The sequence below is a fragment of the Sphingopyxis fribergensis genome (assembly GCF_000803645.1).
Classification (GTDB): domain Bacteria; phylum Pseudomonadota; class Alphaproteobacteria; order Sphingomonadales; family Sphingomonadaceae; genus Sphingopyxis; species Sphingopyxis fribergensis.
In genome coordinates, this window is the sequence record NZ_CP009122.1 from 3,723,674 (window position 1) to 3,779,574 (window position 55,901).

The following is a 55,901-nucleotide window of genomic DNA, read 5'->3' on the forward strand; positions in this document are numbered from 1 at the left end:
CTCATGCTCGAGCAGGCGTTCGCGGACGCGCTGCGGATTGGCGCCTTCCTTGTCGACCTTGTTGATCGCGACAATGATCGGAACGCCGGCCGCCTTCGCATGCGCGATCGCTTCGATCGACTGCGGCTTCAGCCCGTCGTCGGCCGCCACCACCAGGATGACGATGTCGGTGACGTTTGCACCGCGCTGACGCATCTCGGTAAAGGCTTCGTGGCCCGGGGTATCGAGGAAGGTGACTTGGCTGCCGTCGGGGGTCTTCACCTGATAGGCGCCGATATGCTGCGTAATGCCGCCGGCTTCGCCCGCGACCACATTGGCCCCGCGCAGCGCGTCGAGCAGCGACGTCTTGCCGTGATCGACGTGCCCCATGATCGTGACGACCGGCGCGCGCGGCTTCAGATGCTCGGCGTCGTCGATATCTTCATCGTGACGGATGTCGACATCGCCTTCGCTGACGCGGATGATCTCGTGGCCGAATTCGGTGACGAGCAGTTCGGCGGTGTCCTGATCGAGCAGGTCGGTGCTGGCGGACGGGCTGCCCATCTTGAACAGTGCCTTGACCAGATCGCTGGTCTTTTCGGCCATACGGTTGGCGAGTTCGGCGACCGTGATGCTTTCGGGGACCACGACTTCGCGGACCTGCTTCTCGCGCGGGCCCGACGAGGCGGTGTGCGAACGCTTTTCCTTTTCGCGGGCGCGCTTCAGCGCCGCGAGGCTGCGCGCGCGCGCGCCTTCGTCTTCGTTCAGCGCACGCGTGACGGTGAGCTTGCCCGACTGGCGGCGGCTGTCGCCGCCACGGGTTGCCTTCGGCTCGGGACGCTTGGGCTCGGGACGCGGGGGAGCCGCGACCGGCGTAAACCGGCGCGGAGCGGGAGCAGCGCTGGTCGTCGCGCGCGGCGCAGGCGTCGGCGCAGCTTCGCTCTGCGGCGCAGCGGCAGGCGCTTCGGCGGCGGGAGCAGCAGCGGGCGCTTCGGCAGCGGGTGCGGCAGGAGCGGGCTCGGCGGCCTTCGTCGTTGCCTGTTCGACCTTGGCTTCGGCGCGCGCCTTTTCTTCCTCGATGGCACGGGCGCGCGCGGCTTCGTCGCGGCGGCGATTGTCCTCGAGTGCGTTCATGCGCGCCTCTTCGGCCTCGCGCAGCAGCTGCGCCTGGCGTTCCTGACGCGACATCAGGCTTTCATTCTCGCTGACGCGGGGCGCAGCCGGCTTCGGCGCGGGCGCGGGGGCCGGAGCGGCAACAGGCGTAGGCGCCGGAGCGGCCTCAACCTCTTCGACCTCGACCGGGGCGGCTTCGCCCGGACGGCCAAGCACGCGGCGACGCTTCACCTCGACCACCACCGTATTGCGGCGCCCGTGGCTGAATTGCTGCTGCACCTGTCCGGCCTCGACCGTCCGCTTCAGCCCCAGGGGCTTGCGGGTAAGGGTCGGTTTGTCCTGTTCGTCACTCATCGAAAACCATCATTCCTTCAAAACGCGTCCGAAGCGGCGGTGCCGGTCGGCAGCGCCCCATTTTTTTCCTCGCCAAAAGCCGGCGCGGTATGCGGGTCGGAATCGCGGTTGGCCGCGTCCCTACTCCATCCTGTGAAAAACTGCCAGCGGCTCAAATGCGCCAGTACCCGGTCCGCAGCGCGGGCGTCGGTCAACGCCAGATGCACCGCATTCTCGCGCCCCAATGCCATAGATAGGGTGCCGCGGTCCACCGGCAAGACCAGGCCCTCGCGGCCCGAGCCTTCGTCGTCCTCGCCAACGCGCCATGCTTGCGCCAGTTTCTTGCGGCCGTCCTCGCCCGCGTCGCTGGCGTGGAGGAGCAGGCGGACCTGGCCCTTGCGCGCCGCGGTTTCGATCTTTTCATTGCCGCTAAGCAGCGTGCCCGATCGCGATTCCAGCCCCAGCCGGTCGAGCGTCGCGCGCTGAAGCTGTGCCTCGATACGCGCGCCTAGATCATCGGGAATGGTGAAATTGCCGTCCTGAAGCGCGCGCGCCAGCCCGCCTTTCAGCTTGCCCTTGGCCTGTGCAGCTTCAAGCGCCGCGCGGTCGACGCCGATCCACGCGCCGCGCCCCGGCGCCTTGCCATGGACGTCGGGCGCAATATTGCCGTCGGGCCCGAGCGCGAGGCGCACGAGCCGTTCGGCCGGCGAAACCTCGCCGGTGATGACGCAGCGCCGTTCAGGCACATGCCGGCCGCGCCGACCAGCGCGGTCTGGTTCGCTCAGCTGATCATTGTGCGGGGTCCGCATCGGCGGCCTCCCCGTTTTGCGGCTCAACCGCGGGCTCAGCTTCAGGCGCAGCGTCCGACGGTTCGTCGTCGAACCAGTGGGCGCGCGCCGCCATGATGATCTCGTTACCCTGTTCTTCGCTCAGGCCATATTCGCCCAGCACGCCGCCCTTGTCCTCGGCGCGTTCGCTGCGCGGCGGGCCGCGGCGGTTGTCGGTGCGCTTCTTGGCGATCAGTTCGTCGGTCGCCAGGTCGGCCAGGTCATCGAGCGTCTTGATCCCCGCCTTGCCCAGCACCACCAGCATCGCTTCGGTCAGGTGCGGGATATCGGCCAGCGCGTCCTCGACCCCCAGCTCGCGGCGCTCGGCGCGCGAGGCTTCTTCGCGGCGTTCCAAGCCTTCGAGCGCGCGGCTTTGCAGTTCCTGCGCCAGTTCTTCGTCAAACCCTTCGATCCCGGCGAGTTCCTCGATGCCGACATAGGCGACTTCTTCGAGTTCGGTGAAGCCTTCGGCGACGAGCAGCTGCGCGAGCGTTTCGTCGACGTCGAGTTCTTCCTGGAACATCGTCGAGCGTTCGACGAATTCACGCTGGCGCTTTTCGCTCGCGTCGGCCTCGGTCATGATGTCGATCTGGCTGCCGGTCAGCTGGCTCGCGAGGCGGACATTCTGGCCGCGGCGGCCGATGGCGAGGCTGAGCTGGTCGTCGGGAACGACGACTTCGATGCGGCTGTCATCCTCGTCGATGACGACGCGCTGGACCGTTGCCGGCTGGAGCGCGTTGACGACGAAGGTCGCGGTATCTTCGGACCAGGGGATGATGTCGATCTTTTCGCCCTGCATTTCCTGGACGACCGCCTGGACGCGGCTGCCCTTCATGCCGACGCAGGCGCCGACGGGATCGATCGAACCGTCATAGCTGATGACGCCGATCTTGGCGCGCGAACCGGGATCGCGCGCAGCGGCCTTGATCTCGATGATGCCGTCGTAGATTTCGGGGACTTCCTGCGCGAACAGTTTCTTCATGAAGTCGGGGTGCGCGCGCGACAGGAAAATCTGCGGGCCGCGCGTTTCGCTGCGCACCGACAGGATCAGCGCGCGGACGCGGTCGCCGACGCGCATCAATTCGCGCGGGATCTGCTGGTCGCGGCGGATGACGCCCTCGGCGCGGCCTAGGTTCACGACGATGTGGCCGAATTCGACCGACTTCACGACGCCGGTGATGATCTCACCCGCGCGATCCTTGAATTCCTGATACTGGCGCTCGCGATCGGCTTCGCGGACCTTCTGGAAGATCACCTGCTTTGCCGACTGCGCATCAATGCGGCCGAGGTCGACCGCGGGCAGCGGATCGACGATGAAGTCGCCGATCTTGGCGTCCTTCTGAAGCTTCTGGCCGGCAGCCAGGTCGACCTGCTTGAAATAATCCTCGACCTGCTCGACGACCTCGACGACGCGCCACAGGCGCAGGTCGCCGGTCTGGGCGTCCAGCTTCGCGCGAATGTCGTTTTCGGCGCCGTAGCGGGCGCGCGCGGCGCGCTGGATCGCCTCCTCGATGGCCTCGATGACGATGCCCTTGTCGATCATCTTCTCGCTGGCGACGCTGTTGGCAATCGCGAGGAGTTCGGCCTTGTTGGCGGAAATGGCAGTGGCCATCAGTCCTGTCCTTCTTCTTCCATTTCGTCGGCGCCCTCGATCGAGAGCGGGACGGTTGCGGCAATCAATTTGTCGGTGAGAACGAGCTTGGCCGTGTCGATCGCGTCGAACGGCAGCTTATGTTCCACCCCTTCCTTATCCAAAATCGTGACGACATCGCCGTCGATACCGACCAGTTCGCCGTTGAAGCGCTGGCGACCATCGCGCTTTTCCTTCAGCGCAATCTTCGCCTCATGCCCCGCCCAGTCGGCGAAGTCGGCGGGGCGCGTCAGCGGCCGGTCGATGCCCGGCGACGAGACTTCCAGACGATAGGCCTGGTCGATCGGGTCCTTGCCCGCTTCCTCGAGCGCATCGAGCTGGACCGAAATACGGCGCGACAGGTCGGCGCAATCGTCGATCGTCAGCTGACGCGTGTCGGGGCGTTCGGCCATCACCTGCAACGTCGGATCGCTCTCACCGCCGAAAAAGGCGACGCGCACGAGCGCCAGGCCCATCGCTTCGGCTTCGGGCGCGATGATCGCATTCAGGACGTCGAGATCGGCCAATGAAAATTCCCAATTCGGATGACCGGAAAGCATGTGGGTATAGCCGCCGCGGCCCGCGGCCCCGACGTCCCAACTGGCTAACCATGTCAAGAAGTAGGCCGCATATAGGCGCGGACGGGTGAGTCGGCAAGGGGGAAAGGCGGCTCAGGGATTGAGCAGCCATCCCGCGACGCCGGCGCCGATCACCAGCGCGGGCGCGACCCATTTCCCCTTGAGCAGCATGACCGCGGCAACCGCTCCGGCAAAGATGGCGATTCCCGCGATCGGGCTCGACACGCGCAGCGCGGTGACACAGCCCAGCTGCAGCAGCGTCGCCGCGATGACACCGACCACCGCCGCCGCCACGCCGGCGAGCGCGCGGTGCAGCGCGGGGTTCTCGACAATCGCCTCCAGCCGCTCGAAGAAGATCATCGAGAAAGCGAAGGCGGGAAGGAACATCCCCACCGTGATCGCGACCGCACCGGGAAGCCCGCCCGCGACATAGCCCGCGAAAGTCGCGAAGATGACGAGCGGCGCGGGCAGCATCCCCGCCAGCGCTACGCCGTCGAGGAAGCTCGCGTCGGACAGCCAGCCGCGCCCGACCGTATCGGTGCGCACATAAGGAATGGCAGTATAGGCACCGCCGAAAGTGAGCAGCCCGCCTTTCAATCCGGCAATGAAGAGCGCGAGGATACCCGCTTCGCTCGCGGCGGCGTGGGCCTTCGCCGCCGGCGCGACGCCCGACACAAGGAAAGCCAGAACCACCGCCGCGACAAACACCGCCGCCGCGACAGCCGGCCGCGCGGCAAAGCTGTAGATCAGCCCCGCGGCGATCAACGGAATCCAGAAGGGCACCCCCGCCAGCGTCGCGCCGAGCGATGCCGCCGCAAGCAACCACAACAGCCTGTCCTCGAGGATATGCGTCCCGATCCGCTGCACCGCGCGCAGGATGATCGCGAGCACCGCAATCTGTACGCCCAGGAAGACGGGCGCCATCGCCGGATTGCCGACGATCCAGTCCTTGTAGAGCCACGCCGCGCCGAGCATCAGCACGAAACCCGGCAACATGAACCCCAGCCCCGCGAGCAGCCCCCCGATTCGCCCGCGCGCAACCATTCCAAGATGGACGCACAGCTCGTGCGCCTCGGGCCCCGGCAGGATCTGCATCACCGCGAGCAGGCGGTTGAAGCGCGCTGGCGAAATCCAGCGCTCCTCCTCGACGAGCGCCTGCTTGACCATCGCGATCTGCGCGACGGGCCCGCCAAACGCGAGGAAGCCGAAGCGCAGGAAGCGCAGGAACAGCTGGAGGAGGGAAAGTTGCGGCGGCGAGGGTTCAACGGTGGTCATGGCAATCGCGCTCCTGCCGCAAATGCGGCCTATGGAGCGGAACTTGGACAGCAAGCCGTCTGAACGGGCGTCCGCATTGCCCGTGCCACGGCAAATAGCATGGCGGGCGTCCGAGGGAAGAGAGATTAGCTTTGCGCGCGGGAAGGTCGAGATGAAATCGGGGGCGGCTTTCGACCAGAAGTTGCCGTTCTACTTCTTGCTTCGTCATTCCCGCGAAAGCGGGAACCCAGTTGCGACGTCAGCACGCTGGGTCCCCGCTTTCGCGGGAATGACGAAATTGGGAATGGCCGTTTCCCACCCCAAAACCGACCTTGCCATTCCTTTCCCATGGGATAGGCAGCAAGCATGTCGTTCGATACCGAAACCGAAGCGTTGGCCCACGACCATGTTTTCCTCGGAAAACGGCACGACCAGAATGCGCGGCGTACTCTATGGGTCGTTGCGCTGACGGCGGTGATGATGGTCGGCGAGATTATCGCGGGGATCGCGTTCAACTCGATGGCGCTGCTCGCCGACGGCTTTCATATGGCGACGCACGCGGGCGCGCTCGGCATCGCCGCGATCGCTTATGCCTATGCGAAGCGCCACGGGCACGGGCGCCGCTATAGCTTCGGGACCGGCAAGGTCGGCGATCTGGCCGGCTTTGCCTCGGCGCTCATACTCGGGCTGTTCGCGCTCGGCATCGCGTATGAATCGCTGACGCGCCTGTTCGACCCCAGCCCCGTCGCCTTTGCCGAGGCGACGATCATCGCCGTCATCGGCCTTGGCGTGAACATCGCCAGCGCGCTGCTGCTCGGGCACGGGCATAGCCATGATCATCATGACGACGCGCACGATCACAACCACGGGCACGACCATGCGCACGAGAAGGACAACAATCTCCGATCGGCCTATCTCCATGTCGTCGCCGATGCGCTGACTTCGGTGCTCGCGATCGCCGCTCTGCTCGGCGGGCGGTATCTCGGCTGGGTGTGGCTCGATCCCGCCATGGGCGTCGTCGGATCGATCGTCATCGCGGTCTGGGCTTGGTCGTTGATGCGCGACACCGGCGCGGTGCTGCTCGACGCGACCGACGCCGCGCTCGAAAGTGAAATCCGCAACCTTGTCGAAGCGCCCGGCGATGCAAAGATCATCGACCTGCACGTCTGGCGCGTCGGGCCCGGAGCGCATTCGGCGATCGTCAGCGTCGTCGGCGCAACGCGCGAGGCGATCTGCGCACGCGTCAAACCGGTCCATGAAATCGAACATCTGACGGTCGAAATCCGTTGAATTTGGTTTGGCAACGCGGGATTCGCGATATCGATTGCGCCGCGTAAATTTCGTCCGTTTATTTCCTCCGTAAACCGCGGAGAATTACGGAAATTGCCAGAAACCTTGACTTTTTGGCAAAATAGTTTCAATCTGGCGGAGCTAACGTCGCCTGCGACGGAAATTTGATGCCTACCGGCGGATACTTCCATTCACGCGCTACCAGCTCCTCCGGTGCTTTTGCCGGTTGATTATCTGTTTTCGTGAAAGGAAACACCCCATGCCGATCGGCACCGTAAAATTCTTTAACAGCGACAAAGGCTATGGTTTCATCGCCAATGAAGATGGTTCGGGCGACAGCTTCGTCCACATTAGCGCCGTCGAGCGCGCCGGCATGTCGACGCTGAACAAGGAACAGCGCGTTTCGTACGAGCTGGAAACCGACCAGCGCGGCAAGACCTCGGCTGTCAATCTTCAGCCTGCATGATGATATCCGGTCCGGCGTCCTTCGGGGTGCCGGGCCGGACCATCCGCCGATCGTCTCGGCGCTCCAGCTCGTGCAGTCCCCCAAGGAGCATCCTATGGATATGAACGAGCTTTTCTTTCGGCACCAGATGGCCCTGATGGCCGTCGGCCGGATGCGCGGCGCCAGTGCGCGCCATGCCGATTTCGACCTGCCCGGCCATTATGCCGACCGCATCGACGCCTATCGCGTCCGCCGCGGCATGAGCAAATATTTCGCCGTGGCGGCGCGCCCCGAAGCGGCGCCAACCATCGGCGCCTGATCGACGGCGCCTAACCGACCCGGTCGACCTCGATATGCGGCCAGCGCGCCGCGAGCCGCTCCGCCCAGCGCTCATAGGGCCACGGGATGACCTCCTGGTCGAACCAGAAGAGGCGATTCCCTTCCAGATCATAGAGATGCACTTCGTCGTCGCTGTCCTCCTGCGGAACGATGCGAAGCTTGCCGATGCGCGACGGGTGGATGCGGCCTTCGTCGCCGCCGCTCGCGCCGACGCGGCCCTGCCACCAGACCAGGTCGCCCGTCGCGGGGTCGATGAAGCTGCCGCGGTTCGGATTGGCGAGCATGTTGAGCCCGGCGCCAAGCGCGACCAGCGCACCGAGACCCTGCGCCAGCGGCACCAGCCATGGCGCGCATTCGCGTCCGGCCTCACTGCAATTGTCGGCGGGATCGATCGCCGACGCGGCACAGAAAAAGACCAGGCCGAACACAAGCAACAGCCACATCCGGTAATCGGTGCGCGCGCTGCGCCGATAGGGTGGGATGGTGCCGGTCATCGCCCCGATTTAGCGCGACAACCTCAACGCTTGGCTAATGGCCGATGCGTTGCGGATGCGCCGCACCGACGTGAAACATTTTGTTGGCGTTTCAGCCTATAAGGCGGGCTGGCCCCGTTTGCGCGAATCGCGCGCGAGCGGGACGATGGATTTTGACACGCGCATGAAGCCCGAACTGACCCTGACCGCCCGCTCGACGTGGCGCGACCCGCTGCCGGAAAAGCCGGCGGGGCCGGGGCGTGCCTTTTGGGCGGCGATCGTCGGGGTAATGTCGGTCGCCTGCCTCGCCTTCCTGCTGTCGAGCGGGCAGCTACGTGCGCCGGTGGTTTTCGGACCGTATAGCGTCTCGGTGCCGCTGAACTTTCGCGCTTATGACCCCGAACGCTGGGCGATCATGAATGCCGAGGATTATGCGGATGCACTGAAAATCGATCCGACGCTGCCCGACCCGAACAGCGTCGGTTATGGTGACGCAGCGGCATTGCCCCCCGCCGATCCCGCGCTGCTGCGCGAGGAGGCCTTTGTGGGGCCGCCGGCCAAATCCTATGTCTTTCGGGGGGTCACCGCGCTCGACCGCGAGCGCGCGCATTATTGCCTGACCGCCGCCGTCTATTATGAAGCCGCGTCCGAAACCGACGACGGGATGCGCGGCGTCGCGCAGACGGTGATCAACCGCGTGCGCCACCCGAGCTTTCCCAACACGGTATGCGGCGTCGTCTTTCAGGGGTCGCAGCGCGCGGGCGTGTGCCAGTTCACCTTCAGCTGCGACGGTGCGATGGCGCGCGCGCCCGAACGGCGGAACTGGCTCCGCGCGAGTCGCGTCGCGTCGGCCGCGCTCGGCGGCACTGTTTTCCCCAAGGTCGGGCTCGCGACGCATTATCACACGCAAGCGATCTGGCCGCGCTGGGGCAAGAGCCTGGTGATGACCAACATCGTCGGCGCGCATATCTTTCACCGCTGGCGCGGGCGCTGGGGCATGCCCGACGCGTTCCGCGCGCCTTATCTCGGCCGCGAACCGGTGCCCGGCCCCTATCTGCCGCTCGCGCAGCAACTGACGATCCTGAAAGGTCAGGGCCTGCCGCCCGGCGCCGGCCCCGCGCCGATGCTCACGGGCGCAGCCGCGCCGCTTCCCGACACCCCCGCCGCGCCGCTGCCCGGCACGATGGCCCCCGCGGCGCCCGTCGCACCGCCGCCCGCGGCGGCTCCCGCTGCGCAGACCTATGCCGATCCGCGCCTCAACCAGTCGGGGCAGGTCCGCGAGGAATTCAAGGGCAGCGGAGAGTGGAAACAGTGACGCAAACGGCCTAAACTCTCCCCTTTGTCACCCCGGATTTGATCCGGGGTCCATGGACCGAGAGCCCGGCGTTGCGGTCCTCCCGGATCAAGTCCCGGATGACGAAAAGAGAATGGGGAGAGGTCATCATGGGACATGTCAAAGGCATCGGCGGACTGTTTTTCCGGGCGCGCGATCCCGAGGCGTTGAACGCCTGGTACAAGGAACGGCTGGGTATCGGCGCCGGCTGCAACGCCGACGACAGCGGGCCGGTCGACGAATGGACTTGGAACGTCGCGGCAGGCCCGGTCGTTTTCGCGCCGTTCAAAGCCGACACCGACTATTTCGCTGCCGATCGCCAGTTCATGATCAACCTGCGCGTCGACGATCTCGACGCCGTGCTCGCGCCGTTTCGCGAAGCGGGTGACGAGGTCATCACCAAGGATGAGTGGAACGACCCCGCGATCGGCCGCTTTGCGCGGGTTCACGATCCGGAAGGCAATCCGATCGAATTGTGGGAACCGCCAAAGGGCTGAGTTATTTGTCGGCTTGCGCGGACGCGGCACCGGCCCGCTCCCCCCACCCGGCCTCCCATTTCAGAATACTCCGTGGGAGGCCGCGTGGGGAGCGGGCCGGTGCCGCCTTCGCCGTCAGGCGAAGATGATCAACGCCCCTGGCTGCGCCAACGCTTGACGACGCGCTCGAGGATCTCCGCCTCGCCGCCGGTTTCGCGCCACAGTTTCGAGAAGAGCGGATCGCTCGACGCCGGACGCTTTTCTTCTTCAAGCGTATCGAGATAGACGCGGATCGGGATCGATACGCCTTCGCCGCAAACGATACATTCGCGATTACGCAGCGCCGGGATCGAATCGATGAAACCGCGCGCGCCTTCGGGCATCGCCGCCTTTACGAAATGCTGGTCGCGCTCGTTGTTGAGGCGCATCGAAATGATCGTGCCGCACTGCGACAGGACGCCTTCGGCCAGATCGGACGGGCGCTGGGTAATCAGGCCCAGCGACACGCCATATTTACGGCCTTCCTTGGCGATCCGTTCGAGGATCTTGCGCACCGCCTGCCCCTGGCCGGTATCCTTCGACGGGATATAGCGGTGGGCCTCTTCGCAGACGAGCAGGATCGGGCGTTGCGGCTCGCCGCGCGACCAGATCGCATAATCGAAGGTCAGGCGCGACAGCACCGCGACGACGACGCCGGTGATGTCCGACGGCACCCCCGACACGTCGATGATCGAAATCGGCCGACCGTCCGACGGCAGGCGGAATATCTTGCCGAGGAAATTCGCCATCGTGTCAGCGACGAGCATGCCCGAGAACATGAAATTATAGCGCGGGTCGGCGCGCATTTCCTCGATCTTGCCCTTGATGCGCATGAACGGCGCGCTCGACGTCGCCTTGTCGAGCTTGCCCATCTCGTTCTGGAGGATGTTGAGCAGGTCGGACAATAGATACGGGATCGGCGAATCGACCGTGATCTTGGTCATCCCCTCGGCAAGCCGGTTCTTCGTCCGCGCCTGCAGCAGGCAGCGCGCCAGCACGTCGCAATCGGCCTGGCGGTCGCGCCCCTCGGCGGTGACGAACACTTCGCAATGTTCCTCGAAATTCATCAGCCAATAGGGCATCGCGAGGTTGTCGACGTCGAACAGCGCGCCGATTCCCTTGAACGCCGCCGAATATTCGCCGTGCGGGTCGATCATTACGATATGACCCTGCGGCGCGAGCTCGCATATCTTGTGAAGGATCAGCGCCGCGCTCGTCGACTTGCCCGTACCCGTCGAGCCGAGCAGCGCGAAATGCTTCCCCAGCATTGCGTCAACATAGAGCGACCCGCGGATATCCTTGGTCGGATAGACGGTGCCGATTTCGACATGCGCGCGCTCGTCGGCGGCATATATCTGTTTGAGGTCGGCGCTGGTCGCCGCGAAAACCTGACTGCCCGGAATCGGGTAGCGGGTGACGCCGCGACGAAAATTGTGAATGCGGCCGGTGATCTTCTCTTCTTCGCCCTCGCCAAGGAAATCAATCGTCGCGACAATAAGCCCTTCGCCGCGTTCGTGCAGTTGCTGGTCGCGGATGCTGGCGATCAGCCAGATATTGCCGACACGGACCTTGACCTGCGCCCCGACCTGCCCGGCCATCGCCACCGCGGCATCGCTCGACGACGACAATTTGCCGATCGCCGCGGCATCGAGCAGGATGCGCGAGGCCGATCCCGAAATATCGACGACTTCGCCGATCATCAGATCGTCGCGATGATGATTGGCTATCGGCGCAACCGGCGCCGCTACGCCGCCGCCGGCAAGCCGGACGTGCTGCGCTGCCGTCAAGTCCCCGGCGCTGAATCCGCCACCTTGCATGTCCATGTATCCGCCCCGCCTCGTTGTGGTCCCGAAACCGGATATCGCAGGCGAGGGTAAATATAGGTTAAAGGTTGTTCAGCGACGCCGGAAAATGGCCGAAGCACCGTAACCGAGCACCAACGACAGCAACACTGCCGAAAGGCCATACAGAAAGCCGTGGTGCTGCGCTGCCAGCGCGACGAAGCGTTCGAAACCGGCCTTGCGGATCTGCACGTCGCGCGAGGCGACCGCGAGCACGCGGCCGCGGCTGATCAGATAGGTTTCGGCGCGGTATGTCCCGACGGGAACGCGCGCCGGCACGGGGATGCGCGCGCGATAGAGCACGCCTTCGGTAATTTCGACCGCGGCGGGATTTTCGACGAAAAGACCCGAGCGACGATAAAGGTCGGTCAGCCCCGCCTCGAAACGCTCAAGCTTCCTTGCCTCGGAGAAGCCGCTCGGCGACATCGACAGATTGGCTAGCCCGAGTTCGAAAATCGCCGCGGTCCGCTCATCGACCAGCTTGTCGATCGGACGCGACGATCCGATCGCGTAAAAGGCCGGCGACGTGCGCAGGCGGATGCTGCTGGCATTGACCCAGATGCCCGCGACGCGCCGCTTTTCGCGCAGGATGATCGGCCGCACCGGCCCCTTCAGCACCACGACGATGTCGGCGCGGTCGTCGGGTAGGCGCTGGCCGGGATAGAGTATGGCGCCGAACAGCAACAATTCCTCGCCGGTAAAGCTGTACTGGATATCGATGGCGCGGCTCGACACGTCGGGGACCAGCCGCGGGTCGGCGGCGTGCGCGGCCGCTGGCAACAGCAGCGCCGCGAGGGATAGGAGCAAGGCGCGGGGCGCGCTCATTGCACCGTGTAAATTTCTTCGGGACGGATGAAGAGGTCGACCCCCATGCGCAGTGCGACGAGCAGCACGATCGCCGCGAGCGCCATGCGCAGATATTCGGGCTTCACCTTCTGCGCGAAGCGCGCGCCGACTTGCGCCCCGATCACGCTGCCGAGCAGCAGCAGCCCCGCGAGCACGATGTCGACCGCGCCGGTGGTCAGCGCGTGAACCATCGTCGTTGCGATCGTCACGAACAATATCTGGAACAGCGACGTGCCGACGACGACCTGCGTCCCCATGCCGAGCAGATAGAGCATCGCAGGCACCATGATGAAGCCGCCGCCGACGCCGAGCAGCATCGTCAGGATGCCGCCAACCATGCCGAGGAGCAACGGCGCGAGCGGCGAAATATAGAGGCCCGAGCGATAGAAGCGCCAGCGCATCGGCAGGTTCGCGACCATCGGATGATGGCGCCGCTTGCGCGCGGGTGCGGGCAATCCCGCCTGCGCAGCGCGAAAGCTTCCCCACGCCTCGCGCCCCATGAAGCTGCCGACGATACCGAGCAGCGCGACATAAAGGATGTTGATCACCGTATCGATCTGACCCCATGCGGTGAGCAGTTCGAACAGACCGGCGCCGATCAGCGAACCGAGCAGGCCGCCCGCGACAAGCACCCAGCCCATGCGCAGGTCGACCCCGCCGCGCTCAAGATGCGCCATCACCCCCGACACGCTCGCGCCCGTCACCTGCGTCGCCGCCGACGCCGCCGCCACCGTCGGCGGGATGCCGTAAAAGATCAGGAGCGGCGTGGTCAGGAAACCGCCGCCGACCCCGAACATGCCCGACAAAAAGCCGACCCCGCCACCCAGCAGGATGATGACCAGCGCATTGACCGACAGATTGGCGACTGGGAGGTAAAGATCCATGGGCCCCGAAACTTAGGTCTGCGGCGTAAAACTGCGCCGAGTCCCGCGACCCTAGAGCATTTTTTCGAAACGGGGAATCGGCTGCGGCGGCTATTTTTACCCGCGATCAGAAGTCGCTCGCGAGGGTCAGCGCGAGACCGCTTTCGGGGCGCGCATCGCCTGCGACGCGCTGGCGCCAGTCGAGCGCGATGCGGCTGCCCAAACCGACCTCGGGCAGGCGGAGAGTCAGCCGCGGGCCGACATCGACGCGCGCCGCACCCGGCTGCACCGCCCCCGCCGCAAGCGCGCCGAGGCGGAGCGGCGACATGTCGTCGGGGCCCAAGTGGCGATCGACGACGATCGCTGCGTCGGCAAAGCCGTCGCGCCGCCGCGCGCCGACAACACCCGCTTGCGCATAAGCGTCGAGCCGGAACCCCGCGGGCAGCGCAACCTCGGATACGCCGCCGCTGGCCATGATCGCCAGCGCAGTCCGGCCTTCGTTTCCCGCCGCGATACGCTGTTCGATCGCGACATCGACCGGCAGGTGCGCAAGTGGCGCAAAGCCAAGCCCGAACGCGACCTCGCGCTGTTGTGGCCGCTCGATCGCGATCGTCGCACGGCCATAGGCGCGCGCGCGGCCGGAATCGCCAAAGCCATATCCCAGACGGAGCCCCGCCTGACTGCCACCAAGCTGGCTCGCCGCGCCGATGATTCCGGGCGCATTCCCCGACCCTTGGCGCAAATAGAGCCAGCCCGCGAGCGCCCAGCCACCCAATTGGCGCTGGATCCAGAAAGGTTCGCCCTGCCCCGGATCGGCATGCGCGGCGGGGGCGAGCGGGAACCATAGAGGGCTGCGCGCCGCGGCGGCCGACCGCGCGAGACCGTCAGGCGGCGGCAGCAGCCGCGCGAAGAGCGCGAGGCGAAGGCCGTGGCGGTCGGCGGCCAGTCCGCTGGCTTCGCCTTCGGCGGCATAGGGCGCATCCACCGACCGAGCCGCCATGGCGGTCGAGATGGACGACCGGCTTGCCAGCTCCGGCGTCGACGGGAGGGGCTGGCGAGAGGGCATGGCGGGCTTATCTTCCGGGAAGGCGTCGCTCGCCGCAAAGGGGGACGGCACCGACCACGGCGGGGCGGCGGGATCGGGCGCTGGTGGCGGCGCGAGATCCCACGACATCATGACGCGCACGACGATCCAGCCACTGACGCACAGGAGCAGGAAACGCAGCGCCGGGGCGTCGCGGCGCGCGTCGATGCGGCGCGCCATCACCGCGCCATCGCCCTGGCGAAGCCGTCATCATGTGCGCCCTCATTTTCCAGATGCTCGGTCTTGTCCCAAACGACCTCGCCCGATCGCAACATCCGCCAATAGAGGATGATCGCGCGCCGCGCGGCGAGCATCGCGATCACATTCGCCACAAAGGCGCGCGGCAGCGAAAGCAGCGCGGTACGAAGGCCGTACCAGCGCGCGGTAAAATGCCCGCGCATCGCCATGCGCCAGCACAGCATGACCGCATTGAAGGTGAGAAGCAGGCGCATGCCATCGCCGACGATGATCGCATTCCAGCCCAGCAGATGCTGCCCCGCCCAGCCCAGTGCGGTCAACAGCCCCCCGACATAGGCTGCAAGGAGAATGAGCGCAGCCAGCGGCGCGCGGCGGTCGCGCCACAGCATCCAGCGCGCGGTCCAAGCGCGGCTCGCGGAAAGGTCGGCGTCACCCTGCCGTGACCCCGGCCAGCCGAGATGATCCCATCCGGCCAACGCGATCCCGGCGATCCAGCGCGATTTCTGCCGCACCGCTTTTTCGGTGCTGCCCGGGAAGGCCCCCCGCGACACGACGCGATCGCCCGCTAGTCCGGCCGTGTCGACAAAACGCGTTCCAAGGCCGTAAGCGCCGATCACCATGCCGATCTCATAATCTTCGGTCAGGCTGTCGCAGCGAAACGGCTCGCCGCCGCGCTCGATCGCCAACAGCGCGAGAGCGGTGCGCGTCAGCGCGCAGCCGACCCCCGCCGAGGGGAGCGGCAGGCCGAGACGTGAGCGCACGACCAGTTCCTTGCCATGCGCTTCGGCAAATTCGTCGCCATAATGCCCGCCGACCCAGCGTTCGGCGCGTTTGAGCAAGGGGACGACAGGGATCTGCACCATCGCATTTTCACCGAGATAGCGGCGATAGAGCGCGAGTTCGCCCGGATGGACATGATCCTCGGCATCGTGAAGGACGATGGCGGAGAAAAGCATGCCCTCGGCGCGCTCATCCTCGCCGAGCGCCGCCCACAGCCGGTTAAGATTGTCGCCCTTCGTCGTCGGCCCCTCGCGGTTGCCGATGACAAGCCGCAGCCGTGCGTCGCGCGCGGCCAATGGCGACACGGCAAAGAGCGTCGCGGCATCATTGGGATAACAGCCGACATAGAGGCGAAAATCCTCGCCCTCCCACGCACTGAGCGTCCGCTGCAGCATCGCGGGAAGGGCTTTGGCCTCGTCCCAGGCGGGCACGAACACCGCGAAGCGCCCCTCGACCGGTGGCGCATTGGGTATTAACGATGGCCCGTGGCGGCGCGTCGCCAGCCACAAAGCATCGAACAGCAAATCGTCGAACCCGAACAGCAATATTCCGACCGATGCGAAAAGCATGAGTTCGTGGCCGGCACCCAGCACCAGCCATTCCAGCCATGCGGTCGACAGCTCCACTATGCTGGCCTCGCCCCCACCGATGACCTAATGTCATCCCCACCGAGAGTGCTAATGAAGAAGGCACATTTGTAAAGATTGGCGCCGACGGTTAGTTAACCGTCAAATCCTCTGACAAACCAAGGAAATAATCGATCCATGACCCGCAGTTTTCCGCCCCGTTCGGCATTGCGTGACTTTCTCGAGAGCGAAAGCGCAGGCGGCATGCTGCTCATTTTCGCAGCCATTTTGGCGATGATTGTCGCAAATTCGTCGCTCGGGACGATTTACCACGACGCGATCCATGCCGTGACCGGCCCGGTACTCACCGACAAGCTTGGTCCGATGACGGTCCATCTGTGGATCAACGACGGGCTGATGGCGATTTTCTTCCTGCTCGTCGGGCTCGAGATCAAGCGCGAGTTCGTCGACGGTCGGCTCGCGAGCTGGGACCGGCGGCGGCTGCCGTTCATCGCCGCGGCGGCGGGCATGGCGGTGCCGGCGGCGCTCTACATGGCCTTTGCCGGCGGCGAACCCGGACTGGCGCAGGGTTGGGCAATTCCGGCGGCGACCGATATCGCCTTTGCGATGGGGGTGCTCGCGCTGCTCGGCAAGCGTGCGCCGACGTCGCTCAAGCTGTTCCTCGTCACCGTTGCGATCGTCGACGACATGGGCGCAGTCGCGATCATCGCGCTCTTTTACACCGCCGAGATCAATATGGTCGCGCTCGGCGCTGCCGCGGCCATCCTCGGCATCATGTTCGCGTGCAATCGGGGCGGGGTGAAAAGCCTGGTCATCTACCTGATCCTGTTCGCGCTCCTCTGGTACGCGATGCTGCTCTCGGGCGTCCACGCGACGATCGCTGGCGTGCTCGCGGCGATGATGATTCCGTTCGAGCGAACGCCGGGCGCGCCCGACAGCGCGACCTCGCCGCTTCACCGGCTCGAACATGCGCTCCACCCCTGGGTCGCCTTCGCGATCGTGCCGCTGTTCGGCTTCGCCAATGCCGGCGTCGACATCGGCGGGCTGACCGCCGAACAGATTTTCGCCCCGCTGCCGCTGGGCATCGCGGCGGGGCTGTTTCTCGGCAAGCAGGTAGGCATTTTCGGCAGCGTCTGGCTGTCGGTCAAACTCGGCATCGCGGGCAAGCTGCGCGGCGCAACCTGGCTGCAAATCTATGGCGTCGCGATGCTGTGCGGCATTGGTTTCACGATGAGCCTGTTCATCGGCGGCCTTGCCTTCCCGGGCGATGCGCTCTTGGTCGAGGAAGCGAAAATCGGCATCCTCATGGGCTCGCTGGCGGCCGCACTGGTCGGTTTCGCCATATTGCGTTTCGCACCGCTCCATCCGCAACATGATGCGGTCGAACGCGCTTCGAACGGCGAGATCGCTACCGACGGCGATGTGCGTGACACCTCCGAAGCCCAAGGATAAGCCGCAGGCCATGACCAAGCTGATTTCGCTGTCGCTGATCGTTGCCGCGCCCCTGGCGGGTTGCGCCGCCACAGGGGCCAAAGACCCAGCCCCGAACGCGGCCGTCACGACGCTCGACGTGCGCCGGACCGCCGCATCGGCAAAGGCGCTCGACGAAATCGCGGCCGCCTATCTGCAGCTCAGCCTTGAAATCGGGACGCATGAGCCGGGCTATATCGACGCCTATTACGGCCCGCCCGAACTGCAAAAGGCCGCCGAAGCGGCTCCGCGCGATAAAGCCACGCTGCTCGCCGCAACGCGCGAGCTGATGGCACAGCTCGATCTAGCGGCGCGGCGCCTTCCCGATCCGCTCGAACGCCGCCGCGCCACCTTTCTGCGCGCGCAGCTCCGCGCCGCGGAGACGCGATTGCAGATGATGCAGGGTACGCGCTTCGCTTTCGCCGACGAGGCCGAGCGACTGTTCGGCGTCCGGCCGCGACTGAAACCGCTGGCAAATTACGACCTCGCGCTGAAGCAAATCGAGGCGCTCGTTCCCGGCGACGGGCCGCTGCCGGACCGCGTCGAAGCCTATCTCGACGCCTTCACCATCCCCAAGGAGCGGCTGCAAAAGACCTTCGACGCCGCGATCGCGCGCTGCCGCGGGCGCAGCATGGCGCATATTCCGATGCCCGAGGGCGAGAGCTTTCGCCTCGAATTCGTCACCGGCAAAAGCTGGAGCGGTTATAATTATTATCAGGGCGGCTATCACAGCCTGATCCAGGTCAACACCGACCTGCCGATCCGTCTGTCGCGCGCGCTCGATCTCGGGTGCCACGAGGGCTATCCCGGACACCACCTGCTCAACATGAAGCTCGAGGAGAAGCTGGTGAAGGAGCGCGGCTGGGCCGAGTTCAGCGTCTATCCGCTCTACAGCCCGCAAAGCCTGATCGCCGAGGGCAGCGCCAATTACGGCATCGACCTCGCCTTTCCCGAGAGCAGCAAGGCCGATACCGAACGCGACGTGCTGATGCCGATCGCCGAGATCGCGGTGCCGTCCGACGACCGCTACTGGGAACTGCTCGCGGCGATCAAGCGCGCGTCGGGTGCGCGGCTGACGATCGCGCAACAATATCTCGACGGGATAATCGACCGGCCGACCGCGGTCGCGCTCACCCAGAAATATCTGCTCGTCTCGCCGCAGCGCGCCGAGCAGTCGGTGAGCTTCACCGACCAGTATCGCAGCTATGTCATCAACTACGGCCTCGGCGAGACGATGGTGCGTAGCTATGTCGAGCGCGGCAAACCGAGCCGCGACGAGATGTGGCGGCGGATGGCGAAGATCGTCAGCGAACCAACCTTGCCTTCGGATCTGCTCCGCTAAATATCGACGATGATCTTGCCGAAATGCGCGTTCGACGCCTGATGGCGAAACGCGTCGGCGAGATTTTCGAGCGGGAAATGCTGGTCGAGGATCGGACGAATAGCGTTCGCCTCGACCCCCGCGATCATCGCAAGTTGCTGCGCGCGGCTGCCGACGGTCAGCCCTTGTACGCGTAGATTCTTACTCATCAGCAGCGCGGTCTTCACTGGCCCGACGATCCCCGTGAGCACCCCAATCAGCGCGACATGGCCGCCAACGCGCGTCGCAAGCATCGACTGGTCGAGCGTGCCCGCGCCGCCGATTTCGACGACGGTATCGACCCCGCGCCCGCCGGTCAGTTCAAGCGCCCTCGCGCCCCACGCGGGCTGCGCCTTGTAATTTATCAGCTCGTCGGCGCCGAGCGCTTTCAGGCGTTCGAGTTTCGCATCGGACGAGCTGGTCGCGATCACCTTCGCTCCCGCCGCCTTGGCGAATTGCAGCGCGAACACCGACACCCCGCCGCTGCCCTGCACCAGAACGATCGAGCCCGGCTGCGTCACGCCGTCGACGAACAGCGCGCGCCACGCGGTCAGGCCCGCACAGGTCAGCGTCGCGGCCTCGGCCGCCGACCAGCCTTGGGGAGCGCGGGTGAACCAATGCTGCGGCGTCACCACCACGTCGCGCGCATAGCCGTCGGTGCTGTCACCGGGCACATTGGTCAGCGCGCTCATCGACGGCGAGTCGCCGTCATCCCAATCGGGGAAGAAGAGCGACACGACGCTGTCGCCGACCTTGTAATCGGTGACGCCCTCGCCGACCGCCTCGACCGTCCCCGCGCCGTCGGACATCGGAATGCGCCCGTCGACCGTCGGAATCATCCCCGCAACGACCGCAAAATCGTGGAAATTGAGCGACGAGGCGGCCAGCCGCACACGAATCTCGCCCGGCCCCGGATCTCCGGGGTCGGGCAGATCGGCCGGTGTCAGATTGTCGAGCGAGGCGGGCGCGCGAAGCTGGACCGCCCGCATCATTCCGCCGCCATCGCCATTTCGGCCCGCTGCGGGCCGCGAATGACACCGCCCGGCGTCGGTCCCTGCATTTCGCCATCCTTGAAGGTCACGACCCCCGACTTGACCGTCGCGACATAGCCGTCGGCCCTTTGCAGCAAGCGCTTGCCGCCCGCGGGCAAGTCGAACGCCAGCCAGGGCTTGCCGAGCTTGATCGCATCCATGTCGATGACGTTGAGGTCGGCGAGATAGCCGGGCGCGAGTATGCCGCGATCCTCGAGCCCATAGAGCAATGCGGTGTCGCGGCACTGGCGTTTGACGGCGTGTTCGAGCGCGATGCGCTTGCCGGCACGGTCTCGCACCCAATGCTGGAGCATGAAGGTCGGCGAGGCGGCGTCGCAGATCGTCCCGCAATGCGCGCCGCCGTCGGACAGGCTGTTCACCGTGTCGTCGGCAGCTTGCAAATCCTCAAGGAAATTGAGGTTGCCGTCGCGGTAGTTGAGGATCGGGAAATAGATGAAGCCCTTGCCCTCATCCTTCATCAGCAGATCATAGGCATATTCGGACGGACTGACCCCGGCGGCGGTGGCGCGCGCCATGACGCTTTCGTCCATTTTCGGCTCGTAATTAAAGTCGGGGTCCATCTCGAACTGCACCGGCCAGCCGAGAGCGACGATCTTGAGGAAATCGATGATGTCGCTCTCGGGCCAGATATTTTCTTCGGCGATCATCCGCGCCTTGAACGCCGGGTCTTTGAGCTTCGCGAGTTGCTGATCCCACGGCAGGTCGATGATCTCGTTCCATGCGGGCTTGAAGCGGAAGGGGTGGACTGTCCCCTGCCACGCCATGATGATGCCGTTGCCGCGCAGCGCGATCTGCGCGACGATGTTCGCGCCGGTCGCATTCTGGCGCCGCATCTCCTCGATCTGCTCCTCGAGCGGCAGTTCCTTGGCGATCGATTGCAGCGCGGCGAAGGTCACCGGAAGCCCTGTTTCTCGGCTCAAATCGCCCATCCACTGAAACTCGTTCCACTCGCGCTTGAGATCGCTCGCCATTTCGAACACGCCATAGCCGACGCGGCCCATCGCGCGGCCGATCGCGATCAGCTCTTCGGCGGTCGCGGTGGTGCCGGGGACGAGTTCGCCGTCGATCGACTTGTGGAGCACGGTGCGGCTGGTCGAGAAGCCGAGCGCGCCGGCGCGCACGCCTTCCTCGACGATGCGCGACATTTCGGCGATATCCGCCTCGGTCGGGATCGCGCCGGGCTTCTCGCGATCGCCGAGCACATAAGCGCGCACCGCGCCGTGCGGGACGTGGCACGCGACATCGACGGTACGCGGCAGTTTTTCGAGCGCGTCCATATATTCGGGGAAGGTTTCCCAGTCCCACGACATGCCCTCTGCGAGTGCCGTGCCGGGAATATCCTCGACCCCTTCCATCAGCGAAATCAGCCATTCGTGGCGGTCGGGCTTGGCGGGCGCGAAGCCGACGCCGCAATTGCCCATCACGACGGTGGTGACGCCGTGCCAGCTCGACGGCGCCATTTCGGCGTCCCATGTCGCCTGGCCATCATAGTGGGTGTGGACGTCCACGAAGCCGGGGGTCACGATCTTGCCGCTAGCGTCGATTTCTTTGCGGCCTGTGCCCAGATTTTCGCCGACCGAGACGATCCGGTCGCCATCGATCGCGACATCCGCGACAAAGGGCGCTCCGCCCGAACCATCGACGACGGTGCCGCCGCGAATCACCAGATCATGCATGTCCGCTCTCCCAAGCTTTTTGGCCAGATTTTTTAGTTTCACGTCGAAACCTATCACCAAAATCGCGAGATGCAAATAAACGCACGGTGGCTGCGGCGAGGCGCTATGGTGGCGGGACAAAATCATTGGGAGTCGATGCCATGATCCGCCCGCTTACCCTCGCCCTCCTCCTTGCCGTTTCGGCGGCTCCACTCGCCGCCAAGGAAGCCGCCGTCCCAAGCTACAAGACCGCGCTCGCCGATCCCGCGCGGCCCGCAGCCGACCGCGAACGCGACGCGGCGCGCAAACCCGCCGAGTTGCTCGCCTTTGCCCAGATCAAGCCGGGGCAGAAGGTCGGCGATTTCGTCATGGGCGGGGGTTACGTCACCCGCCTTCTGGCTGCCGCGGTCGGCCCGTCGGGCAAGGTCTATGGTTTCCAGCCCGCCGAGTTCATCGCGTTCAAGAAACAATATGGCGACGATCAGGCCGCCGTCGACGCCGCCTATGTCAATGTCGACGCCGTCGCCGGCCCCTTCGCGGCGCCCGCCTTCCCCGAGCCGCTCGACACGATCATCACGGTGCAAAATTTCCACGACCTCTATTTGAAACCCTTCCCAGCGGGGACCGGCGACAAGGCGAGCGCGGCGCTATTCGCTGCGTTGAAGCCGGGTGGCACTTTGGTCGTCGTCGATCATAGCGCCGCTGATGGAACCGGCACGACCCTGTCGGACAGCCTGCACCGCATCGACAAGGCAGCGGTGGTTGCGGCGCTGACCAAGGCAGGGTTCAAACTTGAAGCCGAAAACGATCTTTACAAACGCCCCGACGACCCGCGCACGACGAACGTCTTCGACCCCGCAATTCGCGGCAAGACCGACCAGTTCACCCTGCGCTTCCGCAAACCGAGTTAGGACCAGCATGGCCGACGATGATTATGTCTATGACGAGGCGACGGGCGAATGGATGGCAGCGGGCGACATCGCCGCGCGCGACGCTGCCGATGCCGCCGGGCCCGAAGTCCGCGACGCCGTTGGCAATCTGCTCGCCGACGGCGACTCGGTCGTGCTGGTCAAGGATTTGAACGTGAAGGGTGCCGGGCAGACGCTGAAGGTCGGCACGGTGATCAAGTCGATCCGACTGACCGGCGACGATCAGGAAATCGACTGCCGGTTTGAGGGGATCAAGGGGCTGGTGTTAAGGGCGGAGTTTGTAAGGAAGCGGTGATCCTCCCTGTCGCGAAGCGATGGGGAGGTGGCAGCGCGAAGCGCTGACGGAGGGGCGATGGCGCGACGTTGCGGCCCCTCCACCACCCTTCGGGCGGTCCCCCTTCCTATGCCTTCGGCGCAGGGAGGATTCTGGATATTATCCCAACGTCCCCTTCCTCGGCCCGAGATAGCCGAACAGATACGCCCCCACCTTGCGCATCTGGATTTCCTCGGCCCCCTCGGTGATCCGATACCGCCGGTGGTGGCGATAGATATGTTCGAACGGCTTGTGCCGCGAATAACCGATGCCGCCATGGACCTGCATAGCGCGATCGGCGGCTTCGCAGACGAGCCGGTTCGCCCAGTAATTGCACATGCTCACCTTGTCGGAGAGGGTGCGCTCGACCTCCTTGTGGGGGGTATTGTCCATGTCCCACGCGGTCTTGTGGATCAGCAGCCGCAGCATTTCCGCCTGCGTTGCGAGCTCTACCAGCGGGAACTGGATCGCCTGATTCTTCGCCAGCGCCTCGCCGAACGGCTTGCGCTGCCGCGCATATTTGACGCTCTCCTCGATACAGAAGACCGCGGCGCCAAGTGACGACGCCGCCTGCCGGATGCGGTTCTGGTGGACGAAGCTCTGCGCGATCGACAAGCCGCCGCCCTCGGGCCCCAGCCGCGCATCGTCGGGCACCCACACATCGGTAAAGGTCATGCGCGGATGGTCGGTCGGCATGTTGAACGTCCACATATATTCGTCGACCGTCATCCCCGGCGTCCCCGTCGGCACGAGCAGACAGGTGATGCCCTTCGCATCGCCATCGGCGCCGCTGGTGCGGCAGAAGGTCGCGCAGTGGGTCGCGACATGCATGCCGGTGATCCACATCTTGCGCCCGTTGATCAGCCAGCCCTCGATGCCGCCCCGCGTCTCACGCACCGCGCGCGTTTCCATATGCGTCGCGTCGCTGCCGTGGTCGGGCTCGGTCAGGCCGAACGCCGTGCGCCGCTTGCCCTCGAACCCGCCGAGAATGAACTCCTGCTTCTGTTCATCGCTGGTGCCAAACTGCTCGAACATTTCGACGAACGGGAAGTTTCCGACGATGCTATGTTCGTTCTGCAGGTCGTTGTGGAGCCCCAGCCCTTTCGCGGCGAAATGCTCGCGGATCACCGCCATCCACAGGTTAGATCCATCCTTGCCGCCATATTTCTTCGGCGCCGAAAAGCGCCAATGCCCCGCGGCGTCGGCCTTGCGCGTCGCCTGCTTCAGCAGCTCTTCCCAATCGTGGCGCGGTAGCCCCTGATTGTCCCAGTCGGTGCGGCTATGCTCGCGGCGATGGTCGAAGAAGCGGATATTGTCGTCCGCCAGCTCGAGCGGCTTGATCTCGGCTTCGATAAACGCGTCGAGCTCGTCCAGATACGCCTGCAAGTCGGCGGGCATCGCAAAATCCATGTCTCTCTCCCTTTTGTCTTTATCCGCGCCAGTCGGCGCGCGCCGCGGCGAGCGCGGCATATTTGGGGCTGTCGACCGCGCATTTATCGAGCACATCGCGGCGCAGCCTTGCGAGCAGGCCCGGTTCGGCGAGTGTCGTCGTGCCGGCGAGCAGCGCGGCGGCCAGTTCCATATCCTCGGCGCGCACGCCCGCATCGAGATCGCGCAGCACGATGCCGAGCGCGTTCATTGCGACCACCGCCTCGAACTTGGCGTGCCCTTGCGATGCGGGCTTGATCGCGCCCTCGATCCAGTCGCGGACCGCCTGTACGATCTCGCGGTTGGTCGGCTCGCCGGCGGGTTCGGCAGAGGCCGACGTCGCGGGCGGCAGCGGCCGTGCGCGCTCGCCTTCGGGCGCGCCGGTTTCGAGCAGCAACAACAGGTCGAGTTCCTGTTCGGCCGTGCGCCGGCCGATGACGACACGCTCGACGGTCGGATCAGCGCCGCTCCGCCACATCTGCCCCATCTGCAAACAGCCGAGCGCCCACCACAAGGTCCGGTAGACGAGCCAGAAATGGAAGCGCGCCCGGTCGACCTTCACCCCGCCTGCGGCCTCATAAGCGGCAAAATAATCCTCAAGACCGCCCACCCCGAACACCGGCTGGTCGATCCGGCCAAAGCGCCACACCGTCATACAGCCGAACGCCAGATCCTCATGCGCGTCGCCGCGATGCGCGAGTTCCCAGTCGAGCACCGCGGCCAGGCCGTCGCTATCGACCATGACATTGCCCATCCGGTAATCGCCATGGACGAGCACCGGTTCGGCGGGCGGAGGCAAATGATCCTCGCACCACCGGATCGCCAGCGCGACTAGCGGCCGGTCGCCGCCATAAGAGAGGAAGCGCGCTTTCAGCTCGGCAAGGGCATCGACCGTATTCATCAATGGGATCGCATCGGGGATCGCAGCCGCCGGTATCGCATGGATGCGTGCCAGTTCCCGGCCCAAGTCGGCCAGCAGCGACGGCGGCGGATCGGCGAGTATCTTCGCGGGGTTCACCTCGGCGATCACGCGGCGCATCACATAGCCGGTGCCCATGCCGTCGCCCTCGGTCAGTACGCCCACGACCTCGGGCGCCTTCACCCCTGCGGCATGCGCCGCCATCACCAGCGCCGCCTCATCGGCATGACCATAGGGGCGGTCCGCCATATATTCCGCCGACGGCGCGCGGCGCAGCACATAGGCTTGCTCGCCCCAGTCAAACGCCCAGCTTTCCATATTCGCCCCGCCCGACAGGCGGGCGAGCCCGCCCAGGCCGCCATTCCCGGCGATGCGCGTCATGAAGGTCGAAAGCAGCGTAGCGAGGTCGATCATTACTTAATGATGCTAAGGATTTTTGACGGCCGCAAGCCGTAATCGCATCGGGGACCGCGCAATTGCAGGAAATGCCAAAACCGGGACAACCACGGGGCCGCGATCACCGTTGCCGGCGATCAGTCGATGGCGCCATAAGAGGCATAATCCTCGACATGCGCGTTCGGGCGGCGAAAACTGGTGAAGCTCATGCTCGCCGACAGGTCGAGCGCCTCGACCTGATGCCACCAGCCGACGGGCAGGAAGATGGCTTCGCCGGGGCCGATCACCGTTTCGAGGATCGGCGGCGTGTCGGCGTCGCCGGGGCCGGCGGGCAGCGCCTCATTCGCCCAGTCGGAGAAACAATGGCGACTGTTCTTCATGCGGTCGAACGCCCACGGCGGCGCCATCCGCACGCGCTTGCGCCCCACGACCTGCACCAGCAGATTGTTGGTGAGGTCATGATGCCAGGGGGTCAGCGTTCCCCTTGGCCCCAGCCAGAAAAAACCGTCGCGCCGCCGGGTGTCGTCGAGGATCGCGATCGGCGCCATATCGTCCCACAGCGGCGCCAGCGCCGCCGCGTTGGTGCCGCTGTTGTAGGCGGTTAGGTAGATGTCGTTGCTCGCCTCGTCCTTCCGCAGCCAGTCGATCAGTTCGGCGAATCGGACGAGGCGGCGGTGATCGTCCTTGGCGAGTTCGTAGTCGGGGCTGCGCTCGCGCTCGACCTGCGCCTCGACGAGGGCATCGCCGGCCATCGCAGCGAAATGGTCGAGCGACCAGCGCGTCAGCGCGGGCCAATAGTCGATGATGCCGGTCAGCTTTGCGGGCCGGTTCACGTCATAATGATGGCGATAGAAGGAAGCCGGCTCGGGATCGGTCAGCGTATCGAGCGCGAAACCGCCCTCGGCCTCGCGCGCGAGCCGCTGCTGGTTGGCGAGCAGCCACCCCTGCTTCGCCATCCGCGCCGCCTGCCGCCGCAGCATCGCCGCCACCGGATCCTTCGCCAGCCGGTCGACCTCATATTTGGCGGCGGCCGCCGAGATCCCCGCACCAACGAGCCGCGCGTGCAGCGTGCTATCGTCGTCGCCGGCCGCGAGGCCTTCGGCGAGCAAGGCGCGTTTATCGGACTGGGACATGGCGGCACTCCTGAACGATGGTCCCGGCTAGCGGATTTTTGCGATGCTGCTCAAGCGCCAGGCTATGACAAGTCGATGACATGCGCTTGACGATTTTGTCCGGCTGTCGGAAACCGCAGCCATGCATCGAATAGCATCCTTCGCCTTCGCCGCGACCATCACCTCGTGTTTTTCAGGCGGTGCGGCGCATGCTGCAGACCCACGGATCCTGGCGCCCTCGACGCCGTGGAAAGTTGATTATGCCGAGGAAGAATGCCGTCTCCTGCGCACCTTCGGCACCGGTGAGGATGCCGTCACCATGCGGCTGGCACGCGGTTCGGGACTGCAAAGTTTCGACATGGTCATCGCCGGAAACAGCATCCCGCGGCTCGGTGGTGGGGTAAAGGTGACGATGACGCTCGAACCGCAAGGGACCGAAAGCGAATTCGAAGGTTATTCGATGGCGGTGCCCGACCGACCGGAGAATTTCATACGCTGGTTTGATGGTGACCCCCGGATTCTCGACGGCGTGACAAACAAGCAGCAGGTTCGGCTGTTGGCCGACGCGAAACTCGACGTCGCGATGCTCTGGTCCGACGGCAAAGCGGCGCTCAAGGCGTTGCAGACGTGCCACGAAGACCTGCTTAAAGGCTGGGGTGTTGATATTGCTGCCATTCACGCCGCAAAAGTGGGTCCGGAGCCTCTTGGATCCCCCGGACGGTGGGTCACCAACAATGATTATCCGCAGCGGGAAATGCAGCAAGAAATCGAAGGCAATGTGACGTTCCAGTTGAAGGTCGACGCCAAGGGAGCCGTCGAAAATTGCGTGACCCTGCGCAGCAGCAACGTGGCCACGCTTGATCGACTGACATGCAAACTGATGGTGCAACGGGCGAGGTTCACACCGGCCCTCGATGCCAGCGATCGACCAATAGCAAGCCTCTATATCAACCGGGTTCGCTGGCAAATCCCCCGCTAAACCCGATGGCCGGCGATCAATCGCCCGCTGGCCCCCTATAACCCGCTCCATAAACCGCCGCGCGAAAATCGCGGTGGAGCGTGCCGTCGTAGGGCATCGTCTGGACGAAGAAGACCGCGGTCAGCTTATTCGCGGGATCGACCCAGAACAGCGTCGAGGCGGCGCCGTCCCAGAAAAATTCGCCGACCGCGCCGCGATTTTCGTCCGCCGTTTGCGGCGGCGATTTGCGGACCGCAAAGTCGAAGCCGAAACCGACCGCGCCCTTGCCCGGCAGCCACGCGCGTTCGGTAGTCGCCGGGTCGAGTTGGTCGGTCGCCATCAGCTTAACCGTCGAAGGTTTGAGGATACGCGCGCCGTCGAGCTCACCCTTGTTCAGCAGCATCCGCGCAAAGCACTGATAATCGTCGAGCGTCGAGGCGAGGCCGAAGCCGCCGGGGGTCAGCGCATTGTCGCGAAAATTGAGTTTCTGCGCCTCGATGGCATCCTGCTGAACCAGCTTGCCATCGTTCCTCTCGTTCATCGCGGCAAAGCGCGGGCGTTTCGCATCGGGCTGGCGCCATGCCGTGTCGGTCATTTTCAGCGGTTCGAAGATGTGCGTTCGGACATAGGTGGCGAAAGCCTGGCCCGAGAGTTTTTCGACGAGCGCCGCCTGCACGTCGACCGCGATGCTATATTCCCACTGCATCCCCGGCTGGAACAGCAGCGGCACCGCGGCGAGCCGGCGGCTTGATTCGGCGAGTGTTATGTTGAGTGCGAGCGGTTCAGCCGCGACATAGGCGGCGTGCGCGGGGGTCGGCCCCGCGCCATAAGCGAAGCCCGCGGTGTGGCGCAGGATGTCGCGCACGGTGATAGGGCGTTCGGCAGGCACATAGTGCGGCTGGCCCGCGGCATCCTTGCCCGCATAGACGCGCATGTTCGCATATTCGGGCAGATATTGGGACAGCGGATCGTCGAGGCGGAACCTGCCCGCTTCCCACAATTGCATCAGCGCGACGCCGGTCACCGGCTTGGTCATCGAATAGATTTGCGCGATCGTGTCGCGGCGCATCGGACGCTTTGCGTCGCGGTCGGCCATGCCCGCCGCGCCGAAATAGACCTCGCGCCCATCCCGCCAGATCAGCGCCGACGTCCCTGCGGCGCGGCCGTCGGCGATCATCGCTTTCAGCGCCGCGTCGATCCGCGCCTTGTCGATCGCCAGCGTTTCGGCGGGGGCGGTCTGCGCCTGCGCCGGCGGAGCGATTACCGCAAAGCCGCTGCTCGCCAATATCATCGCCAAGGCCATTCGTTTGCCGCGCATAAATCCCCCCCCTGCCCCGGCGCTGCGCCGTGTTTCGGATCGCATCCCATGCGATGCGATGCGCGCCGTCAACCATAGGATCGCTGAATAGGTCTGCGGCGCGCCCGCTATTCGGTCGCGGAGGCTTCCGCGGGCGCCGTCTCCTCAGGTTCCTCGGCCGCGGTCAGGCTGCCGTTCTGGATCAGCCAGCGCGGATAGCCCGTCTGTACCGCCGCCATGATGCGGTCGATCGCGGCCGCGACCTGCTCGCCCTCGGCCTCGCGGTCGCGCTGGACGATCACGCGGCGCGCCTGCGAATCTATCAGCACGCGGTCGCGCGGCACCAGTTCGCCGACCGTCAGCCCGGCGAGGATCGCGCGGCTGTCCTCTTCGCGCTGCTCGAGCGTCGCGAGGCGGCGATTGAGCTGCTCTTCGACCTGCACCGCGGCGTTGGTCTGCTGACGCAGTTGGACGATGCTGACGCGCGCCGCGCGATCGAGCTCACCACGAATTTTTGCGGCAAGCTCGGTGTCGAGCTTCGCAGCATAGCGATCGACGAGCACCACGCCGTCGACCGCAATCGCATCGCGCTCCATGCGGACGTTCAAGCTGTCGACACGGTCGCTCTCGCCCAGGAGCGAGCGGAGTTCGGTTTGCACGACCGAGCGCGCACGCACTTCGCCCGCGAGGCTGTTGAGCGTCAGCGCGAGCGGGATTGACAGAATGCCGAGTGTGACGATGATCCCCATGACCTGCATCGCGGTGTGCTGCGGGGTCAGCGACGGCCCGAATTTGTTGATGCGCGCGATGATCGTCGCGGCAAAGGCGATGGCGAGCGTGTTGGTGAGGAACAGCAGCGCCGCGCCAACCGCGAAATCGAAGCGCCCGGTCGCGAGGCCAAAGCCGATCGTCGACAGCGGCGGGACCAGCGCGGTCGCGATCGCAACGCCGACCATCACCCCCGACAGCTTGCGCATGATCGCATAGACGCCGGCGATGCCGCCGACCACCGCGACGCCGAGGTCGAGCAGCGTCGGCTGCGTTCGGGCGCGCAGTTCGGGGGTGACGTCGCGGATCGGCGAGAGCCAGATGATGAACATAGCGACGATGATCGCGACCGCCATCCCCGCCGCCATCGTGACCAGCGAGCGCTTGATCAAATTGCTTTCGAGCGTCGCAAGGCCGAAGCCGACGCCCATGATGGGGCCGAGAAGCGGCGACACGAGCATCGCCCCGATGACCACGGCGGTCGAGCTTTGCAGCAGCCCGAGCGTGGCGATCGCCGCCGACAGCGTGATCAGCAGCAGGAATTTCTGGTTCAGCCGTGCATCGCGCGCGACGCTCGCGAGGACGAGCGCGCGGCCGTGGACATCCTCCTCGGCCGCGCTCAGTTCGTCGTCATCGACTTCCCGGCCCGGTCCCGGCCGCGCGGACCGGCGACCACCGGCGCTAAACGGTGCGTCACCCAGTCCGGGCACTCCGGGATGATTGCCGGCCATATGGGCTGAGGGTTAGATCTTGCCGGTCAGTTCGGGCACGGCGCTGAACAGGTCAGCGACGAGGCCGAAGTCGGCGACCTGGAAGATCGGTGCGTCTTCATCCTTGTTGATCGCAACGATCGTCTTCGAATCCTTCATGCCAGCGAGATGCTGGATCGCGCCCGAGATGCCGATCGCGAAATAGACCTGCGGCGCGACGATCTTGCCGGTCTGGCCGACCTGATAGTCGTTGGGGACATAGCCCGCATCGACCGCGGCGCGCGAAGCACCGAGCGCGGCGCCGAGCTTGTCGGCGAGCGGGACGATGACTTCCTCATATTTCTCGGATGAGCCGAGCGCACGGCCGCCCGACACGATGATCTTGGCCGAGGTGAGTTCGGGACGATCCTGCTTGGCGATTTCGGCGCCGACGAAGCTCGAGATACCGGCATCGCTGCCGCCGCCGACGGCTTCGACCGTCCCCGAACCGCCCGAGGTCGCGGCCTTGTCGAACGCAGTGCCGCGCACGGTCAGAACCAGCTTCGCGTCCGAGCTTTCGACGGTCGCAATCGCGTTCCCGGCATAGATCGGGCGGGTGAAGGTCTTCGGACCTTCGACCGACAGGATTTCCGAAATCTGCATCACGTCGAGCAGGGCAGCAACGCGCGGCGCGATATTCTTGCCGGTGGTCGTCGCGGGCGCGAGGAAGGCGTCGTGGCTGCCCATCAGCTCAGCGACGAGCGGCGCGACATTTTCGGGCAGATTATGATCGAAGGCGGCGTTGTCGGCGACATGCACCTTGCCGACGCCAGCGATCTGCGCGGCTTCCTTGGCAACCGCATCGACGCCGGAACCGGCGACGAGCAGATGGACTTCGCCGAGCTTCGACGCGGCGGTGACCACCGCGAGCGTGGCGTCCTTGACGGCCTTGCCGTCATGTTCGACCCAAACCAGAGTTTTCATGAGTGCACTCCCAGCGCTTTCAGCTTGGCAACCAGTTCATCGACATCGGCGACCTTGACGCCCGCCGAGCGGACGGGCGGCTCCGAAACCTTGACCACCTTGACCCGCGGAGCGGTGTCGACGCCGTAATCGGCGGGGGTCTTGGTATCGAGCGGCTTCGACTTCGCCTTCATGATATTCGGCAGCGACGCATAGCGCGGCTCGTTCAGACGAAGGTCGGTGGTGACAATCGCGGGAAGCTTGAGCTTCACCGTTTCGAGGCCGCCGTCGACTTCGCGGGTGACGTTCACGCTATCGCCCTCGACGTTCACCGCACTGGCAAAGGTGCCCTGCGCCCAGCCGGTCAGCGCAGCAAGCATCTGGCCGGTCTGGTTGTTGTCGTCGTCGATCGCCTGCTTGCCGAGAATCACGAGGCCGGGCTGTTCGGCGTCGGCGATCGCCTTGAAGATCTTCGCGAGCGCGAGCGGCTCGACCGCATCGTCGGTCTGCACGAGGATCGCGCGGTCGGCGCCCATCGCGAGCGCGGTGCGGAGCGTTTCCTGCGCCTTGGCCGGACCAACCGACACCGCGATGACCTCGGTCGCGACGCCCTTTTCCTTCAGGCGGATCGCTTCTTCGACACCGATCTCGTCGAACGGGTTCATCGACATTTTGACATTGGCGAGATCAACGCCCGTGCCGTCGGCCTTTACCCGCGGCTTCACGTTATAATCGAGCACCCGTTTCACGGGGACGAGGATTTTCATGGGCTCTTGGCTCCTCTCAGCAAATTGTGCACTGCGCCATAGTTGCGCTTTACGTAAACGTCAACCTTGACCCTCTCCCCTTAGGGGAGAGGGATGCGCAGACTTGGCAGCTTGCTGCCTAGTCGTAGCTGGGTGAGGGCGTGAAACGTCACAGACCCTCACCAAGTCCGACTAGGGCCTTACGGCCCAAGTCTTCCTATCCTCTCCCCCAAGGGGAGAGGTTTAGCATCAAGCCGCGCGGACTTCGGCGACAATCTTCTTTGCCGCGTCGCCCAGATCGTTGGCCGCAACGATCGGCAGCCCCGAATTGGCGAGGATGTCCTTGCCTTCCTGGACGTTCGTGCCCTCGAGGCGAACGACGAGCGGGACCGAGAGGTTCACTTCCTTCGCCGCGGCGACGATGCCGTCGGCGATGATGTCGCACTTCATGATGCCGCCGAAGATGTTGACGAGGATGCCCTTCACGGCGGGGTCCTTGAGGATGATCTTGAACGCCGCGGTGACCTTTTCCTTCGAAGCGCCGCCGCCGACGTCGAGGAAGTTGGCGGGGAATTCGCCGTTGAGCTTGATGATGTCCATCGTCGCCATCGCGAGGCCGGCGCCGTTGACCATACAGCCGATGTTGCCGTCGAGCTTGATATAGGCGAGGTCATATTCCGACGCTTCGACCTCGGCCGGGTCTTCCTCGGTCAGGTCGCGCAGCTCGGCGAGGTCCTTGTGACGGAACATCGCATTGCCGTCGAACGCCACCTTGGCGTCGAGTACGAGCAGTTCGTCGCCATCCTTGCCTTCGCAGACGGCGAGCGGGTTGATTTCGATCTGCTCGGCATCGGTGCCGAGGAACGCGGCATAGAGGCCGGCCAGCACCTTGGAAGCCTGCTTGGCGAGGTCGCCCGACAGGCCGAGCGCCGCGGCGACGCTGCGGCCATGGTGCGGTTGGAGGCCCGTGGCGGGATCGATGATGATGGTGTGAATCTTTTCCGGCGTGTCGTGCGCGACGGTTTCGATGTCCATCCCGCCTTCGGTCGAGGCGACGACCGCGATGCGGCTCGACCCACGGTCGACGAGCAAAGCGAGGTAGAATTCCTGCTTAATGTCGGCGCCATCGGTGATGTAAAGACGATTGACCTGCTTGCCATGCTCGCCGGTCTGGATCGTCACCAGCGTATTGCCGAGCATGTCCTTGGCATGCGCCTCGACCTCTTCGATGGTCTTGGCGAGGCGGACGCCGCCCTTCGCGTCGGGGCCGAGCTCCTTGAACTTGCCCTTGCCGCGGCCACCCGCGTGGATCTGCGACTTCACGACATAGAGCGGTCCGGGGAGCTGCTTCGCCGCGGCGACGGCTTCCTCGACGGTCATCGCGGCAATGCCCTTGGGGACAGCGACGCCAAATTTCGCGAGCAGTTCTTTTGCCTGATATTCGTGGATGTTCATGAGGTCTGCCGGGCCTTTCGACTCTGGAGCGGGGAGAAGTTTGGCGCCGCATAAGCACAAGTAGCGCGGCAAGGCTACCCCTGCGACGCCCAGAAAATCTTGGACTGCCGAAAGCGCAGGCTAAGTCGTTAGCGCAGCGCGCAAAGCGCCGCCGAACTGGTCGAGACGGTCAGTATCTCGGGATCCTTCAGCGCGCGGACCTTGCGAAAAAACTGATCGAGCGTCAGGTCGGTGACATGCTTGTCCTTGAGGCTGCTGAGCGCCGAGAGGCGGCGGAGCTGGAGCAGCGAAAGGCGGTCGACCATCCGCTCGGCCATGCACGCCGACATCGCCTTCGACAGGCCGGCGTTGTTGAGGCCAGTGCGCAGGCGTGTCTCGGGCGTCACGCATCCGGTGAGTGCGAGGGCGAGCAGCATGGGAAGCAGTAGAAATCGTTTCATCGACTTGGCCTATAGTGAAGACGGCCATGAACCCCAAGGCCGTTTGTCCTGAAGAGACATTGAGCTTTTCGAAATGGCGTCTCGAAGGACACTGCCACACGCTGGCGCCCGCAAGGCGGGCCTTCGACTTCGCTCAGACCCGCCTCAGGACAAACGGATGAAAATGCTTAGCGCCCGTGATATTCTGCGACGGCGCTTGACACCGACTGCATCAACGCCATGCGCGCGGGAATGCTCGAGGTGGTCGTACCCAGCATCACGACGATCGCATAGCGGGTGCCGTCGGGTGCGGTGGCGATGCCGATATCATTATAGCCCGCAGTCATCCCACCCAGATTCTGCCCGGTCCCGGTCTTGTGCATGAATTTCCAGCCCGGCGGCAGTCCGGCCTTCAGCCGCCGTGGCCCGCTTCGCGTCCGGCTCATCACGTCTTGCAGATATTCGGTCGATTCGGGCGATAAAAGCGTTCCGCGCGCGAGCCGCGTCAGCGCGCTGGCGATCGCCGCGGGGCTGGCACCGTCGACCGGGTTGGCGAGATAATTGTCCATCGCTGTACGCCGTGTCGCGGCCGACAACTGCGCGCGCGCAGCCTCAAAATTGCGCCCGACCGAATAGCTTTGCTGCCAAGTGAGTCCAGCAGTCCCCGCCTGCAATAGCCGCTCGCCGGGGCCAAAACGGATTGAGCCCAGATCCTTTTTCGCGATGAAGGCGCGCACCGCATTGGGGCCGCCCACGGTGCGTAGCAGGCTGTCGTTCGCAAGATTGTCGCTGTGGGTGATCGCGGTCTCGATCAGGTCGCGGACGCTCATCGTCACCGACCCCTCGGCGCGCACGCGTGCCGCGAGCGGCTGGTGAAAGACCACCAGATCCTCGGGGCCGATGCGGACGCGCTGGTCCAGCGTCATCCGGCCTTGATCGACTGCGTCGAGCACAGCCAGCGTGACCCACAGCTTCGACACGCTTTGCTGCGGGAACAGGTCGCCGCCGCGCTGCGACAGCGCCCATTCGCCATCGATGCGCTGCACCGCGATGCCTGTCTTGCCGGGAAACGAGCGCCAGAGTTCATAGATGCGGTCGTTGAGCCCGGCGGGGGCGCGGCGGAAGCCGGGGTCCAGCGGCCCCGCGGGGCGCGGCATCTGCGAGCGCACGGGCTGGCCGATCGGCACACTGACCGAACCCGCCGGACCCCGCACCGCCGCCTTCGGCTGCGCGGCGGGCTGCTGGCGCGGCTGCGGCACGATCGCAGCGCTGCTGACGCAGCCCGCCAGCACCGCGGCGCTCATCGACACGGCGAGGAGCGGCCTGACCGATAATTTAACCTTCATTCAATCCCCGCATTTGCGACTTTTATATGGTCCCGACCCCATTCGGGCATTGTCTGCGTCTCGCAGGCGCGCGGGAGGGGCCAGCGATTTGCGGTGAATGATTCTTCTGCCGCGACCAATGGCGGGAACCCTTGGGTTCAGGGTGCCGGCTTCGCCCGCACCATATCGGGATAAAGCCGCTTCAAAGCCGCCAGCTTTGGCGCGTCCCACCGCAGGATATAACCGTTGGTCGGGTTGCGGCGCATGAAATCCTGATGATTCGCCTCGGCGGGATAGAAACGCTTGTACGCCTCGACCGGCACGATGATCGGCTTGGCAAAATATTTGCCCTTGCCGATCTGCGCCAGATAGGCGGTCGCGACCCGCCGCTGGCTGGCGTCGAGCGGCACGATCGCGGCGCGATATTGCGTGCCGCTGTCGGGCCCCTGACGATTTTTCAGTGTCGGGTCGGCGACCACCGAAAACAGGATGCGGAGCAGGCTGCCATAGCTGACCTGCGAAGGGTCATAGACGATACGGACCGCCTCGGCATGCCCCGACTTGCCGTCGTGGGTCCGCTCATATTTGGCGGTCGCGGCGCTTCCGCCATGATAACCCGATTCGACCGAAATCACGCCTTTGACGTTGGAAAAGACGCCTTCGACGCCCCAGAAGCAGCCGCCCGCGAGCACCGCCGTGGCGCGTTTCGCATTGACGACAGGATCGACGAGCGCGGCGGGCAGCTTGACGACGCTTTCGGCCTGCGCCGGGGTGCATTGCGCGACGATCGCGCCTGCCGCCAGCGCCGCGACGGCGCGCAAGGAAAGGCTATGCCGCAGCGGCGTTACGCCGGAAGCGGCAACGCCGGCTGATTGAGGACGATATAGGTCGCGCCAATCGCGAAGCCAGCGAGCATGGTGAGAAACCAGTCGGAGCGGAGCATGGAGAGCATGATAACCTCTTTTTTTCATATCTGTCAGTTCGCGGCCTGGACCGCTTTGGTTACACCGACGATATGGAGCGCCCCGACCAGCCGTGCAGTGATGTGAGTCACCCTAACGGAAATGACTTACTATCCGGTGAACCGGGCGGTTAACCGCCGTTCAGGTTCAAATAGTCGCGGCCGCGGCGATTACAAGACCGATCGGTACAAAATAATCGTGCGCGAATAAATTTTTGTCGGGGAGGTGTCAGCTAAGCGCAGCGCATGCCTGCTGGATACGCACGCAGGCTTCCTTCAGCACCGCTTCCGACGTCGCATAGGACACGCGGAACGCCGGCGACAGGCCGAACGCCCCGCCGTGCACCGCCGCGACCTTGGCGCTGTCGAGGAAATAGTCGATCAGCTTCTCGTCACTGTCGATCAGCAGGCCGTCCGGGGTTTTCTTGCCGATGCAGCCACTCGCGTCGGGATAGACATAGAAGGCTCCGTCGGGGGTCGGACAGTTGAGGCCGGGGGCATCGTTGAGCATCGCGACGACCATGTCGCGGCGCTTCTTGAACGCCGCGTTACGGTCGTCGAGGAACTGCTGCGGCCCGCCGAGTGCGGCGGCGGCGGCGGCCTGCGCGATCGAACAGGGGTTCGACGTCGACTGCGACTGGAGCTTGCCCATCGCCTTGATCAGCCACGCCGGCCCACCGGCATAGCCGATGCGCCAGCCGGTCATCGCATAGGCCTTCGAACAGCCGTTCACTGTCAGGATGCGGTCGATCAAATCGGGGCAGCGCTCTGCAAAGGTCGTGAAGGCGAAATCGGCGTACCAAACATGCTCGTACATATCGTCGGTCATCACCATCACATGCGGGTGGCGGCGGATCACTTCGCCCAGCGCGTCGAGTTCCTCGCCCGAATAGGCGGCGCCCGAGGGATTCGACGGCGAATTGAACATCACCCAGCGCGTCTTCGGCGTGATCGCGGCGTCGAGCTGCGCCGGCGTGATCTTGTAATTCTGCGCCGCGGTGCCTTCGATGATCACCGGCGTGCCGCCCGCAAAGGCGACGATGTCGGGATAGCTCACCCAATAGGGCGCGGGGATGATGACCTCGTCGCCCTTGTCGACCGTCGCGACGAGCGCGTTGAACAAAGTGTGCTTGCCACCGACATTGACCGTGATCTGGTCGAGGGCGAATTCGAGGCCGTTGTCGCGGCGGAACTTGCCGCGGATCGCTTCCTTCAGCGCCACCGTGCCGTCGACGAGAGTATATTTGGTCTGGCCACCCCGGATCGCCTCGATCGCCGCTTCCTTGACGAAATCGGGGGTATCGAAATCGGGCTCGCCGGCGCTGAGGCCAATGACATCGACGCCCGCGGCCTTCAGCGCCGACACGCGCGCGGTCATCGCGAGCGTTGCCGAGGGCTGGATACGGTTCAGGGCGGCGGAGACATGGGGCTTCAGCGACATGACGATATCTTCCGTGGCTTGCGCGGTCGGGCTGCAAAAGGACAGGAAATTGCGCGTGGCCGCGCCTAAAGCCTCTCACCGATCTTCGCAAGCGCGGCGCTTGATAATTTACCTATGCGCCGGGCTGGTTAGCCTATCGACTATGCTGCAGCGTCGGCCAGCCGCGCCGGGATCAGCCCGCGAAGACTGTTGCCGATAAAGAATCCGCGCTCCAGATCGGCGAGCCGCAGGTGCGATTCGACCGCGCGCCCTTTCTCGATCAGCTCGGCGCGCAGCACGCCGGGAAGCAGTCCCAGCGCGAGCGGCGGCGTGAGCAATTGTCCGCCGCGCTCGACGAAAACATTGCTCCAGCTGCCCTCGGTGACGAACCCCGGTTCGTCGACGAACACAACCTCGGCCGCGCCGCTCTCGTGCCGCGCGGCGTCGTAAGCGGCGCGCAGACTGGTTTTGTGTGTCAGGCGAAAATCATCGGCGGCCATCGGCACGGGCCGCACCGCAACCGGCACCGGCAGTTCGGCAAGCCGCGGCAGCGGCGATACCTCGACCGCAAGCGCGCCCGACGGCGCGAGCCGCATCCGCACGCGCGCGGCGCTGCGCAGGCGAAAGGTCGCCGATTGCAGGCTGTTGCGCGTCGCATGGCGGTCGAAAGTGAAGCCCAGCGCCTCGGCGCTCGCCTTCATCCGCGCCAGATGCCCCTCGAGCCGCTGGACGCCTTCGACCGGGTCGAAGAACATCGTTTCTATGAGGTCGAAGCTTTCCCCCGCTGCGCCCACAAATTCCCCCTTGGCCAGACATTCGCGCCATTCTTCAGCCGGTTCGCTGTCGGCGACAATTCCCGATCCCAATCCCAGCGTGGCGCAAGGTCGCCCGTCCTGCAAGCCGCTTTGCGGTAACATCCTGGGAAAGACGAGCGTCCGGATCGCGACATTGAACGCGGCGTCGCCCCCGGGCTCGATGAACCCGATCGAGCCGGTGTAGAGCCCGCGCGCGCCCTCCTCCAACGCGTCGATAATCTCCATCGCGCGCACCTTTGGGGCGCCGGTGATCGATCCGCACGGAAAGGCGGCGCGCAGCACGTCGACCGCGCCCCTGCCTTCGGGCAGACGCGCGCCGACGTCGGAGACGAGCTGATGGATCGTCGGAAAGCTTTCGACGCGAAACAGGTCGGGCACCGCGACCGACCCCGGCACCGCGACGCGCGAAAGATCGTTGCGAATCAGGTCGACGATCATCAGATTTTCGGCGCGCTGCTTGGGATCTTCGGCAAGCTCGCGCGCGACTGCCGCGTCGGCATCGGGATCGGAAAGCCGCGCCGCGGTCCCCTTCATCGGGCGCGCCATCACTTGGCCCTGACGCAGCGCGAAAAACAGTTCGGGCGAGTGCGACACGATCGCCCGTTCGCCGGTCCAGATGACGCCGCCATAGCCCGCGCGCGCCGTCTGCCGTAGCCGCGCATGGACCGCGAGCGGATTGCCGAGCACGGGCACGTCGGCGCGGAAGGTGAAGTTCGCCTGATAGATGTCGCCCGCGCGGATAAGGTCCAGCACCGCCTCGACCGCAGCGAGATAGTCGGCGCGATGGGCGCGGGGCGCGACCCTGCCGATCCACGCGGACCCCGGATCGGGGAGCAGATCCGCCACCTTGTCGGCATCGATCCGACGGACCTTGTGAAACAGCCCGAACCAGCCGAGCGGCGCCGCGCTCGCGTCGGCGTCGACCGCGCCGCGCCACGCGGGCGCGAGCGCCTTGCCCGCCTCATAGGTGAGATAGCCCGCGGCATGGAGCCCGTAGCCCTGCGCCGCTTCGAGCGCCGATAGCAGCGCCGGGACCTCCGCCGCCGAATGCGCCGTCAGCACCTCGACGGGATCGACGAACAATCGCGCCGCCGCCGCGCCTTCGGCGCGCGCATCGTCGAGCAGTACGAAGGGCGGGCAGTCCGGGCCCGGAACGGGAATCGCGTCGCTGCCCGTCATCGCCTTGGCGCCATCGCTATTTCGCTGGGTTCGATCGCGCGCCGGCCGCGATCAGCGGTCGCGCTTCATGCGGATCGTACGGCCGCCGTCGATCGTCGCGAAATAGCTGCCCATCGTCGCGACCTTGATCTTGACCTTCTGCCCCGGCTTCGGCTGCCGCGGCAGGCGGGTCGTGTCGATCTGCACCCACACCGCGTCATCTTCCATCGCGAGCGTATATTTGCCCGAGCGGTCGATGCTCACCGAACGGATCGTCGTTTCGATTTCCTTGACCTCATCCTCGTCGCCGCCGAAAATTCCGCCGAGCTTGGGGAAGGAAAAGCCGAACAGCCCGCGCCGCGCCTTTTTGGCGGTTTCGCGATCGGTAAAGGTGATTTCGCGCGCCTGGTCGGCGCTCGACAGTTCGCCGACCTCGCGGTCGAAACAGGCGAGTCGCGCCGCCGGATCGGCGATGTCGCGGCAGGCGTAAAGTTCGCGGATTTGCGCGGGCTGTGCTGGCGGCAGCTTGTCCTTGGCGGCCACCGGAACGGCGGCGGCGCAGGCGATAAGGACGAGCGACGCGGCGACGCGCGATGACAGCTGCAACATGGCAAAACCCCTGGCGGTGAAGATATGCGCTGCCTAGCCGCCCCGGCTGCGCGCCGCAAGCGAGCCCGGTTGCAAATCACCGCTTACTGACCCTAGTGTAAGGAACCCTGCCTAATTCGAATAGGATATCACCCCCGATGGACAGCCGCTTTTCCTGGTCGACCGATTATCGCCACCCCACGAAATGGGACCAGGAATTTGCGCCGCTGTCGCTGCCCGACATGCTCGCCGCCAGCGTGGCGCGGCGCGGCGATGCGCCGATGCTCGATTTCCTCGGCCGCCAGTTCAGCTATGCCGAGGTCGCGCGCGGCGCCGCGCGCGTCGCGCGCGGGCTGCAACAACGCGGCATCGGCAAGGGTAGCCGCGTCGGCCTCTTCCTTCCCAACGTCCCTCATTATGTCGCGGCCTATTATGGTGCGCTCGCGGCTGGGGCGACGGTGGTCAACTTTTCTCCGCTCTACACCGTCGCCGAACTGGAAGCGCAGGTCGAGGATTCGGGCACCGACACGCTGTTCACGATCAGTGCCGCAGCGCTGCTGCCGACCGCACTCCAGGTGCTCGACGGATCGAGCCTGAAGCAGCTCGTCGTCGGGTCGGTCGCGGGCGGACTGCCTGCGGCGAAATCCATGCTTTACCGCCTGTTCAAGCGCAGCGAGGTCGCGGCGCTGCCCACCGACCCGCGCATCATCCGCTTTTCCACCCTCATCGACAATGACGGCAAGCCCGATCCGGTCGCGATCGACGCCGAACAGGACATCGCGCTGATCCAGTACACCGGCGGCACCACCGGCACGCCGAAGGGCGCGAAGCTGACGCACCAGAACCTGACCGCCAATGCGCGACAGGTGAATGCGATCGACCCCGATCATGACGCCGCCGACCGCATCCTCGGCGTACTTCCTTTCTTCCACGTCTTTGCCAACACCTGCGTGCTCAACCGCACCATCCTCAACGGCGGTACGATCACGATGCTGCCGCGTTTCGACGCGAAGCAGGCGCTCGAGGCGATCACGCGGACGAAGACCACCGCGCTGCCCGGCGTGCCGACGATGTATCAGGCGTTGCTCGATCATCCCGACCTCGCAAAGACCGACTTCTCTTCGCTGCGTATCTGCATCTCGGGCGGCGCGCCGATGCCCGGCGAGCTGCGTGAGAAGTTCGTCGCAGCGACAGGCGCGTCGCTCGTCGAAGGCTATGGCCTGACCGAAAGTTCGGGCGTCGTCGCGACCAACCCCTATGAAGGCCCGGTCAAGCCGGGCACGATCGGCCAGCCGATCCCGGCAACGCATATCCGCCTGCTCGACAAGGAGGACGCTTCAAAGGACGCTCCCGACGGCGAGCCCGGCGAGCTCGCGGTCAAGGGGCCGCAGGTCATGCAGGGCTATTGGAACCGGCCCGATGCCGACAAGGACAGCTTCACCGACGACGGCTGGCTGCGCACCGGCGACGTCGCGGTGGTCGAGGCGGGCGGCTATATCCGCATCGTCGACCGGCTGAAGGACATGATCGCGGTTGGCGGGTTCAAGGTCTATCCGAGCGTGATCGAAGCGCATCTCTATGAACATCCGGCGGTCAAGGAGGCAATCGTTCTGGGCGTTCCCGACGCCTATCGCGGCGAAGCGCCCAAGGCGTTCGTTACGCTCGAGGATGGCTTCAACGTCAGCGGCGAGGCGCTCGCCGCGTGGCTCAACCCTCAGCTTGGCAAGCATGAACGCGTGAACGCGGTCGAGGTGCGACTGAACCTGCCCAAGACGATGATCGGCAAGCTCGATCGCAAGGCGTTGCGTGCAGAAGAGAAAACGAGCGCCAAAGCCTAACCTGCTTTATGGAAAAGGTGGCGATATCGGCCGACCATGCCTTCCCGGTTCGGGAGAAAAAGCATGGAAGAAAGTCGCGAATTTCTGGCGCTTCGCCGCGCGCAGGAACAGGCAGCAGCCGCCTGCGCCGTGTCCGAGGAAGAACGCATCCTTCGCCGCGAACTCGCAGACTATTATGCGCAGCGGCTCGCGCAGATGCCGAACGCCGCCCAAATTCCCGAAGAGAGCGCCCCCGCGCCCCATTTCTGACATGGCCGACACCTATCCGCCGCGCAGCTATTATTTCCACGTCCGCAACGGCCAAGGCCTGATCCGCGACGAAGAGGGGCAGATGGTGTCGCCCGACAAAAGCATCCGCCAGATCGCCATCGAGGGCGCGCGGTCGGTGATGGCAGCCGATGTGCTGGAGGGATTTCTGGACCTGTCCGGGCAGATCGAGGTCGACGACGACCGGCATGCGACGATCCTCACCGTCCGCTTCGACGAAGCCATCGTGATGAAATGACGCCGGCCCTCGGTCTCACGCCTGGACGTCGACGGGGTCCCGGGTCAAATTGGGGTGAAGATAGCGGTCGTTGAAGTCGCCCAACTCGGCAAGTGCCGGCCAATCGACAATGCAGATCGTCCGCTTTTCGCGTTTGATCAGCTGCTGCCGCTCCAGATCGCGAAGCGTGCGGTTGACGTGGATGGGGGTCAATCCGACCGCGTCGGCCAGCTGCTCCTGCGTCAGCGGCATCTTGTAGCAATGATCCTTCGCCATGCCTGCGAGATCGAGGCGCAACGCAAGTTCGCACAGCAGGTGTGCGATGCGCGACGACGCATCGCGGCGACCGATATTGACGATCCATTCGCGAAACATCGCCGCGTCGATCAATGTGTCGCGCCATAAGGCGCGCCCCACGGCCGGCCGCTGCGCGATCAGCGTCTCGATCGCGCTCACCGGGATCAGCGCCACTTGCGCCTTGGTCAGCGTCTGGACGCTATGGTCGGCGACATCGAGGAGCGAGTTTTGCAAATCGACAAAATCGCCCGGAATCTGGATCGAAACGATCTGACGGTTGCCACCGTTGGTCACCTTGTGGCGGATTGCGATGCCGTCCAGCAACACGCAGCAATGCTCGATCCGATCATCCTCGCGCACGATATAGCCGCCAGGATCGAGCCATTTCAGACGGTGCGGCAAGGCCAGGAACGCATCGACGTCGTCTTGCGACAAACGCTCGAGCCGCTTCAGCTTTTCAGCAGCAAGGGTAAAAATCGGCGGTGGCGACAAAAAAAGGCTCCCTTCGAATGGCGGGAGAATTGCGCATCTCTCAGTCGTCGATAGCCACAGACAGGTTCAACGATCGGCAAGATATAGCAAGAAATGCGCCCCAACCCCACCCTTTGCATGCGGCGCTCGTTGCTCGCTTAACTTCGGCCGCGTCTCGATAGCTTAACTTACATTAGCATGGGAACGATGCGGCGAAAGGAGCGCCGCAGGACACAAGCCGCCGGAGGAATCGCAATGTAATGTTGTAACGTTTGTCATGATATGCCATATCCCAGTTCGCAATTGCACCAATGGAGAATCGGGTGACCCACGTCGCCAGCCAAGCCCCTGTTCTGACGCGCCATGCCCCTTACTTGAAGAGGTGGGTCGCGGTGGTTCGGGCTGCGCGCGATTCGCGGCCGCTGACCGCCCTCAGCGGCGACCAACTGGCGATGGGCCTGTCGGGACTCTGTCTCGTCCACTGCCTCGCAACGACGATCTTTTTCGCCTCGATCGCCTCGGTCGGCGGAGTGTTCCTCGAAAATCACCTGTTCCACGAAATCGGTCTGATCGTCGCGATCGGCTTTGCGCTGATCACACTCGTCTCGGGCGTTCTCAGCCATGGCTATATGATGCCCTTTGCGGTCGGCAGCTTCGGGCTCGGCATGATGGCGGGCGCGCTGTCGCGGCCGCACGACGGCAGCGAAGTGATCGCGACGATGATCGGCGTCGCGGTCGTCGCGCTCGGCCACGACCTCAACCGCCGCGCGCGGCACTGATCGCACCGCATCGGAGATGTCCGCAACTTGCGGGCGCTTCGCAAACAGCCTACATTACGTCCTAGTTAGCGCGGGATTTCCCACGCCTGAGGAAACGCCAATGGGCAAGCATGATCATCCGCACGTCGAGGCCAGCGGCGCCTCGCTCGCCAAGGCGGCGCAAACCGCGCTCGAGGGAGCGGGCGAAGCGTGGACCGACATGCGCGCGGAGATTTTCGACGCGGTCGCCGCGATCGGCAAACCAGCGAGCGCCTATGAAATCGCCGACATTGTGTCGCAAAAGCGCGGCAAGCGCGTCGCGCCGAACAGCGTCTACCGCATCCTCGACCTGTTCGTTGCCAACAACCTCGTCCGCCGCGTCGAGAGCGCGAACGCCTTTGTCGCGAACAGCCATCCCGGCTGCTTGCACGACTGCATCTTCCTGATTTGCGACACGTGCGGCAGCGCGGTGCATGTCGATAACGACAAGATTTCGGGCGGCGTCCGCGCCGCCGCCGAGGCGACGGGCTTCGCCGCCGAGCGCCCGGTGATCGAGGTGCGCGGCAAATGCGCCGAGTGCCAATAAGGTGAGCGGGCGCGCTCCACCGGACGGTTAGATGCCGATCGGGGGGCTCCAGCATTGGATCGAAGCGCAGCGGACGCGCCCGGCTGCGCCCACGCGCGCGTGGGTCTGGACGCTGGCGTTCGGTATCGCGACTCTGCTCTTCGGCCTGCATCTGGGTCATGTCTTCCCGCAAACCGGCCATGACATCGCACCTGGCTACGGCGCGCCCGTCCTCGCGTTCGAATTCGCCGGCAGTCAAGCCGATCTCGAGGCGATCTTCGGCTTCTATACCGACCCGGAGCAGGTCACGCGTCTCGCCGCGATGCGGACAGGCAACGAGCGCGACTATCTCTACATGCTACTCTATGCGGGCTTTCTCGTCAGCGGCTGCGTCGCACTCTGGCGCGAGCTTCGCCTGCGCGCGCTCCTCGTCGCAGCGGTGTTGCCGGTCGCCGCGGCGCTCTGCGACGCGTGGGAGAATAGCCTGCTCTTCGACATCCAGGCCGCCTTCACACTCGGCGACTATTCGCCCGCGATGGCCAGCCTGCCCTATCCCGTCGCCGCCAAATTCCTGCTGCTCGCCGCGACCAATGTCATGATCGGCGCCGCGGCAACGCAGATGGGACGCTGGTGGGCGCTGTTCGGCACCATCGCGATCCTCGCCGCGATCCCGACGGTGATGGCGATCATCACCCCCGCCGCCTTCGCATGGGCGCTGATCCCGTCGGCAGCCGGCGGCTGGCTCCTCCTCTTCGCGCTCGCCGCGGCAGGGTGCTGGCGCGCGCGGTTCGGCGGCCGGCCGCTCGTCGATTTCGATACCTCGGCGCCCGAACGGGGCGAGCCGCCCGCCCCCGAACCCACGCGCCCGGTGTTCGGCCGCCGCCGGAGCTGACCCCTTTTCACTCCGGCCGCCGGGGTCTAGGGAGGCCGCGAATCCCCAAAAAGGGCGAAAGGCTGCACATGAACACCGTGATCATCCGCGAAGACGATCTGATTGAGACGATCGCCGACGCGCTCCAGTACATCAGCTATTTCCATCCGATGGACTATATCCGCGCGCTCGGCGCCGCCTATGAACGCGAAGTCTCGCCCGCCGCGAAGGACGCGATGGCGCAGATACTCTCGAACAGCCGCATGTGCGCCGAGGGGCACCGCCCGATCTGCCAGGACACGGGCATTGTCACCGTCTTCATCAAATGGGGCATGGACTGCCGCCTCGACAGCCCGCGCAGCCTGCAACAGGTCGTCGACGAGGGCGTGCGCAAAGCCTATCTCCACCCCGACAACAAGCTCCGCGCCTCGATCCTTGCCGATCCGGCATTCAGCCGCGTGAACACCAAAGACAACACCCCGTCGGTGCTCAATGTCGAGATGGTCCCCGGCGCGAAGGTTCATATCGACGTCGCCGCGAAGGGCGGCGGCAGCGAGAATAAGTCGAAATTCAAGATGATGAACCCGTCCGACAGCATCGTCGACTGGGTGCTCGAAATGGTGCCGCAGATGGGCGCGGGCTGGTGTCCGCCGGGCATGCTCGGCATCGGCATCGGCGGCACCGCCGAAAAGGCGATGCTGCTGGCGAAACAATCGCTAATGGACCCGATCGACATGACCGAACTGCTCGCGCGCGGGCCGTCGTCGCCGACCGAGGAACTGCGCATCGAGCTTTATGAAAAGGTCAATGCGCTCGGCATCGGCGCGCAGGGGCTCGGCGGCCTCGCGACCGTGCTCGACGTCAAGATCGCCGACTGGCCGACCCACGCGGCGTCGAAACCCGTCGCGATGATCCCGAACTGCGCCGCAACGCGCCACGCGCATGTAACGCTAGACGGCAGCGGCCCCGCCTATCTCGAACCGCCGGTCCTCGCCGATTATCCGCAAATCGACTGGCAGCCCGATCAGGCGGCGATCCGCGTCGACCTCGATACGCTGACCCCTGAAGTGGTGGCGAGCTGGAAGCAGGGCGACCGCCTACTGCTCAACGGCAAGATGCTCACCGGCCGCGACGCCGCCCACAAGCGCATCGCCGAGATGCTCGCAAAAGGCGAAGAGCTGCCGGTCAGCTTCCGCGACCGCGTCATCTACTACGTAGGCCCGGTCGATCCGGTCGGCGAGGAAATCGTCGGCCCCGCGGGCCCGACGACCGCGACGCGCATGGACAAGTTCATGGACATGATGCTGGACCAGGGCCTGCTCGCCTGCGTCGGCAAGGCCGAACGCGGCCCCGCCGCGACGCAGGCGATCGCCAAGCACAAGAGCGCCTATCTGATGGCGGTCGGCGGCGCGGCGTACCTCGTGGCGCGTGCGATCAAGGGCAGCCAGGTCGTGGGCTTCGCCGACCTCGGCATGGAGGCGATCTACGAGTTCGAGGTCCAGGACTTCCCCGTCACCGTCGCGGTCGACAGCGAGGGCCAGAATGTCCACGTCAACGCGCCGATGCTGTGGCAAAAGCGGATCAAGGACGAGGGGTTGCTGGAGAAGGCGTGAGATGGCCTTCCGCCCTCTCGGGTTTGGCTTTGAACTAAAGACGCCGCTCGGTTTTGCCGAGAGCAAGAGCCGGATTCGGGAATGCAAACAGCGCTGGTATGATCCGTCCGATGGTCCGCGCGGCTTTGTCCTTGGTCGCTTCATTTGGTTGTGGAACAGCATGGTGAATAGCCAAGGGCCAATGCTGATCGGCTGGATACATGATGACGGGATGGGTTGCCGGATCGCCGGTCGGTCTGGTTCCGACATCAATGGTATGCTCTATCTGACCCTCGTGGGAGTATTACTCCCGGTGATCGCTGTGGGATTGTTCCGTGATGGCCAAATGGGCCTGTCCGGCGCCATCATGCTAGCCCTGTGCGCCGCCGCTCTGATTTTGCTACTGTGGAACGCAAGCAAGGAACGGCGCGCAGGATTGGCTTTGGCTGATTTTCTTGGGCTAACGCTTGGCAGCAATGCGCGGCATGAGTTCGACGGTCCTCCAGACTCGTAACGGTAAGTCCCCGCCACGGCCTTGCGTTTCCCTGCCGATCCGGCACATTGCTTCGCATACGAAGCAGGCAGGGGGCGCATGATGGATTTCCGTAACGTCGACAAACTGAACCGCCGCGACATGATTCGCGGCACCGCGATGCTGGGTGCAGGCGCCGCCTTCATGCAGCCGCTCCCGCTCTGGGCGCAGTCGGGCACGATGACGGATATCCGCAAGGCGGCCGAGGCGGGCAAGGACGCCTCGATCAAGCGCATCCGCGACTGGATCGCGCTCCCATCGATCGCCGCCGAGAACCGCAGCATGGCAGAGGGCGCGGCCTATATGGCCGAGCTCGCAAAGGATGCGGGCTTCACCAATGTCGAGATCGTGCCGACCGACGGCCACCCCGGCGTGTTCGGAACGATCGACGTCGGCGCGCCGCGCACGCTCGGCATCTATTTCATGTATGACGTCAAGCAGTTCGACCCCGCCGAATGGTCGTCGCCGCCGCTCGAGGGCCAGATGGTCGAGCGCCCCGGTTTCGGGCAGGCGATCATGGGCCGCGGCGCGGTGAACCAGAAGGGCCCCGAGGCGACCTTCCTCGCCGCGCTCCACGCGATCCGCGCCGCCGGGCGCAAGCTGCCCGTCAATATCGTGCTCGTCTGTGAGGGCGAGGAGGAGATCGGCTCACCGCACTTCCGCCAGATCGCGACCAAACCCAACATCCTCGCCGCGCTCAAGAAATGCGAAGGCATTTTCATCCCCTTCGCCTCGCAGGGGAAGACCGGCAACGTCACGGTCAATCTGGGGTCGAAAGGCATCATCGAGCTCGAACTTATCGCGAGCGGCGAGAAATGGGGCCGCGGGCCGAAGGGCGACGTGCATTCGAGCCTGAAGGCCATGGTCGATTCGCCGGCGTGGCGGCTGGTGCAGGCACTGCAAACGCTCGTCACGCCGGATGGTAACAAGCCCGCGATCGAAGGCTGGTACGAAAATGTCCGCCCGCTGACCGACCGCGAAAAATCGCTGATCCGCGAGGCCGCGAAAGCGGGCGACGAAGCCGCGCAGAAACAGGCGCTCGGCATCACCCACTGGATCGACAATCTCTCCTACCCCGACGCGCTCACGCGCCTCGCGCAGGAACCCACGGTCAATATCGAAGGACTCGTCGCGGGCTATACCGGCCCCGGCGGCAAGACGGTGCTGCCCGGCAAGGCGGTCGCCAAGCTCGACCTTCGCCTCGTCCCCAACCAGACGCGCGCCGAGGCCGAGAAGAAACTCCGCGCGCATCTCGACAAGCATGGCTTCACCGATGTCGAGGTCAATGTATCGGGCGGCTATGACCCGACCGAGGTCGCCGAGGACAGCCGCCTCGTCCGCTCCGAACTCGCGACCTACAAAAAGCTCGGCGTCGTGACGAGCATCAATCCGCGCATGGCGGGAAGCTGGCCGGGCGCGACCTTCACCGCCCCGCCGGTATCGATCCCCGCGGCGCATTTCGGCATCGGCCACGGATCGGGAGCGCACGCTCCCGACGAATATTTCCTCATCGATTCGACCAATCCCAAGGTCGCCGGGCTGGTCGATGCGACGATGGGTTTCGCCGAATTCCTCTACGTGCTGGCGGCGATCAAATAGGGAGGAGCAGATGAGCGACCTTAACGGCGTCGCGCATGTCATCCTGACGGCGGGCGATTTCGCGCGCTCCACCGCCTTCTGGCGCGACATGATCGGCTATCTCGGGCTCAAGCTCGTGCTCGACAGCGAGCATATGCTCTATGGCGTCGGCGGGCGCACGGCGATCGGCATCCGCATCGGGAGCCCCGAAAATGTAGGCAAGCGTTTCGATCAGGGAGCGCCCGGCCTGCATCACGCGTGCTTCCGGATGCGCGACCGCGCCGCGGTCGATGCGGTGCACGCCTTCCTCGCGGCCCGCGACGATATTCATATCGTCCACGCGCCGGGGGAAGAACCTTGGGCGCCCGGCTATTATTCGGTACTGTTCGAGGACCCCGACGGCATCCGCATCGAGTTCAACCATGTCCCCGGCGCCGGCCTGCTGGCCGAAGGCGAGCAGATCGGCGGCGCCAACGCGTTCGACTAGAACCCGTACACCAGCGTAAACCGCGTCTGTGTGTCGACGCTTTCGATCCCCGGCGGCGGGCTGGTGTCGATCTGCGCCGAATAGGCGATGCGCGCCGACAATGCGCCGGTCAGCTTGGCGTTGAGCGCGGTCTGCGAACTGGTCGATCCATTGGCCTCGCCGATGATCGTCGACGCGACCTGCGTCAGCCGCAAGGTTGGCGATATCTGCCAGCCGAAATCGACACCGGCGAGCGCGGTGAGCTCGGTATCCTCTTCGCCGCTCACAAAATCGGTCTGGCGAAACGCCGGCCCGCCCTTCAGGCTCAGCGTCATTTTCTTGCTGTCGAAGACCTTGTAGCCAAGCCCGCCCGACAGGTTCCAGCGCGTGTCGTACCCAAGGATGCGGTCATGCTCCCAGCGCGCAAGACCAAAGGCGAAGGTCCGGTCGTTGATCCTGTATTGCGGCTCCAACTCGCCCAGATAACGTTCGACCGACGTCTTGCCGTTGGTACGCTGATAATCGGCCTGCGCGCGAAACTTGTGCGTCCAGTCGATCCCCTGGCGCGCGAGCGCGACACCGGCGCTAAAACCCACGGATTCGGTGTTGCCGCTGCTCTGCGACGCGCCGATCTGCCCCTCGCCTTTCCAATGTTGCCAGAATTTGGCCGCCGCCAGTCGCGCGCGCTCGGCCGCCGCCGCCTCGTCGCGCAGCCGCTTGCGTTCGGCGCGATAGGCGACGAGCCGTTCCTCGATCTCTTGCGCATTTTCGGGGTTGGTTTCCTTCGCGAGCTTGCCGACCGCCTCGACATCGGCATCCTTGGCGCTCGCAATCGCGGCGGCGAGCATATTGCCGATCGGGTCGGGCGGCGTCTCCGGCGGATGCTCGCTGCGATAATAAGCGAGGAGGGCGTCGATCTCGCCGACATTGCCCGGATTGGTCCGCCGCGCGAACCGCGCCACCGCCTCGACATCGTCATTGTCGCCGCTCGCAAAGGCGGCGTCGATCATCGCGCGCACCGCGATGGGCAGCTCGGGATCGAGCGGGACGAGCGCCGTGGGGATCGGATTGGCCAGCACCGGATCGACGAGCAAGGGATTCGGCTGGAGCGACTCTGCCGGATCCTGCGCTGCGTGCGCCGACGGAACGGCGAAAGCAAGCGGCAGGCAAAGCGCGGCCAGTCGGGGGAGGTTTGTCAACGAAGACGTCCTTCTCTGGGGGCAGGAGCCGGGTTCGTTCGATCGGTCGCGCGGGGCCGGTGCGCTAGCGGTGCGCCCCTATAACCCGAAAGTCGCTGGCATTTCCACCCCACCTGCCCCATCTGCAAACCTATGCTGATTGCCATCATCGCCATATTCTGCGCCGGGATAGGCAATTTCGCGATGCACCGCGCCTTCATGGAAAGCGACGACCCGCTGATCCAGCAAATGGTCAAACCGCTCGCGGAGAAGGTCGGACCGAACATCACCTATGCCTTCGAATTCCTGCTGCTCGTCGGCGCGATGGCGATCGCGACGCGAAACTGGTTCACCGCGCTGATGCTCTATGGCCTCTACACCATCTTCAACGCGATCGCGTTCAGCTGGATCATGCAAAGGCCGCGTTGAGCCGTGTGGCAAGATTCGACCAGAAGTTGCCGTTCTACTTCTTGCTTCGTCATCCCCGCGAAAGCGGGGACCCAGCGTGCTGACGTCGCAACTGGGTTCCCGCTTTCGCGGGAATGACGAAATTGGGAATGGCCGTTTCCCACCCCAAAGCCGGCATCGGCGCCGTGTCTCACGCCACCCCGTGATACCACCACACCCCGTCGCGGTCCTCGCGCCGGACACGCCCCTCGACCTCGAGCCGCTTCAGATGTGCCAGCGCCTCGCCCGTCGCGAGTCCCTGATTATGCTCACCGATCGGGCGGTTGAAGAGCAGAGGAAAGCTGTCGACCGCGCGCAGCGGCGCCTTCGCCGCCGCCTCGGCCAGATTATAAAGCCGCATGCGATGCTCGTCGCGCAGCGCCATCAGACGGACGTGCAGCCCCTTGAACGGCTCGCCATGCGCGGGGCAGACAGTGACGTCGGCGGGCACCGTCGCGAGCAATTTGTCGATCGACGCCAGCCATTCGCCCAAGGGATCGGCGTCGGGTTCGGTGATGTTGACCGAGACGTTCGAGCTGATGCGCGGCAACACCTGGTCGCCCGAGACGAGCACGCCCTCTTTCTCGTTCCACAGGCAGGCATGTTCGGGGCTGTGACCCGACCCCGTGACGACGCGCCACTGGTGCGCCCCCATGTCGAGCCGCTCGCCGTCCTCGATCCGGACATAGGAGCGCGGCAAAGTGAAGATCATGCGCTGGAACATGTTCCAGCCGCGCGAGCGCAGCACCTCGATCGCCGCTTCGTCCCAACCCGCAGCGCGCGACTGGGTTAGCACCTCGTCGGGCGCTGTATCGGAGGAGTCGGCGACGATCGCGCGCGCGGTCAGCATCTCGCCGCGCGTCATCCACAGTTTGACGTCCTGCTTTTTCGCGATCCAGCCCGCAAGGCCGATATGGTCGGGATGTAAGTGCGTGCCGATGACGCGCGTGATGCGCTTGTCTTTCAGCGCGCCGGCATAGAGCGCCTTCCACGCGTCGGAGCACATCGTCAGGCAGATGCCGGTATCGACCACCGCGACGCCTTGATGGTCGTCGAGCAGCCAGCTGTTGATATGACCGAGCGAGCCCGGCATCGGGATGCGCGCCCAGCTGATCCCGTTCGCGATGCGAATCGTCTCGCCCGCCCCTGGCGCGGCGTCGCCCCACGGATAGGTGAGGCCCGCATGGCTCGTCGCGGTAAAGCTGTCGTCCTGGGTCAGCGAGGCATCCGGCGAGCCGCTGGCCGCCGGAATATTGTCCTCGTCCGTCCCCGCCACGCGTCAGGCCTGCTCTTCGCTAGCCTCTTCGGCGGCGCGCGCCTCGTTCGCGGCGGTGCGTTCGGCGCGCAGCTCTTCGAGCAGTGCTTCCCGGTCGCCTTCGAAACGGCTGTCCTCGGGGGCCTTGATGCCGGCCTTCTTCGCTGCCTTGGCGACGAGCGCATCGAGTTCGCGCTGCGAGCAAAGGCCGAGCGTCACCGGGTCCTTGGGCACGATATTCGCGCTGTTCCAGTGGCTGCGGTCGCGGATCGCGCCGATCGTGTTGCGCGTCGTGCCAATCAGCTTGCCGATCGCCCCGTCCGAAACCTCGGGATGGTTCTTCAGGATCCACGCGATGCCATCGGGCTTGTCCTGACGCTTGCTGACCGGGGTGTAGCGCGGACCGCGCGTGCGGCGGATCGTGTCCTGCGCCTGCTTGCTCATCTTGAGCTTGTAGTTCGGGTCCTTCTGACCCTTTTCGATCTCTTCCATCGACAGCTCGTGCGCGCGGACAGGGTCCCGGCCGGTATATTTGGTCGCGGCGGTCTCGTCGGCGATCGCCTGCACTTCGAGGATGTGGATGCCGCAATATTCGGCGATCTGAACAAAGGTGAGGCCGGTGTTGTCGACCAGCCAGGCGGCGGTCGCATGCGGCATCAGCGGGGTGGCGTCGGCGGTAGCCATGACGAAAGTCTCCAAGCGGAAATAATAAGGGCCGCCCCTCGCGGGGCGGCCGTGCAGCGGCTGATGTAGACCTGTTTGGCCGACGGGGCAAGTGGAACAGGGAACGGCCAGCCCGACACCGTTGAAAGTCCGTTTTGGGGTGGGAAGCGGACACTATGCGTCCGGTCTTGAAGATCATTTTCTTTTAAGGTCGCCTATGCCCCGCGGCAACCTGCTCGTGAACGGATTGCTCGGATCGGTCCTGTAGCGTTTGAGATCATCGAGCCAATTAATGCGCTGCTCGATTTCCTCAGTTACCGGAGCATCGGTTCTTTGGATTGTGATTTCCTTCAAAGCCACGCCCTGTCCGAATGTCGATGCGAGATCATTTGCATCAAGTCGTGTAAGGCTCATAGGATCTCGTAAATCTTTGAATGTCACGAGCGCCGGAAGAGGGTTTTCCAGTATCGGTCGCCGAGTGACAGGCTTGACCGGCCAAAGTTCTATGATGGCATCCGGAGAAGTTGGGGCCAGTTCGCGGAAAAGAAATGAAACATCCCGTCCCCCAAACTCATATTGTCCGTCCGCACCACTAAGTAGCGCAAAAAGCGTTTTACCTGGCGCGATGTCGACGATAACGGCCTCACCGTTAACCCCAACTCCGCCTCGATCTTCACCCAGCATAGGAACTTTCGGGGGGGAGGTTATTGAGACCTCGCGCACGGCGGCCCCTCTCTTCACTCCGCGAGGCGTATCAACAACAACCACCATTCTATAACGAAAACGCTCAATTTTGGCGCAGCTAGGCAGGAATGCGGCAGCACTGGAACCGAAGAGACAACCGAGCATAACTCGTCGATTAATGTTGAGCCTCATGTTTGCTCCCAAACCAGTGGTGTCACATACCCACGGTCGCAGCAGGTGGCCGAAACAGGTTGAGTTATGGTATATTTAGATTGGAGTTTGCCCGAGTAGGTACGTCGGCAATCGGTCGTTAGCTGACATTGCCTCCGACCATCAAATATGCTCGGTCGCCACAAAACCCGACGCGGTCTCGATCCGCGCACGCCTGGCCGCTACGGACCGCAGCGCCAAAGCCCCGCGAAGACGCGCTGTGCGCCGTCGGCGCGGTCGGCGGTCAGCGTCGCGGGGCGCGGCGGCGATTCGCCCCCGCCTGCTGCCGGCCCGACCAGCGCGACGCGAAGCTCAAGTCCCTTGCCAAAGAATTTGGTGCCCTTCGCCATCGCATCGAAGCCGCCGTTCGCCGACACAGGCTCGATCGTATCGCCGACCTTGACGATCCCGCGCGACGGGTCGCTCGAGGCGACGTCACCCTGCGCGAGCAGGATCGGCTGCGCGGCTTCGTCGGCGGCAAAGCTGCACGCGAGTTCGCCCTTCAGATTGGCGCCCCTGACATCGGCTTCGGTGAGCGCCGCCAGTTCGATCGGCGAGCCGTCGCCGCCGCGCGTCGGAATATCGGTCGGCTCGATCGCGGGCACGGCGGGTTCGGCCGCCTTGCCCGCAGGTGCGGCGTTACCGTCATAGGAAGCGGTCGGCGTTTTTTCGGTTTCGGCGGGCTGCGAACAAGCCGCAAGGGCAAAGGAGAGAGCGGTGGCGGGAACGAGCAGGCTACGCATCTTCATCGGGAGAGATCATCCTCTTTTGTTTACCCCCCACGTTCGCTAACCGCCGATCCCGTCGAACGTTCCCTCGGCTCATCCCACCGTGAGCACGATCTTCCCGACATGCTCGCCCGCCTGCATCCGCGCGTGCGCGGCGCTGGCGTCGGCAAGCGCGAAGCTCTGGTCCATCGCCGGCTTCCACCCGCCCTCGGCCAGCCGCGGCCAGAGCGTACGGTGGATCTCGTCGGCGAGCAGCGCCTTGAAGTCGGTGCTCCGCGCGCGCAGCGTCGACCCGGTCAGCGTCAGGCGGCGGCGCATCACATCGGCGATGTCGAACTCGACCTTGGCGCCTCGCTGGAACGCGATCGTGACGTGGCGCCCATCGTCGGCGAGGCAGGCGAGGTTGCGCGGCAGATAATCGCCGCCGACCATGTCGAGCACGACATTGACGCCCTTGCCATCGGTAAAGCTCTTCACCGCTTCGACATAATCCTCGCTCGAGTAATCGACCGCGAGATCGGCACCAAGCGCGGTCGCCGCGGCGCATTTGTCGGCGCTGCCGCACGTCACGATGATCTTGATGTCGAACAATTTGCAAAGCCCGATGGCCGTCGTGCCAATCCCGCTGGTGCCGCCATGGACGAGCACCGTTTCCCCATCGCGCACATAGCCGCGCTCGAACAGATTGTGCCAGACGGTGAAGACGGTCTCCGGCAGCGCCGCCGCCTCTTCGATCGAAAAGCCCTTCGGCACCGGCAGGCAGCTTCCGACCGGCGCGGC

Annotated in this window: 55 protein-coding genes (2 of these 55 running past the window's edge); 21 read left to right on the plus strand and 34 right to left on the minus strand. The window is 64.9% G+C overall.

Annotated features, from left to right (window positions below):
- From infB to chrA, 5 genes are all read right to left on the minus strand, one after another.
- A protein-coding gene (infB, locus tag SKP52_RS17375; RefSeq protein ID WP_039576856.1) for a translation initiation factor IF-2 crosses the window boundary here: on the minus strand, positions 1–1,446 show its 5' portion. It extends 1,116 nt beyond the left edge of the window; only the first 1,446 of its 2,562 coding nucleotides appear in the window; the start codon lies at positions 1,444–1,446; the stop codon falls past the left edge of the window.
- Positions 1,447–1,463: 17 nt separating this feature from the next.
- Positions 1,464–2,234 (minus strand): DUF448 domain-containing protein, encoded by a 771-nt coding sequence (locus SKP52_RS17380; protein WP_081997422.1) that lies wholly within the window; start codon positions 2,232–2,234, stop codon positions 1,464–1,466.
- Positions 2,215–3,864 carry a transcription termination factor NusA gene (gene nusA, locus SKP52_RS17385; protein ID WP_039576858.1) on the minus strand — a complete coding sequence of 550 codons (1,650 nt, stop codon included), beginning with the start codon at positions 3,862–3,864 and terminating at the stop codon, positions 2,215–2,217. The genes SKP52_RS17380 and nusA overlap by 20 nt, the downstream gene beginning before the upstream one ends.
- Positions 3,864–4,409, minus strand: a complete 546-nt coding sequence (gene rimP / locus SKP52_RS17390; protein WP_039576860.1) for a ribosome maturation protein RimP — start codon at positions 4,407–4,409, stop codon at positions 3,864–3,866. Before rimP ends, nusA begins: the two co-directional genes overlap by 1 nt.
- Before the next feature lie 144 nt (positions 4,410–4,553).
- The gene (gene chrA, locus SKP52_RS17395; RefSeq protein ID WP_039576862.1) at positions 4,554–5,735 is read right to left on the minus strand and encodes a chromate efflux transporter; all 1,182 of its coding nucleotides are present in this window, start codon (positions 5,733–5,735) and stop codon (positions 4,554–4,556) included.
- A 345-nt stretch (positions 5,736–6,080) separates the two neighbouring features.
- Here chrA and dmeF point away from each other — a divergent pair, with 345 nt between their 5' ends.
- From dmeF to SKP52_RS17410, 3 genes are all read left to right on the plus strand, one after another.
- Positions 6,081–7,004 carry a CDF family Co(II)/Ni(II) efflux transporter DmeF gene (gene dmeF / locus SKP52_RS17400; RefSeq protein WP_039576864.1) on the plus strand — a complete coding sequence of 308 codons (924 nt, stop codon included), beginning with the start codon at positions 6,081–6,083 and terminating at the stop codon, positions 7,002–7,004.
- 259 nt (positions 7,005–7,263) lie between these two features.
- Positions 7,264–7,470 carry a cold-shock protein gene (locus SKP52_RS17405; protein ID WP_039576866.1) on the plus strand — a complete coding sequence of 69 codons (207 nt, stop codon included), beginning with the start codon at positions 7,264–7,266 and terminating at the stop codon, positions 7,468–7,470.
- Positions 7,471–7,570: 100 nt separating this feature from the next.
- Positions 7,571–7,768 carry a hypothetical protein gene (locus tag SKP52_RS17410; protein WP_148309179.1) on the plus strand — a complete coding sequence of 66 codons (198 nt, stop codon included), beginning with the start codon at positions 7,571–7,573 and terminating at the stop codon, positions 7,766–7,768.
- Positions 7,769–7,778: 10 nt separating this feature from the next.
- Here SKP52_RS17410 and SKP52_RS17415 read toward each other — a convergent pair whose 3' ends face one another.
- Positions 7,779–8,282, minus strand: a complete 504-nt coding sequence (locus SKP52_RS17415) for a hypothetical protein (protein ID WP_039576870.1) — start codon at positions 8,280–8,282, stop codon at positions 7,779–7,781.
- Positions 8,283–8,319: 37 nt separating this feature from the next.
- Here SKP52_RS17415 and SKP52_RS17420 point away from each other — a divergent pair, with 37 nt between their 5' ends.
- The gene (locus SKP52_RS17420; protein WP_228383688.1) at positions 8,320–9,576 is read left to right on the plus strand and encodes a cell wall hydrolase; all 1,257 of its coding nucleotides are present in this window, start codon (positions 8,320–8,322) and stop codon (positions 9,574–9,576) included.
- Positions 9,577–9,704: 128 nt separating this feature from the next.
- On the plus strand, positions 9,705–10,091 hold the full coding sequence (locus SKP52_RS17425; protein WP_039576871.1) for a VOC family protein: 387 nt from the start codon (positions 9,705–9,707) through the stop codon (positions 10,089–10,091).
- A gap of 128 nt (positions 10,092–10,219) precedes the next feature.
- Here the strand turns inward: SKP52_RS17425 and SKP52_RS17430 are convergent, their stop codons facing one another.
- From SKP52_RS17430 to SKP52_RS17450, 5 genes are all read right to left on the minus strand, one after another.
- Positions 10,220–11,809, minus strand: a complete 1,590-nt coding sequence (locus SKP52_RS17430) for an ATP-binding protein (protein WP_228383928.1) — start codon at positions 11,807–11,809, stop codon at positions 10,220–10,222.
- 195 nt (positions 11,810–12,004) lie between these two features.
- Entirely contained in the window at positions 12,005–12,775 is a 771-nt protein-coding gene (locus SKP52_RS17435) for a TIGR02186 family protein (RefSeq protein ID WP_039576873.1), read from the minus strand.
- Positions 12,772–13,680 carry a sulfite exporter TauE/SafE family protein gene (locus SKP52_RS17440; protein WP_039576876.1) on the minus strand — a complete coding sequence of 303 codons (909 nt, stop codon included), beginning with the start codon at positions 13,678–13,680 and terminating at the stop codon, positions 12,772–12,774. Before SKP52_RS17440 ends, SKP52_RS17435 begins: the two co-directional genes overlap by 4 nt.
- A gap of 106 nt (positions 13,681–13,786) precedes the next feature.
- Positions 13,787–14,926 carry a hypothetical protein gene (locus SKP52_RS24740; RefSeq protein WP_148309180.1) on the minus strand — a complete coding sequence of 380 codons (1,140 nt, stop codon included), beginning with the start codon at positions 14,924–14,926 and terminating at the stop codon, positions 13,787–13,789.
- Positions 14,923–16,347, minus strand: a complete 1,425-nt coding sequence (locus tag SKP52_RS17450; RefSeq protein WP_052208480.1) for a glycosyl transferase family protein — start codon at positions 16,345–16,347, stop codon at positions 14,923–14,925. The genes SKP52_RS24740 and SKP52_RS17450 overlap by 4 nt, the downstream gene beginning before the upstream one ends.
- 138 nt (positions 16,348–16,485) lie before the next feature.
- Between SKP52_RS17450 and nhaA the strand changes: the two genes are divergently transcribed.
- Positions 16,486–17,760 carry a Na+/H+ antiporter NhaA gene (gene nhaA / locus SKP52_RS17455; RefSeq protein WP_039576878.1) on the plus strand — a complete coding sequence of 425 codons (1,275 nt, stop codon included), beginning with the start codon at positions 16,486–16,488 and terminating at the stop codon, positions 17,758–17,760.
- A gap of 10 nt (positions 17,761–17,770) precedes the next feature.
- The gene (locus tag SKP52_RS17460; protein ID WP_039576881.1) at positions 17,771–19,120 is read left to right on the plus strand and encodes a hypothetical protein; all 1,350 of its coding nucleotides are present in this window, start codon (positions 17,771–17,773) and stop codon (positions 19,118–19,120) included.
- Here the strand turns inward: SKP52_RS17460 and SKP52_RS17465 are convergent.
- Both SKP52_RS17465 and SKP52_RS17470 read right to left on the minus strand, forming a co-directional pair.
- A complete protein-coding gene (locus SKP52_RS17465; protein WP_039581513.1) occupies positions 19,117–20,127 on the minus strand; it encodes a zinc-dependent alcohol dehydrogenase family protein in 1,011 nt (336 codons plus the stop codon). The genes SKP52_RS17460 and SKP52_RS17465 overlap by 4 nt on opposite strands.
- Positions 20,127–21,866 carry an N-acyl-D-amino-acid deacylase family protein gene (locus SKP52_RS17470; protein ID WP_039576883.1) on the minus strand — a complete coding sequence of 580 codons (1,740 nt, stop codon included), beginning with the start codon at positions 21,864–21,866 and terminating at the stop codon, positions 20,127–20,129. Before SKP52_RS17470 ends, SKP52_RS17465 begins: the two co-directional genes overlap by 1 nt.
- 140 nt (positions 21,867–22,006) lie before the next feature.
- Here SKP52_RS17470 and SKP52_RS17475 point away from each other — a divergent pair, with 140 nt between their 5' ends.
- Both SKP52_RS17475 and SKP52_RS17480 read left to right on the plus strand, forming a co-directional pair.
- Positions 22,007–22,756, plus strand: a complete 750-nt coding sequence (locus tag SKP52_RS17475) for a class I SAM-dependent methyltransferase (RefSeq protein ID WP_039576886.1) — start codon at positions 22,007–22,009, stop codon at positions 22,754–22,756.
- A 7-nt stretch (positions 22,757–22,763) separates the two neighbouring features.
- Positions 22,764–23,069 carry an alkylphosphonate utilization protein gene (locus SKP52_RS17480; RefSeq protein ID WP_039576888.1) on the plus strand — a complete coding sequence of 102 codons (306 nt, stop codon included), beginning with the start codon at positions 22,764–22,766 and terminating at the stop codon, positions 23,067–23,069.
- A gap of 138 nt (positions 23,070–23,207) precedes the next feature.
- On the opposite strand, the gene SKP52_RS17485 is transcribed toward SKP52_RS17480, so the two are convergent.
- From SKP52_RS17485 to SKP52_RS17495, 3 genes are all read right to left on the minus strand, one after another.
- The gene (locus tag SKP52_RS17485; protein ID WP_039581517.1) at positions 23,208–24,497 is read right to left on the minus strand and encodes an acyl-CoA dehydrogenase family protein; all 1,290 of its coding nucleotides are present in this window, start codon (positions 24,495–24,497) and stop codon (positions 23,208–23,210) included.
- A 19-nt stretch (positions 24,498–24,516) separates the two neighbouring features.
- Positions 24,517–25,848, minus strand: coding sequence for a phosphotransferase family protein (locus SKP52_RS17490; RefSeq protein WP_052208482.1), 1,332 nt, complete (start codon positions 25,846–25,848; stop codon positions 24,517–24,519).
- Positions 25,849–25,967: 119 nt separating this feature from the next.
- Positions 25,968–26,963 (minus strand): cupin-like domain-containing protein, encoded by a 996-nt coding sequence (locus SKP52_RS17495; RefSeq protein ID WP_039576892.1) that lies wholly within the window; start codon positions 26,961–26,963, stop codon positions 25,968–25,970.
- Between the two features lie 121 nt (positions 26,964–27,084).
- Here SKP52_RS17495 and SKP52_RS24745 point away from each other — a divergent pair, with 121 nt between their 5' ends.
- A complete protein-coding gene (locus tag SKP52_RS24745; protein ID WP_052208484.1) occupies positions 27,085–27,921 on the plus strand; it encodes an energy transducer TonB in 837 nt (278 codons plus the stop codon).
- 16 nt (positions 27,922–27,937) lie between these two features.
- On the opposite strand, the gene SKP52_RS17505 is transcribed toward SKP52_RS24745, so the two are convergent.
- The 11 genes from SKP52_RS17505 to SKP52_RS17555 form a co-directional block, all read right to left on the minus strand.
- Positions 27,938–29,218, minus strand: a complete 1,281-nt coding sequence (locus SKP52_RS17505; RefSeq protein WP_039576893.1) for a serine hydrolase domain-containing protein — start codon at positions 29,216–29,218, stop codon at positions 27,938–27,940.
- 107 nt (positions 29,219–29,325) lie between these two features.
- A complete protein-coding gene (locus SKP52_RS17510; protein WP_039576895.1) occupies positions 29,326–30,696 on the minus strand; it encodes a DUF389 domain-containing protein in 1,371 nt (456 codons plus the stop codon).
- 12 nt (positions 30,697–30,708) lie between these two features.
- A complete protein-coding gene (locus tag SKP52_RS17515) occupies positions 30,709–31,638 on the minus strand; it encodes an electron transfer flavoprotein subunit alpha/FixB family protein (RefSeq protein WP_039576897.1) in 930 nt (309 codons plus the stop codon).
- A complete protein-coding gene (locus tag SKP52_RS17520; RefSeq protein ID WP_039576899.1) occupies positions 31,635–32,384 on the minus strand; it encodes an electron transfer flavoprotein subunit beta/FixA family protein in 750 nt (249 codons plus the stop codon). The genes SKP52_RS17515 and SKP52_RS17520 overlap by 4 nt, the downstream gene beginning before the upstream one ends.
- 228 nt (positions 32,385–32,612) lie before the next feature.
- Entirely contained in the window at positions 32,613–33,818 is a 1,206-nt protein-coding gene (gene sucC / locus SKP52_RS17525) for an ADP-forming succinate--CoA ligase subunit beta (protein WP_039576901.1), read from the minus strand.
- A 128-nt stretch (positions 33,819–33,946) separates the two neighbouring features.
- On the minus strand, positions 33,947–34,258 hold the full coding sequence (locus SKP52_RS17530) for a hypothetical protein (RefSeq protein ID WP_039576903.1): 312 nt from the start codon (positions 34,256–34,258) through the stop codon (positions 33,947–33,949).
- A 167-nt stretch (positions 34,259–34,425) separates the two neighbouring features.
- Positions 34,426–35,583, minus strand: a complete 1,158-nt coding sequence (bla, locus tag SKP52_RS17535; RefSeq protein WP_039576905.1) for a class A beta-lactamase — start codon at positions 35,581–35,583, stop codon at positions 34,426–34,428.
- A gap of 137 nt (positions 35,584–35,720) precedes the next feature.
- A complete protein-coding gene (gene msrA, locus SKP52_RS17540; protein ID WP_228383689.1) occupies positions 35,721–36,383 on the minus strand; it encodes a peptide-methionine (S)-S-oxide reductase MsrA in 663 nt (220 codons plus the stop codon).
- A 369-nt stretch (positions 36,384–36,752) separates the two neighbouring features.
- Positions 36,753–37,964 (minus strand): pyridoxal phosphate-dependent aminotransferase, encoded by a 1,212-nt coding sequence (locus tag SKP52_RS17545; RefSeq protein WP_039576907.1) that lies wholly within the window; start codon positions 37,962–37,964, stop codon positions 36,753–36,755.
- A 140-nt stretch (positions 37,965–38,104) separates the two neighbouring features.
- A complete protein-coding gene (gene pabB, locus SKP52_RS17550; protein ID WP_187337263.1) occupies positions 38,105–39,937 on the minus strand; it encodes an aminodeoxychorismate synthase component I in 1,833 nt (610 codons plus the stop codon).
- A gap of 51 nt (positions 39,938–39,988) precedes the next feature.
- Entirely contained in the window at positions 39,989–40,525 is a 537-nt protein-coding gene (locus SKP52_RS17555; protein WP_039576909.1) for a hypothetical protein, read from the minus strand.
- Between the two features lie 137 nt (positions 40,526–40,662).
- Between SKP52_RS17555 and SKP52_RS17560 the strand changes: the two genes are divergently transcribed.
- The 3 genes from SKP52_RS17560 (at position 40,663) to SKP52_RS17570 (ending at position 42,847) form a co-directional block, all read left to right on the plus strand.
- Positions 40,663–42,342, plus strand: coding sequence for a long-chain-fatty-acid--CoA ligase (locus tag SKP52_RS17560; protein ID WP_039576912.1), 1,680 nt, complete (start codon positions 40,663–40,665; stop codon positions 42,340–42,342).
- Positions 42,343–42,405: 63 nt separating this feature from the next.
- Positions 42,406–42,591, plus strand: coding sequence for a hypothetical protein (locus SKP52_RS17565; protein ID WP_039576914.1), 186 nt, complete (start codon positions 42,406–42,408; stop codon positions 42,589–42,591).
- A 1-nt stretch (position 42,592) separates the two neighbouring features.
- Positions 42,593–42,847: a DUF6894 family protein gene (locus tag SKP52_RS17570; protein WP_039576915.1), complete on the plus strand. Its 255-nt coding sequence runs from the start codon at positions 42,593–42,595 to the stop codon at positions 42,845–42,847.
- Positions 42,848–42,862: 15 nt separating this feature from the next.
- On the opposite strand, the gene SKP52_RS17575 is transcribed toward SKP52_RS17570, so the two are convergent.
- Positions 42,863–43,615: a Crp/Fnr family transcriptional regulator gene (locus tag SKP52_RS17575; RefSeq protein ID WP_052208486.1), complete on the minus strand. Its 753-nt coding sequence runs from the start codon at positions 43,613–43,615 to the stop codon at positions 42,863–42,865.
- Positions 43,616–43,917: 302 nt separating this feature from the next.
- Between SKP52_RS17575 and SKP52_RS17580 the strand changes: the two genes are divergently transcribed.
- The 7 genes from SKP52_RS17580 (at position 43,918) to SKP52_RS17610 (ending at position 49,977) form a co-directional block, all read left to right on the plus strand.
- The gene (locus SKP52_RS17580; RefSeq protein ID WP_081997581.1) at positions 43,918–44,373 is read left to right on the plus strand and encodes a MerC domain-containing protein; all 456 of its coding nucleotides are present in this window, start codon (positions 43,918–43,920) and stop codon (positions 44,371–44,373) included.
- A gap of 100 nt (positions 44,374–44,473) precedes the next feature.
- Complete coding sequence (locus SKP52_RS17585) at positions 44,474–44,938, plus strand: Fur family transcriptional regulator (protein ID WP_039576918.1); 465 nt, start codon at positions 44,474–44,476, stop codon at positions 44,936–44,938.
- Positions 44,939–44,969: 31 nt separating this feature from the next.
- A complete protein-coding gene (locus SKP52_RS17590; RefSeq protein WP_052208488.1) occupies positions 44,970–45,809 on the plus strand; it encodes a hypothetical protein in 840 nt (279 codons plus the stop codon).
- Positions 45,810–45,877: 68 nt separating this feature from the next.
- Positions 45,878–47,401, plus strand: a complete 1,524-nt coding sequence (locus SKP52_RS17595; RefSeq protein WP_039576920.1) for a fumarate hydratase — start codon at positions 45,878–45,880, stop codon at positions 47,399–47,401.
- A gap of 1 nt (position 47,402) precedes the next feature.
- Entirely contained in the window at positions 47,403–47,894 is a 492-nt protein-coding gene (locus SKP52_RS24750; protein ID WP_052208490.1) for a hypothetical protein, read from the plus strand.
- An 81-nt stretch (positions 47,895–47,975) separates the two neighbouring features.
- A complete protein-coding gene (locus SKP52_RS17605; protein WP_039581551.1) occupies positions 47,976–49,511 on the plus strand; it encodes a M20/M25/M40 family metallo-hydrolase in 1,536 nt (511 codons plus the stop codon).
- A 10-nt stretch (positions 49,512–49,521) separates the two neighbouring features.
- On the plus strand, positions 49,522–49,977 hold the full coding sequence (locus tag SKP52_RS17610) for a VOC family protein (RefSeq protein ID WP_039576921.1): 456 nt from the start codon (positions 49,522–49,524) through the stop codon (positions 49,975–49,977).
- Here SKP52_RS17610 and SKP52_RS17615 read toward each other — a convergent pair.
- Positions 49,974–51,155 (minus strand): DUF481 domain-containing protein, encoded by a 1,182-nt coding sequence (locus SKP52_RS17615; protein WP_228383690.1) that lies wholly within the window; start codon positions 51,153–51,155, stop codon positions 49,974–49,976. The genes SKP52_RS17610 and SKP52_RS17615 overlap by 4 nt on opposite strands.
- A gap of 132 nt (positions 51,156–51,287) precedes the next feature.
- Here SKP52_RS17615 and SKP52_RS17620 point away from each other — a divergent pair, with 132 nt between their 5' ends.
- Positions 51,288–51,563 carry a hypothetical protein gene (locus SKP52_RS17620; protein ID WP_039576923.1) on the plus strand — a complete coding sequence of 92 codons (276 nt, stop codon included), beginning with the start codon at positions 51,288–51,290 and terminating at the stop codon, positions 51,561–51,563.
- A 169-nt stretch (positions 51,564–51,732) separates the two neighbouring features.
- Here SKP52_RS17620 and SKP52_RS17625 read toward each other — a convergent pair whose 3' ends face one another.
- The 5 genes from SKP52_RS17625 to SKP52_RS17640 form a co-directional block, all read right to left on the minus strand.
- On the minus strand, positions 51,733–52,857 hold the full coding sequence (locus tag SKP52_RS17625; RefSeq protein ID WP_081997424.1) for an MBL fold metallo-hydrolase: 1,125 nt from the start codon (positions 52,855–52,857) through the stop codon (positions 51,733–51,735).
- 3 nt (positions 52,858–52,860) lie between these two features.
- The gene (locus SKP52_RS17630) at positions 52,861–53,493 is read right to left on the minus strand and encodes a DUF1013 domain-containing protein (RefSeq protein ID WP_039581558.1); all 633 of its coding nucleotides are present in this window, start codon (positions 53,491–53,493) and stop codon (positions 52,861–52,863) included.
- A 201-nt stretch (positions 53,494–53,694) separates the two neighbouring features.
- Positions 53,695–54,375, minus strand: coding sequence for a hypothetical protein (locus SKP52_RS26255; RefSeq protein ID WP_148309181.1), 681 nt, complete (start codon positions 54,373–54,375; stop codon positions 53,695–53,697).
- Positions 54,376–54,575: 200 nt separating this feature from the next.
- A complete protein-coding gene (locus SKP52_RS24755) occupies positions 54,576–55,142 on the minus strand; it encodes a hypothetical protein (RefSeq protein ID WP_052208491.1) in 567 nt (188 codons plus the stop codon).
- Between the two features lie 72 nt (positions 55,143–55,214).
- On the minus strand, positions 55,215–55,901 hold the 3' portion of the coding sequence (locus SKP52_RS17640) for an NAD(P)H-quinone oxidoreductase (protein ID WP_052208493.1). It continues 294 nt past the right edge of the window; the window shows 687 of its 981 coding nt (coding positions 295–981); its start codon lies off the right edge, out of view — the gene reads right to left on this strand; its stop codon occupies positions 55,215–55,217.

What these genes read in the sequence shown, in the direction of transcription:
- SKP52_RS17380 (WP_081997422.1), bottom strand. Translation starts at nt 2,234, where the DNA reads ATGCGGACCCCGCACAATGATCAGCTGAGCGAACCAGACCGCGCTGGT.
- nusA (WP_039576858.1), bottom strand. Translation starts at nt 3,864, where the DNA reads ATGGCCACTGCCATTTCCGCCAACAAGGCCGAACTCCTCGCGATTGCC.
- chrA (WP_039576862.1), bottom strand. Translation starts at nt 5,735, where the DNA reads ATGACCACCGTTGAACCCTCGCCGCCGCAACTTTCCCTCCTCCAGCTG.
- dmeF (WP_039576864.1), top strand. Translation starts at nt 6,081, where the DNA reads ATGTCGTTCGATACCGAAACCGAAGCGTTGGCCCACGACCATGTTTTC.
- SKP52_RS17405 (WP_039576866.1), top strand. Translation starts at nt 7,264, where the DNA reads ATGCCGATCGGCACCGTAAAATTCTTTAACAGCGACAAAGGCTATGGT.
- SKP52_RS17410 (WP_148309179.1), top strand. Translation starts at nt 7,571, where the DNA reads ATGAACGAGCTTTTCTTTCGGCACCAGATGGCCCTGATGGCCGTCGGC.
- SKP52_RS17415 (WP_039576870.1), bottom strand. Translation starts at nt 8,282, where the DNA reads ATGACCGGCACCATCCCACCCTATCGGCGCAGCGCGCGCACCGATTAC.
- SKP52_RS17420 (WP_228383688.1), top strand. Translation starts at nt 8,320, where the DNA reads ATGGCCGATGCGTTGCGGATGCGCCGCACCGACGTGAAACATTTTGTT.
- SKP52_RS17425 (WP_039576871.1), top strand. Translation starts at nt 9,705, where the DNA reads ATGGGACATGTCAAAGGCATCGGCGGACTGTTTTTCCGGGCGCGCGAT.
- SKP52_RS17430 (WP_228383928.1), bottom strand. Translation starts at nt 11,809, where the DNA reads ATGATCGGCGAAGTCGTCGATATTTCGGGATCGGCCTCGCGCATCCTG.
- SKP52_RS17435 (WP_039576873.1), bottom strand. Translation starts at nt 12,775, where the DNA reads ATGAGCGCGCCCCGCGCCTTGCTCCTATCCCTCGCGGCGCTGCTGTTG.
- SKP52_RS17440 (WP_039576876.1), bottom strand. Translation starts at nt 13,680, where the DNA reads ATGGATCTTTACCTCCCAGTCGCCAATCTGTCGGTCAATGCGCTGGTC.
- nhaA (WP_039576878.1), top strand. Translation starts at nt 16,486, where the DNA reads ATGACCCGCAGTTTTCCGCCCCGTTCGGCATTGCGTGACTTTCTCGAG.
- SKP52_RS17460 (WP_039576881.1), top strand. Translation starts at nt 17,771, where the DNA reads ATGACCAAGCTGATTTCGCTGTCGCTGATCGTTGCCGCGCCCCTGGCG.
- SKP52_RS17465 (WP_039581513.1), bottom strand. Translation starts at nt 20,127, where the DNA reads ATGCGGGCGGTCCAGCTTCGCGCGCCCGCCTCGCTCGACAATCTGACA.
- SKP52_RS17470 (WP_039576883.1), bottom strand. Translation starts at nt 21,866, where the DNA reads ATGCATGATCTGGTGATTCGCGGCGGCACCGTCGTCGATGGTTCGGGC.
- SKP52_RS17475 (WP_039576886.1), top strand. Translation starts at nt 22,007, where the DNA reads ATGATCCGCCCGCTTACCCTCGCCCTCCTCCTTGCCGTTTCGGCGGCT.
- SKP52_RS17480 (WP_039576888.1), top strand. Translation starts at nt 22,764, where the DNA reads ATGGCCGACGATGATTATGTCTATGACGAGGCGACGGGCGAATGGATG.
- SKP52_RS17485 (WP_039581517.1), bottom strand. Translation starts at nt 24,497, where the DNA reads ATGGATTTTGCGATGCCCGCCGACTTGCAGGCGTATCTGGACGAGCTC.
- SKP52_RS17490 (WP_052208482.1), bottom strand. Translation starts at nt 25,848, where the DNA reads ATGATCGACCTCGCTACGCTGCTTTCGACCTTCATGACGCGCATCGCC.
- SKP52_RS17495 (WP_039576892.1), bottom strand. Translation starts at nt 26,963, where the DNA reads ATGTCCCAGTCCGATAAACGCGCCTTGCTCGCCGAAGGCCTCGCGGCC.
- SKP52_RS24745 (WP_052208484.1), top strand. Translation starts at nt 27,085, where the DNA reads ATGCATCGAATAGCATCCTTCGCCTTCGCCGCGACCATCACCTCGTGT.
- SKP52_RS17505 (WP_039576893.1), bottom strand. Translation starts at nt 29,218, where the DNA reads ATGCGCGGCAAACGAATGGCCTTGGCGATGATATTGGCGAGCAGCGGC.
- SKP52_RS17510 (WP_039576895.1), bottom strand. Translation starts at nt 30,696, where the DNA reads ATGGCCGGCAATCATCCCGGAGTGCCCGGACTGGGTGACGCACCGTTT.
- SKP52_RS17515 (WP_039576897.1), bottom strand. Translation starts at nt 31,638, where the DNA reads ATGAAAACTCTGGTTTGGGTCGAACATGACGGCAAGGCCGTCAAGGAC.
- SKP52_RS17520 (WP_039576899.1), bottom strand. Translation starts at nt 32,384, where the DNA reads ATGAAAATCCTCGTCCCCGTGAAACGGGTGCTCGATTATAACGTGAAG.
- sucC (WP_039576901.1), bottom strand. Translation starts at nt 33,818, where the DNA reads ATGAACATCCACGAATATCAGGCAAAAGAACTGCTCGCGAAATTTGGC.
- SKP52_RS17530 (WP_039576903.1), bottom strand. Translation starts at nt 34,258, where the DNA reads ATGAAACGATTTCTACTGCTTCCCATGCTGCTCGCCCTCGCACTCACC.
- bla (WP_039576905.1), bottom strand. Translation starts at nt 35,583, where the DNA reads ATGAAGGTTAAATTATCGGTCAGGCCGCTCCTCGCCGTGTCGATGAGC.
- SKP52_RS17545 (WP_039576907.1), bottom strand. Translation starts at nt 37,964, where the DNA reads ATGTCGCTGAAGCCCCATGTCTCCGCCGCCCTGAACCGTATCCAGCCC.
- pabB (WP_187337263.1), bottom strand. Translation starts at nt 39,937, where the DNA reads ATGACGGGCAGCGACGCGATTCCCGTTCCGGGCCCGGACTGCCCGCCC.
- SKP52_RS17555 (WP_039576909.1), bottom strand. Translation starts at nt 40,525, where the DNA reads ATGTTGCAGCTGTCATCGCGCGTCGCCGCGTCGCTCGTCCTTATCGCC.
- SKP52_RS17560 (WP_039576912.1), top strand. Translation starts at nt 40,663, where the DNA reads ATGGACAGCCGCTTTTCCTGGTCGACCGATTATCGCCACCCCACGAAA.
- SKP52_RS17565 (WP_039576914.1), top strand. Translation starts at nt 42,406, where the DNA reads ATGGAAGAAAGTCGCGAATTTCTGGCGCTTCGCCGCGCGCAGGAACAG.
- SKP52_RS17570 (WP_039576915.1), top strand. Translation starts at nt 42,593, where the DNA reads ATGGCCGACACCTATCCGCCGCGCAGCTATTATTTCCACGTCCGCAAC.
- SKP52_RS17585 (WP_039576918.1), top strand. Translation starts at nt 44,474, where the DNA reads ATGGGCAAGCATGATCATCCGCACGTCGAGGCCAGCGGCGCCTCGCTC.
- SKP52_RS17590 (WP_052208488.1), top strand. Translation starts at nt 44,970, where the DNA reads ATGCCGATCGGGGGGCTCCAGCATTGGATCGAAGCGCAGCGGACGCGC.
- SKP52_RS17595 (WP_039576920.1), top strand. Translation starts at nt 45,878, where the DNA reads ATGAACACCGTGATCATCCGCGAAGACGATCTGATTGAGACGATCGCC.
- SKP52_RS24750 (WP_052208490.1), top strand. Translation starts at nt 47,403, where the DNA reads ATGGCCTTCCGCCCTCTCGGGTTTGGCTTTGAACTAAAGACGCCGCTC.
- SKP52_RS17605 (WP_039581551.1), top strand. Translation starts at nt 47,976, where the DNA reads ATGGATTTCCGTAACGTCGACAAACTGAACCGCCGCGACATGATTCGC.
- SKP52_RS17610 (WP_039576921.1), top strand. Translation starts at nt 49,522, where the DNA reads ATGAGCGACCTTAACGGCGTCGCGCATGTCATCCTGACGGCGGGCGAT.
- SKP52_RS17620 (WP_039576923.1), top strand. Translation starts at nt 51,288, where the DNA reads ATGCTGATTGCCATCATCGCCATATTCTGCGCCGGGATAGGCAATTTC.
- SKP52_RS17630 (WP_039581558.1), bottom strand. Translation starts at nt 53,493, where the DNA reads ATGCCGCATGCGACCGCCGCCTGGCTGGTCGACAACACCGGCCTCACC.
- SKP52_RS26255 (WP_148309181.1), bottom strand. Translation starts at nt 54,375, where the DNA reads ATGAGGCTCAACATTAATCGACGAGTTATGCTCGGTTGTCTCTTCGGT.
- SKP52_RS24755 (WP_052208491.1), bottom strand. Translation starts at nt 55,142, where the DNA reads ATGAAGATGCGTAGCCTGCTCGTTCCCGCCACCGCTCTCTCCTTTGCC.